Below are 56,819 nucleotides of genomic sequence, written 5' to 3'. Positions count from 1 at the left end.
TCGTCTCCGGCATCATGTCGATCACCGAGCGCGGCGGGATGTTGTAGATGATGATCGGCAGCTTGGTCGCCCTGGCGACCGCCGCGAAGTGCTCGTACAGGCCGCGTTGTGTCGGCCTGTTGTAATAGGGCGTGACAACGAGTGCAGCATCCGCACCGGCCTTCTCGGCATACTGCACGAGGCCGACCGCTTCCTCGGTGTTGTTGGAGCCGGCGCCGGCGACGACCGGAACGCGGCCCTTGGCCACCTCGATACACACCTTGACGACCTGGCGGTGCTCGTCATGCGACAGCGTCGGCGACTCGCCGGTGGTGCCGACCGGCACCAGTCCAGTCGTGCCCTCGCCGAGTTGCCATTCGACGAATGCGCGAAAGGCTTTCTCGTCGAAACGCCCGCTCTTTTCGAACGGTGTCACGAGCGCAGTAAGCGAGCCTCTCAGCATATCGTCCAACTCCTTGGCACTTCTATTTTGTGTCGGTGTTTTGTTGTGCGCGCCTTCTAGCCGAAAGCGAAGCGGCGCACCATAGTCTCGACATGGTTGCACGGCAAGCATTGCCATGGTGCCAGCAAGCGCAATTCGAACGGCCTCGATAACTCTTTGTTTACGAGCTCTTCACGACCTAAGTTTAGGCTTCGAGGCATCTCCGCCTGCTTGTGGAATGCCAGGACAAGGAAGATTTAAGGATCATGCCGGGCGGTCGGCCTCACATTCTCGCGCTGCTTGGCGCCACGCTCGCGCTGATGCCGGGCATGGCGATCAGTGGTAGCGTGGACGTACGGGTCACCTCAGCCATTCCGATGCCAGGCGCGGCAATTGCGCTGCCTGACCTGCAGGGCAGGATCCCACAGCCGCCCTTGCCCGACGTCGCCCCCTTGAAAAGCGGGCTGGATGCGTTGGCGGCGGGCGATAGTCCCCGCGCTCGTGGTGTGCGCGATGGCCTTCCCGCTCAGTCGCTCGACCAGCATATCCTTGCCTGGGCGATCGCGCTTTATGGCAGCGACAAGATTCCGAGCGGCGATATCACTGCTGCGGCCAAGATGCTGCCCAATTGGCCGGGCACCGTCACCCTGCGCAAAAACAGCGAACGCGCACTCTATCGCGAGAACCCTGCCCCCGATGCCGTCATTGCGGCATTCGACGGCGGCCAGCCGCAGACATTCGAAGGCGTGATGGTTCTTGCCCGCGCCTATGTGGCGTCAGGCAATATCAAGGCGGCACGTTCGGTGCTGTCGCCCTTCTGGCGCACCGCGATCCTGGAGGCCAAGGACGAGGCGGCGCTGATCAAGGAATTCGGTAGCCTGATCCCGGCCGCCGACCACCGCTTTCGCATGGAGCGCATGTTCTATGCCGACCGTGCGAATTCCGCCCTGCGTGTCGCCGGCCTTGCCGGTGCCCAGCAGCTCGCCGATGCATGGGCGGCGGCCGACAAAGGCGACAAGAACGCGCCCAAGCTGCTGAAGGCCGTGCCGGCAATGCAACGTTCGGCCGGCTACTTCTTCGCGCAGGCCGAATATCTGCGCAAGCAGGAGGATTTTGCCGGCGCCGCGGCCATTGTGATGCAGGCGCCGACCGATCGCGAAGCTCTGGTCGATCCGGATGCCTGGTGGGTCGAGCGCCGGGTGCTGTCGCGCGAACTGGTAGACCAGGGCGACATGAAGACCGCGTACAAGATCGTCGCCACACACGCCGCCGAAAGTGCCACCAATGCGGCGGACGCCGAATTCCATGCTGGCTGGTACGCGCTGCGCGGCCTGAACGACCCAAAAACCGCGGCCAGTCATTTCGCTCGCATCGCGGACCTCGCCCAGGGGCCGATGACGCTGTCGCGCGCCTATTACTGGCTCGGCCGTGCCGCGGAAGTCGGCGGTCCGGGCAATGCCAAGGACTATTTTGCGCGCGCCGCTGCCTATGGCACGACATTCTACGGCCAGCTTGCCGCCGAACGCGTGGGGCGGCAGGCGCTGAACATCGTCTATCCCTCGCCAAGTGCAGCCGACCGGCAGAATTTTGCCGGCCGCGAGGCCGTCAGCGCCATCAAGCGGCTGCAGGAGGCGGGCTACGACCGCTATGCCGAGACGCTCTATCGCGACCTTGCCGGGCAGTTGACCAGTCCGGGAGAACTGGCGCTGCTGGCTGTCCTTGCCGAAAAGCAAGGGAACCATTTCATGGCGCTGAAAATCGGCAAGATCGCCGGGGCGCGCGGCATCGATGTCGGCGCATTGTCGCATCCGCTCGGCGTCATTCCCGATTCGGCCGACATTTCCGGCTCGGGCAAGGCGCTGGCCTATGCGATCGCCCGCCAGGAAAGCGAATTCAACATCGGCGCCGTGTCGAGCGCCGGCGCGCGCGGGCTGCTGCAGCTGATGCCGGGAACCGCAAGGCAACTGGCGAAGAAGGCCGGGCTGCAGTTTTCACAAACACGGCTGACCACTGATGCCGGCTATAACGCGACGCTTGGTTCGGCCTTCCTCGGCGAACAGCTCGACCGCTTCAACGGCTCCTACGTGCTGACCTTCGCCGGCTACAATGCCGGCCCCAACCGGGCCAGCCAGTGGGTGGCCAGGTATGGCGACCCACGCGGCAAGGACATCGACGCGGTCGTCGACTGGATCGAGCGAATTCCCTACACGGAAACCAGAAGTTACGTTCAGCGCGTGATGGAGAATTACGAGGTCTACAAGATGCGTATTTCGGGCAAATACGACATTGTCGGGGATCTGGTGAACGGGCGGGGTTGACGGCTCAAGAGGCGACTTCGTCGAAGCTGGAGATCTCCCCCTTGCGGGGGAGATGCCTGGCAAGGCAGAGGGGGGGTGCTGTCCCTCGGCCTATCAGTTCAATGGCTCATTCCCAGTAATGGGCCAAGGTTGGCAATCCTTCACACCCCCCTCTGGCCTGCCGGCCATCTCCCCCGCAAGGGGGGAGATCGGCAGCTTCAGCGCCCCGCCCTCTATTTGACCATCCCCGCGCTCGCCTGTAGCAGTCGGCTGAGGCATGGCGGGAGAGAATCCAGATGTCGAGCACCAAAGGCTTTTCCGACTTCTTCTTCAGCGCACCCGATGGGCTACGCCTTCATGCGCGCATCTATGGTGAGGCCAATACCGGATCCTGGCCGGTTGTCTGCCTGCCTGGCCTGACCCGCAATGCCAGGGATTTTCACGAGCTGGCGCTCTATCTGTCGACGGATGCGGCAACTCCGCGAAAGGTCGTCGCCTTCGACTACCGTGGGCGCGGGCAGTCAACCTATGATCCCGACGTCAAAAATTACAATGTCGGCGTGGAGGCCGGCGACCTCCTGGCCGGGCTGACGGCGCTGAACATCGGAGAAGCGGCCTTCATCGGCACCTCGCGCGGCGGGCTGATCATCCATGTGCTCGGGATGATGCGGCCATCCGTCCTGAAAGCCATTGTTTTCAACGACATCGGACCGGTGATCGAGACGGCCGGGCTTGCCCATATCCAGTCTTATCTCGAGCGCGACCCGGGACCGAAAACCCGCACGCAGGCGGCGGCCGCCCAGCGCAGCGTGCATGGCGAAGACTTCCCCGCCCTTGCCGGCGCCGATTGGGATCGCATGGTCTGGGCTCTCTACCGCGAAACGGATGGTGGGCTGGTGCCGGATTTCGATCCGAAGTTGGTGGATACCGTGGCGAGCCTCGATCTGACGCAGAAGCTGCCTGATCTATGGCCTCAATTCGAGGCGTTGGCCGCCATCCCGTTGCTCGCCATACGTGGTGCCAATTCGAGATTGCTTTCCATGGACACGCTCAACCAGATGAGAGAGCGACATTCCATGATGGAGACGATCACTGTCGAGGGCCAGGGCCATGCGCCATTCCTGGAGACCGGCAGCCTGCCGGGCGACATAGCCGCTTTTCTCGACCAAGCCGAACGCAGGAATATCTCGAAGTAAATCCCATGACCAAACAAGGTCACGGGATAGCTACAATAGTATAGACAGGATTCTTCAGCCTACTTGGCTTTTGAATTTTTCCGAGCCGCTTTCGGCGACTCTTTTGCGGCGGCGGCTGCCTCATCCCTCTTTTTTCGCCCTGCCGTCGGCGACGAAGGCGTCGTCACGGGCGAAGAAAACATGGAGCCTTCAGCGCGATTGCCGCCCGGCTGAGTCGATCGAGGCGTTTCCAGCACGATGACACAGCCATCGAGATCGTTGGTGGCCAGATGCGCGTAGCGCATGGTCATCGTCAACGTCTGATGGCCGAGCCACATCTGCACGCGCCGGATGTCGATGCCGCCCTGGACAAGACGCGAGGCGCAGGTATGGCGCAGTATGTGCGGCACCACCTGATCGTCGGCGCCGAGACCGACTTCGGCCTTCGCGTCGTTCCAGATGGCACGAAACTGTGCCTGGCTGAGCTTGGTGAACGGTCCTTTGGGCCGGCGACCCTCAGTGGGAGGCAGCTTGATGACCTCCTTGACCCGCTCGGTCATCGGGATGGTGCGGCTGCGGCCGGATTTGGTGATCCAGAAACTGACGCGATGCTCCTGGATATCGTTCCAGATCAGCCCAAGCGCCTCGCCGAGACGGCATCCGGTGTCGACCAGGAAGACGGAAAGCCTGTAGGCATCCTCGCTGCGGCTCTTGATGGCGGCGAACAGCCGCGCCTCTTCGTCCCTTTCGAGGAAGCGAATCCGACCCGCCCGCTCCTTCTGGCGGCGGAACTCGGGCAGGCTGTGGATATCCCCCATCTTGTGAGCCTTGCGCAGCAGTTTGCTGAGGGCAGCCATCTTTCGATTGATGGTTGCGTTGCTGTTGCCGCGCTGGCGCAAGGTGCCGATAAGGTTGTCCAGGGTACTTTGGTCAAAGGCGCTGAAACGCTCCCCAAGGAGGATCTCGTCTATTTCGCCGATGAACGAGCTGACATTATACTTATGCCGCCCATCATCCCATAATATGTCCCGATATGCTGAAAAAAGATCTCCGACCCGATGCGACTTTACTTCTCTAATCTTGTTGTAGGTATATCGAATCTTCGGACTTTGAGAAGAAAACATCGAAAAATGATCAGAGGACTCACCCTCTTGAATCGCTTCGTTCGTCATCATTTGCCACACCCCCGAGTGGGATAGGTCAGCCCTACCCGCTTGGAAGCGTCCTTTCAAGAGATTTTAATCACGCAGTTGTGATTTCATCCGCCCATCAGCAGATCCCACGAAATCACCCCACGGATTCATTCAGCTACCGTTACCCCCATCCTTCCGTTTGCCTTGATCCAGTCGCGAAAACAAAAACAGCCCGGGCGTTGTGCGCCCGGGCTGGATTTCACCTGTAAGGAACCAGCCCTTAGAACGAGCGCTGGAAGCGGAGGATACCGCCGATGTTGTTTTCTTTGTCGGCGCCAGTCCAGTTGGAGACGGTGTCATCACCAACATGGAGGTAGTCGACTTCCGCCGTGATCGTCAGACCCGGGACGATATCGTAGGCAATGTTAGCCGCGGCGCCGAAGTTCTTGCCATCGTCATAAGACAGCTGAGCATTGAACGAGGTCTTCTCGTTGAACTTGTAGGTGCCACCGCCCCATACGGCCCAGCTACCGCTCCACAGCTTGTACATGGAGCGACCACCGCCGAAGTCGTTGATATTATCATCAGTGCCGTAGCCACCCATGATAAACAGCGAAAGTTCATTCGTGGCGTTCACATCCAAACGAACCTTTCCAGAAACTTCTTCGTAATTGCTGTCATAAGCAATGACGCCGCTGATGCCACCCCAACCCTGCGTCCACTTCACGCCGCCAACGACATGAGGGACGTAGCTGTCGATCGTGTAGTCGCCATAGCCTTCTTCGAGCGAGACCACAGCCGAGAAGCCGTTCCCAGCGTCGAAGTAGTACTGAATCACGTTCGTGTCGAAGCCACCATAAGGAACGAGCGTATCCTGGATGACGTTGCCAGCATAACCGGTAAACGTATCGAACGCCGATTCGTCCTTACCGACGCGCAGGCCACCGAGCTGGATCCAGGCGAAATTAAGCGAAATGCCCTTATTGAAGGCTTCGTCGCTAAAATTCGTGTTGCCGAAATTGATACGGGTCTCGGTGTAGGTCTTCAAGGTGCCGAGTTCGGTCTCCTGGCCGGTCCAGGTCTTCAGCGCGAAGCGTGCATTTTTTCTCCAGGTATCCTGGACGTCACCATCCATCCGGTCGATAGCACGAGCACCATTAAACGAACCAATGTCACCAGCGCCGATGTCATAACGGACATAGCCGCCGATGCGCAGGCAGGTTTCGGTGCCGGGGATGTAGAAGTAGCCAGCGCCGTAGACGTCGCAAATCTTGACGTATTCAGCGGGTTCCGGCTCGGCGACGACGACGGCGTCGGCGGCGCGCGCACCGGAAACTGCGATCAGGGCCGCAGCGGAGCCGAGGAGAAGGCTCTTGATGTTCATTTTCTGACCTCCAGTCAAAAGTTAAAAAACGGGTCTGGGTATTCTTTGCTGAAGGACAGCGTTCCCTGCCCCATCCCCACTACCGAAAAAGATGCGCACCGCGCCGCTCCTTCAAAATCGACATTACTCATGAGACGGCGGCGTTCAACCACGATCGTACCGGTGAAAGGGCTGCCTGGCTGCTATCCCCCGGCGTTGTTGCACAAATGACACGATTTGGCCTCACTCAGAAAGCTCTCGTTAACCATCAGGCCACCGCAACCCCTTGCTCGTCGCCGAATCCGGCGATGGACCGACGGAATCATGGCGAGTTCCCGAGTCGCTGGCCAGAAACAACCGCAGAACCGCCACATCTATGGAAGGTCGCGGTTCGGCGCCTTCTTATTTTGCATATAATGATGCGGGCTTGTTGATTGTGCCGGCGCTTTTCTTTATCCAGCGGCCCAACGGAGAGGTGGCCGAGTGGTCGAAGGCGCTCCCCTGCTAAGGGAGTAGAGGTCAAAAGCTTCTCGTGGGTTCGAATCCCATCCTCTCCGCCATCCTGCTTCGCGCTGCGCGCTTCGCAGGACAAGTCCCGACCTCCCCGCGCGAAACAGGATGCCCTCCGAAGCCGTAGCGAAGGAGGGCTCAAGCGCCTGAATTTCTTGCAAAAACAGGGTTGGCAGCTGCCCTTCGGCCAAGCCGGATACCTTCTCGCATTGGCAAAGGAGGGGCCGGCTCATGTGGTACGTTTATCTTCTGGAGAGCGAGGTTGCGGAAGGTGGCGTTATGTCGGCATGACGTCGGACCTAAAACGACGGCTTGCCGAGCACAATTCGGGAAAATCCAGCCATACGTCCAAGTTCCTGCCATGGCGGATCGTCACCTATATGGCCTTCTCGAATCAGGCCAAGGCAGCTTCATTCGAACGTTATCTCAAATCCGGGTCAGGCACGCTTTCGCCAGTAAACGCTTTGGTGACGACCGCAGGCCTACCGAAAAATGCTACGGTTTTCCAAAAAGAGATAGCGATAACAGCTCGTTACTCCGATGAAGCGGACGGCGGCTCCCGTAATTTCATTCGATTCTGACTGGAGGTCAGAAAATGAACATCAAGAGCCTTCTCCTCGGCTCCGCTGCGGCCCTGATCGCAGTTTCCGGTGCGCGCGCCGCCGACGCCGTCGTCGTCGCCGAGCCGGAACCCGCTGAATACGTCAAGATTTGCGACGTCTACGGCGCTGGCTACTTCTACATCCCCGGCACCGAAACCTGCCTGCGCATCGGCGGCTATGTCCGTTATGACATCGGTGCTGGCGACGTCGGCTCGTTCGATGGTGCTCGCAGCAACGACGTGCAGGACGGCAAGAACCAGGGAGCCTGGTACAAGAACACCCGCTTCACGCTCAAAACCTGGACCGGCCAGGAGACCGAGCTCGGCACCTTGAAGACCTACACCGAGACCCGCTTCAATTTCGGCAACAGCAACGGTGATCCCGACTTCGGCCCGAACGATGCGCACAACAAGGACGTATCGCTGAACTTCGCCTGGATCCAACTTGGCGGTCTGCGCGTCGGTAAAGACGAATCGGCCTTCGATACGTTCATCGGCTACGCCGGCAATGTCATCCAGGATACGCTGGTTCCCTACGGCGACTTCGACACCAACGTCGTCCAGTACTATTTCGACGCAGGCAATGGTTTCTCGGCCGTGCTCTCGCTCGAAGAAGGCTCGGGCGCTGGATCCGTCGACGATCTTGGCAACGGCAAGTATGGCGTTGGCACGATCGACAGCTATGTTCCGCATGTTGTCGGCGGCGTGAAGTGGACCCAGGGCTGGGGCGCGATCACTGGTGTTGTTGCGTATGACAGCAACTACGAAGAAGTCGCCGGCAAAGTTCGCTTGGATGTGAACGTTTCCAACGAGTTGTCGTTGTTCATCATGGGTGGCTATGGCACCGACGACAACCTCAACGACCCGACCTATGATCAGCCCGCGGGCGGTCGCGGCTTCTACAAGCAGTGGGGCGGCAACTGGGCAGTGTGGGGCGGTGGCACCTACAAGTTCAACGAGAAGACCTCATTCAACCTTCAGGCGTCTGCTGATGACTGGAAGAACGTCGGCGTTGCAGCGAACGTCGCCTATGACATCGTTCCCGGCTTCACCGTCACGGCCGAAGTTGACTATCTTCATGCCGGCAAGTTCGATGAGGGCAGCACGGACAACGTCGCCTGGACTCCGGCCGACAAGAAGAACAGCGTCGGCGGCCTCCTTCGCTTCCAGCGCTCGTTCTAATAAGTTGCGACTTGTCGAATCGAAAACCCGGCGGGCAACCGCCGGGTTTCAGACTGCTGACAAACCCCGTCGATTTTCGGCGGGGTTTTTTGTTATGTGATTGAAGTGTCTTGGACTGTTTGTGTCAGGAGATGGGCAGCCGCGGCAGATGGCGGGGTCGCTCTTGTAGCGGCGGTAGCCATTGCGGTCGGTGGTGGCGTAGGCCAGCACCTGGCCCTGTGGGCCATCAGCCGCCGGCTCATGGGTGAAGGCCGACGGTGCCATCATGCCGGGCTTGGGCGGTCTCGGTCGGCGATAGCCGGTGACACCGCACATGGCTCGATCCTCCAGTCCTTTGGCGATGCCGGCCGTGGCATAGCCGGCGTCCAACCCGACGGCGCCGACATCAAAGCCGAAGCCCTCCACCTGCCGATCGAGCCTCGACAGGTAGACGGTCGAATCATGGACGATCGCTGTCGCGTGTGTGTCGGTGATGATGGCATGCGCCGCATCCACCGTGCGGTGATCGAGATAGAAAAAGCCTTTCGGCTTGCCCTCGCGCACCATGTAGCCGCTGTCGGGATCGATGCGCGAGACCTTGGTCTCTTTCTCCACCGGCTGGCGTTGCTTCTCCTTCAGCCGTTTCTGGCTATGGACGGCGCGCTCTTCATCGATCGCCGCGTCCAGCGCCTCCCAGTAATGGGCCCGCGACTTGGCCACGAACGCCAGATCGAAGCGGGTCTTGTTGGCGTTGGCCTTCAGATGGGTGGAGGCGGTGTAAAGCACCGTGCCATCGACAAGGCCCGCCCGGATCGCCTGCTCGACGATGCGGTCGAAGATCGCCTGCGACACGCTGGTGTCGTCGTAACGCCGCCGCCGGTTCTGTGACAACGTCGAGGCGTCGAACACCTTGTCCGTCAGCTTCAGCCGCAGGAACCAGCGATAGGCGACATGACCTCGATCTCGCGCACCAGCTGCCGTTCCGAGCGAACTCCAAACAGATAGCCGATGAACAGCGCCTCGAACATCAACGTCGGATCGAGTGGCGGGCGGCCATTGTAGGGGCAATACAGTGGCGCGGTCAGTTCGTGGATGAAGGAGAAATCAATCACACGGTCGATCTTGCGCAACGGTGATCAGCCGGAACCAACTGATCCAGCGTCACCATCTCGAGTGCGGTCTGTTCAGGGGCGGGTCGCTTCAACATAACCCAGTGAATCAAAAACCCCTAGCAAATGCTAGGGGTTTGTCAGCAGTCTGCAACCCGGCGGGCAACCGCCGGGTTTTTTTCAGGACATTGTGCGACTATTGGATGCGGTGCTGCAACCCGCTGTCTTAATTGATTGATTCGGTATTAACAGCGAAAGTCGCGGGCGCATTGCATGCACCCGCACAGCTCGGATTGGATTATTTGTCCGCTAGATCGCCCAACGCATCAATCAGCGTCTGAATCTCATTTTCATAATTCTTCCAGCGCTTGACCGACGATTTGTAGATCGGTTGGCGAACCTGCCAGCGGCTGGGCGTATTGACCGAACCATCCCTGTCGAAAAAACGCAGGCAGGCGTCATCCCAGGGCAGCCCAAGGTAATCTATGAGGCGGCGTGACTGCGCCTCCTGATCCTCGACCAGCGTTTCGTAGCGATTTTCGAAGATAAGGCCTGGAAAAACCTCGTTCCAATGGCGCATCAGTCGGTCATACTCGCGGTAGTACAGACCTAGTATCCGCAAATCAGTATTGTAGCTGTGTCCTTTGTTGAAGCTCTGGACAAAGCAAGAGACGCAATTGTCGATGGCATCACGGCGACAATGAATGATGCGCGCGTTGGGAAAGAGAAGGCCGATAAGGCCGATCATTTCAAAATTGTGCGGCATCTTGTCCACCACGCGAAGCGCGGCAGGCGCCCACTCCCTAAGGTAGGACAGATGCTCTTCCGCCAACTTTCTGGACAGATCTTGCGTGACCGACATGACCGGCCGGCTCAAATCGCCGGCCGATGAGGTTTTAAGGCCGATTGCATTGGCGACCCGCCTTAATTTGTTAAGCTCGCCTGCCCCTTGAACATCGGGATGGCTGGCGCAGATCTGTTCCGTGAGCGTTGTGCCCGACCGCGGCATACCGACCACGAACACAGGCACTTCGGAAGGATTTCCATAGCCGGCCCTGGCCGCCAGAAAGTCCGGCGTGAAGGTTTCAATCAGGGAGTCGATCCAGCGGCGATACAGATTGATGTCGAAGGTGTAGCCGGAGGCCCGTTTCCCCCTATTGAAATGGTCGAATGCCTCACTGTAGCGCTTGAGGTCGTTCAGTACCTTGCCGGCAGCGTGATGGAGCTTGTAAGCACCGTCCGGATCAAGCTTGGGATTGCCGAGTTCACGCAGGATGGATTGGAGTTCCTCCGGCTCTTCGGTGAATTTTTTCGTCTGTACGAGGTCGTGGTAGGCAGCCGGCACGTCGATGCGACGTCCGATTGCTTCTTTCAGAAAGGCGGCGGCCTCATCCATGCGCCCCAGGCCGCTGAGCGCGCTGGCCAGCCCCGCCCGCACTTTGGGATGATCGCGGTTGATCTTGAGCGCTTTCTCGTAAAGCGGCAAAGCCAGGTCGGGTTTGTCAAACTTGGTGTAGGCGCGCCCCAGTGCACAAAGCACTTCGATAAGTCTGGGCTGCAGTTCCAAAGCATACAGCATATGCTTGATGGCTGGCGAATATTCGCTGACCTTCACATAGGCCTCGCCGAGGCTGAGGTGGTAGTAAGGGTTTTTAGGTTCCTCGCCGACCGCCCGCGCGAAATATCGCAAGGCCATCTCGTCATCGTAACGCTGGTACAGGGTCCCCAGGATGTACAGAGCGAGCGGATGGTTTGGCGTGCGCGCCAGCACCCGAAGGCACAGGTCCTGAGCCTCGTCGAGCCGCTGGGCCTGCTGAAGGGCATAGGCCTGGTTCAGCAGCGCTTCGTCGGCCTGCGCTCGCGATTGAGCGTTTCCTTGGCTCACTGTCGGCTTGAGTATCGGCCCCTTCGCTTTCGGCGTGGGCCCGGGCTTGATGTGCTTTGACCAAGCAGGCGGGAGACGGTTGTTCATGATATCTCGCTAGCAAAAAGAGCCGGATGAATCCAGCGTTACGGATCTGCCCAGCGGCAACTTGCACCGACCCATCCGGCGCGCTAGCAAGAAGGCCCTTTTCAAACGAGCTTCCACCATGCCCCAGCGCCCTCCCCTCATGCCGCTCATCGCAGCGCTTCCCTCGACGGTGCCGTTTGTCGGCCCCGAAGCGCAGGAGCGCGAGCGTGGCCGCGCTTTCCGCGCCCGCATCGGCGCCAATGAGAGCAGCTTTGGTCCCTCGCCGCGCGTCACCGCCCGGATGGCCGAGATCGCCGGCGACATGTGGATGTATTGCGATCCCGACAATCACGATCTGAAGCTGGCGGTTGCCGCCCATCACGGCCTAGAAGCCGAGAACGTCGTTGTCGGCGAGGGCATAGATGGCCTGCTCAGCCTTGTGGCACGCATGTACGTCGCGCCCGGCGATGCTGTGGTCACCTCGCTCGGCGCTTACCCGACCTTCAACTTCCACATTGCCGGTGTCGGCGGGCGGCTGGTGACAGTTCCTTACGAGAACGACCGGGAAAGCCTGGATGGCCTGCTGGCGGCGGTGCGCAAGGACAAGGCCCCGCTGGTCTATCTCTCCAACCCGGACAATCCAATGGGCAGTTGGTGGGAGGGGAGCGAGATCATCCGCTTCATCGAGGCGCTGCCGCAAACCACCATGCTTGTGCTCGACGAGGCCTATGGCGAACTCGGGCCGGCCTCGGCGCTGCCGCCGATCGATATCTCCAGGCCAAACGTCATCCGCATGCGCACCTTCTCGAAGGCTTACGGGCTGGCGGGCATACGCTGCGGCTATGCGATCGCCGAGGCCCAGGTGATCCGCGACTTCGAGAAGATCCGCAACCATTATGGCGTCAGCCGCATGGCGCAGATCGCCGGCGTCGAGGCGCTCGCCGACCAGGACTATCTCAGAAGCGTGGTGGCGCGGGTCGCGGCCGGCCGCCGACGCATCGCCGGCATTGCCGAAGCGAACGGGTTGAAGCCACTGGCGTCGGCGACCAATTTCGTCACCATCGATTGCTGCGGCGATGGCGCCTTCGCGCTGAAAGTTCTGCAAGGCCTGCTGTCGCGCGACGTGTTCATCCGCAAACCGATGGTGCCACGGCTCGACCGCTGTATCCGCGTCAGCGTCGGTCTCGATCACGAACTCGATATTCTTGCCGAGGAGTTGCCTGGCGCGCTGGCAACGGCGCGGGGGAACTAGAATCGCGTCTGCAAGCAAACCGGCAGCAAAAGCTGCCTACAAATCCATTTCCCAGGTCTGGCCGGTCAGATCCTTGCCGAAGCTGTGGTGGTGCTCCTGCGAGACCAGCCTGAAGCCGGCACGTTCGTAGATCGCGCGCGCCGCAACGAGGATATCGTTGGTCCACAGCACCAGCTTGGCGTAGCCGCAAGCCCGGGCCTGGTTCACGCATTCCGCGACCAGTCGTTTGCCGATGCCGAGGCCGCGCGCCGGCGACTCGACATGCAGCATTCTCAGCTTGGCCACTTCGTCGTCCTGATGAACCAGGAACACCGCGCCGACCGGCTCACCACCGCGCTCGGCGATCCAGCAGAAATCGCGGCCGGGCACGAAATTGCGAATGAAATCGGCGCCGATCTCGGCGAGCATGGCCTCGAACTCGATCGTCCAGCCATATTCCTCGGCATAGAGTTGGGCCTGGCGCTGCACGACCCAGCCGACATCGCCGACGCGATGCGGCCGCAACGTCACCTCGCTGCTGTCACGGGTGGGATCGCCCAGCAATTCCCCCGCCTTGCGCAAGGCGCTGCGCAGTTCATGCAACCTGTCGTCGGGGACGCTTTCGATCAGCCGCGCCGTGTCCCGATCGGCCGCCGCTTGCAGTCTGGCAAGCGCTGCCTCGCCTCGTGAGGTCAGCGAGAGGACCCTTCGGCGCCCGTCAGCCGGGTCCGTTCTGGCCTCGGTCAGCCCCTGGCCCGCGAACTTGCGCAGGATCCGCGTCAGATAGGCGGCATCGACACGCAACTGTCTTGATATTTCAGAGGCCGCCGGGCCATTCTCCAGCCGAAAAGCCCCAGCCAGGAAACCTCGCTCGCCCGCGATTTCGGCGGAAGCCGGGTTGCTGCGGTGACCCAATTCGAACAGCACGCGCGCCTCGGTCAAAGTGAATGCACTTTGTGTCAGCGTCTCGTCGAGAAGGCCGACGGTGCGCGTGTAGAAGCGATTGAAGCGCCTGACATCGGCCACCAATGCGTTGCGTTCGTCCAACATCCAGCCAACTCCCAATAGGGCAGCTCCATTTTTCAAAATTAATGGACTGAGTCAATGAAATTTCAAAGCCAGAGGGCCCAGCTATTGCGTCGTGCGCGCAACTCTCATGTTGCATTCCCTGAGCCATGCACCAGATTTTAACGAGACAGGCTTGGAGAGATTCATGACTGGTCATCGCAGGAAAGTGCAGGCGCGCATCTACGGCAATGTGCAAGGCGTCGGCTTCAGAGCATGGGCCCGGGATGAGGCCACAGGCCTTGGTCTTGCGGGCTGGGTTTGCAATGAAGCGGATGGGGCCGTAACGACGCAAATTGCAGGCCTTGATGAAGCGGTCTCGACAATGATCAAGCGCCTCTGGGAAGGGCCGGCCGGAGCTTCTGTTTCCAAGGTCGACATCGAGGAGTTGGTGGCAGAAAACGCTTCTGTTGGGTTCAGGATCGTTGCATGAAGGTGAGTTTGGATTGGCGTCTTGAATTAATTGAACGTTCGTTTTATTATTGCTTCGCAGAGGAGCTGACATGGCACGCACCGCTGGGTCCGATGGCGAAAAGACAGAAGCGACCATCCGTGAGGCGGCGGTCAACCTCATCGCGCGCCTTGGCTACGAAGCGATGTCGATGCGCCAGTTGGCCGCCGAGGTCGGCGTCCAGGCAGCCGCGCTCTACCGCTACTTTCCAACCAAGGAAGAGCTTCTGTTCACGCTGATGCGCGAGCACATGGAAGGTCTGGCCACAGCATGGGAAGCAGCCCGGCCGGCGGATGGAGATCCGGCGCAACTGCTCTCCGCCTATGTGCGCAATCACATCGCCTTTCATATCGAGCGACGGCACGCCACGCATGTGTCGAACATGGAATTGCGCAGTCTGTCGCCCGAACGGCTGACACAGATACTGCGTATGCGCACGGCTTACGAGAAGGAGTTGCGCGCCATCCTGCGCGACGGCGACGAGACGGGCGCTTTCAGCATCGACGACACCGGGCTGACGGCCATGGCGCTGATCCAGATGATGACCGGCGTCATCGTCTGGTTTCGGCCGGGCGAACGGCTGTCCATCGCGGAAGTGACCACGACATATCTTTCAATGACAATGCGGCTCGTCGGCGCGAAGATCGACGCCTACAGCGCCGCGCGTCCCTTCGGACGCGCAAAGGACGCTGCAGCATTTTGATTTCGCGCATGATCCCTTTCCGAAAATCAAAGTCGATTTTTCGGGGTCATGCGCAGGGAGGAGAAAAATGTACACCAACACGCTCAGCTTCGGGCATGACGAGGAGATCGAGGCGCTGCGCGACATGGTGCGGCGCTTCGCCCAGGATCGCATTGCGCCGATCGCCGCCGACATCGATCGCTCGAACGAATTCCCGGCGCATCTGTGGGGCGAACTCGGCGCGCTCGGCCTGCTTGGGATCACCGCCAACCCCGATTTCGGCGGCAGCGGCATGGGTTATCTCGCGCATGTGATCGCCGTCGAGGAAATCTCGCGCGCTTCGGCCTCGGTCGGCCTCTCCTACGGCGCCCACTCCAATCTCTGCGTCAACCAGATCAACCGCTGGGCGACGACGGCGCAGAAGGAAAAATTCCTGCCGCCACTGTGCTCGGGCGAGCGTGTCGGCGCGCTGGCGATGTCGGAATCCGGCGCCGGCTCGGACGTCGTCTCGCTCAAGCTGCGCGCCGAAAAGCGCAACGACCGCTACGTGCTCAACGGCACCAAGATGTGGATCACCAACGGGCCTGACGCCGAGACCCTGGTCGTCTACGCCAAGACCGACCCGGACCTGAAATCGCGCGGCATCACCGCTTTCATCGTCGAGAAGGCTTTTGCCGGGTTTTCCGTGGCGCAAAAGCTCGACAAGCTCGGCATGCGCGGCTCCAACACCGGCGAACTGGTGTTCAGGGATGTCGAGGTGCCCTTCGACAATGTGCTGCATGAGGAAGGGCGCGGCGTCGAGGTGCTGATGTCTGGCCTCGACTATGAGCGCACGGTGCTCGCCGGCGGCCCGATCGGCCTTATGGCGGCGTGCCTCGACGTGGCGGTCCCCTATGTGCACGAGCGCAAGCAGTTCGGCCAGGCGATCGGCGAGTTCCAGCTGGTGCAAGGCAAGTTGGCCGACATGTACACGACGATGAACGCCGCGCGCGCCTATGTCTATGCCGTCGCCGCAGCCTGCGACCGCGGCCAGACGACACGCAAGGACGCCGCCGGCTGCGTGCTGTTTGCCGCCGAGAAGGCGACGCTGATGGCGCTCGACGCCATCCAGCTGCTTGGCGGCAATGGCTACATCAACGACTATCCGACCGGCCGCCTGCTGCGCGATGCCAAGCTCTATGAGATCGGCGCCGGCACCAGCGAAATCCGCCGCTGGCTGATCGGCCGCGAGATCATGGCGGAGGGGGTATAGCATGGCTACGCTGCAAACCCAGATATCCCCCTCCTCCGAAACCTTCCGTGCCAATGCCGAGCGCATGCGGGCGCTGGTCGCCGACATTGCGGAGAAGGCGGCCACCGTCGAGCGCGGCGGCTCGGAGGAAGCGCGCGAGCGGCATGTTTCGCGCGGCAAGCTCCTGCCGCGCGAGCGCCTCGCGCAATTGCTGGATGTCGGTTCACCCTTCCTCGAGATCGGCCAGTTCGCCGCTTGGTCGATGTATGGCGAGGAGATTTCGTCGGCCGGCATGATCGCCGGCGTCGGCCGCGTCGAGGGCACCGAGGTGATGGTCGTCGTCAACGACGCCACGGTGAAGGGCGGCACCTATTACCCGCTGACGGTGAAGAAGCATCTGCGGGCGCAGGAGATCGCGCTGCAGAACAATTTGCCTTGCATCTACCTCGTCGATAGCGGCGGTGCCAACCTGCCCAATCAGGACGAGGTGTTTCCCGACCGGGAGCATTTCGGCCGCATCTTCTACAACCAGGCCAACATGTCGGCAGCCGGCATTCCGCAGATCGCCTGCGTCATGGGTTCCTGCACGGCGGGCGGCGCCTATGTGCCGGCGATGTCCGACGAGACGATCATGGTGGGCAACCAGGCGACCATCTTCCTCGGCGGTCCGCCGCTGGTGAAAGCAGCGACCGGCGAGGATGTCAGCGCCGAGGATCTCGGCGGCGCCGATGTGCACACCAGGCTCTCCGGTGTTGCCGACCACTATGCGCTGGACGACGACCATGCGCTCGCCATCTGCCGCCGCATCGTCAAAAACCTGAATCGGAACAAGACTGTAAGCCTAAACTTACAGAGATCGATTCCGCCGCTTCATCCGGCGGATGAACTCTACGGCATCGTGCCGACCGACCTGCGCCAGCCCTATGACGCACGCGAGGTGATTGCGCGCATCGTCGACGGTTCCGAATTCGACGAGTTCAAGCAGAATTACGGCACCACGCTGATCACCGGCTTTGCCCATCTCCATGGCATGCCGGTCGGCATCATCGCCAACAACGGCGTGCTGTTTTCCGAAAGCGCGCTGAAGGGGGCGCACTTCATCGAACTGTGCTGCCAGCGCAAGATCCCATTGGTCTTCCTGCAAAACATCACCGGCTTCATGGTCGGTCGAAAATATGAAGCAGGCGGCATCGCCAAGGACGGCGCCAAGCTGGTGATGGCCGTTGCCACCGCCCGCGTGCCAAAGGTGACGATCATCATCGGCGGTTCGTTCGGCGCCGGCAATTACGGCATGTGCGGCCGCGCCTATTCGCCGCGCTTCCTGTGGATGTGGCCGAACGCCCGCATCTCGGTGATGGGCGGCGAGCAAGCAGCAACGGTGCTTGCCATGGTCAAGCGCGAAGGCATCGAGCGCAAGGGCGGGGAATGGAGCGCCGAGGAAGAGGCGAAATTCAAGAAGCCGATCCTGATGAAATACGAGCATGAGGGCCATCCGCTCTATTCGTCCGCACGCCTCTGGGACGACGGCATCATCGACCCTGCGAGGACCCGCGACGTGCTGGCGCTCAGCCTGTCCGCTGCGCTCAACGCCGAAATCGAGGACACGCACTTCGGCGTGTTTCGGATGTGAGAATGGACGGTCAACTTCGACGGACAAACGGCGGAACTATACCAGCAGGCCGTTGCTGCCGTGCGAAAAGGCTGAACTGTATGGAACAACCGATTCATCAGCATAGGCGGCTTCGAATCTCAAACAGTGAACTGGCGGCGAGGCAAAATATTCGATACTGCTTATCCAGCATGGGGCAATGGGGACGGGCTGGAAATGAAACTGAAATATTGCCAGGGAACGGCTGCTTCGATACTTTCTGTATTTCTAATATTAACATCGACCGGCATCGGCTCGGCGGAATCGCTCGCGGGACGCAAGGGAGACGTGCGTTTTCCGCCGACCTTGGGTTCGGGCGAATGCAACGTTGCCTACAAGGGCTACGTCGCGGCGAGCGGCCATTCGGCCTACGCCACAACCTTTTATTCGCGTGTCGTCGACCTCTACATTGTCTGCGGGACGAAGCTCAACGCGCCGTCCCAGAAGGCGGCGGAAGAGACGGCGCTGCGCAATTGCCAGGCCGGCTTGACACGGTGGAAGCTCAAGACCGCGAGTGGCGGCTGCGCAATTTCGTCATCGAAATAGATACTACCGACCGCAAGGTAGAGCACTCCCTTGGTAAGGGAGAGGTCTACGCCGAGGGCTGGAATGGCTCGCTGGACAGTACCCCCCTCTGTCCTGCCGGACATCTCCCCCGCATGGGGGGAGATCGACTGTCGCTATCGCTTTCGCCAAATTCCAACATTGAAAGTTCGCAGCGAGGGCAAAGCTGCCAATCTCCCTCCTTGCGGGGGCCGGCAGGACAGAGAGGGGTGTTCAAGCGCCCTGCTTCCCATGGACTGCGAGCCTTACATGCGGAGGCTCCATGTTTGCCAAGATCCTGATTGCCAATCGCGGCGAGATCGCCTGTCGTGTCATCCGCACGGCTCGGAAACTGGGTGTGCGCACTGTCGCCGTCTATTCGGATGCCGACGCGAGATCCCTGCATGTCGAGATGGCCGACGAGGCGGTGCATATCGGCCCCTCGCCCGTCGGCGAAAGCTATCTGCGCGGTGACAAGATCATCGCCGCGGCCTTGACTACCGGCGCACAAGCCATTCATCCCGGCTACGGCTTCCTGTCGGAAAATCCCGATTTCGTCGACCAGGTGACGGCGGCGGGGCTCATTTTCATCGGCCCGTCGGCGGCCTCGATCCGTGCCATGGGGCTGAAGGACGCGGCCAAGCGTCTGATGGAAAAAGCCGGCGTTCCGGTCGTTCCGGGCTACCATGGCGAGGCGCAGGAGATCGTGCTACTTGCCTCCAAGGCACGCGAGATCGGCTATCCCGTGCTGATCAAGGCACGCGCTGGCGGCGGCGGCAAGGGTATGCGCCGGGTCGAGCATCCCGATGAGTTTTCCGAAGCGTTGTCCAGCGCGCGGCGCGAGGCGAAAGCTGCGTTCGGCGACGACCGTGTGCTGGTCGAAAAATATGTCGACAAGCCGCGCCATATCGAAGTGCAGGTGTTCGGCGACAATTTCGGCAACGCCGTGCACCTCTACGAGCGCGACTGCTCGGCGCAGCGCCGCCACCAGAAGGTGATCGAGGAATCGCCCGCGCCCGGCATGACCGAGGCTTTGCGCAAGGCGATGACGGATGCGGCGGTGAAGGCCGCCAAGGCGATCAATTATTCAGGCGCCGGCACCATCGAGTTCATCGTCGATGCCTCGCAAGGCCTGAAAGCCGACCGCTTCTGGTTCATGGAGATGAACACCCGTCTGCAGGTCGAGCACCCCGTCACCGAAATGGTGACCGGCACCGATCTGGTCGAGTGGCAGTTGCGGGTCGCCAGCGGCGAAAAGCTGCCGAAGACGCAAAGCGAGATCGCGCTTACCGGCCATGCCTTCGAGGCGCGCATCTATGCCGAGGACTCGGCAAAAGGTTTTCTGCCGGCAACGGGCACGCTGCATCATCTGAGATTTCCAGACGCGGCCCCGCAAGGCGCCACGATGCGCATCGAGACCGGCGTGCGGGCGGGTGACGCCATCTCGCCGTACTACGATCCGATGATCGCCAAGCTGGTCGTCCACGCCACGGACCGCCAGGCGGCTCTGGAAGCGCTTGGCGCGGCGCTATCCCGGACCGAGATCGCCGGCTCGACCGTCAACACCGCCTTTCTTGCCGCTCTCGCCGCCGATCCGGATTTCGCCGCAGGCGACGTCGACACCAGCCTGATCGCCAGGTACCAGACGGCGCTGACCGAGGTCGCGCCGCCAAGCGGAGAAACCATAGCCGCGGCCGCAGTCGCAGCCTCGGGGGCCGGAGCATCGCCGTTGTCAGACGATCCGTGGTCGTCGCTTGCCGGTTATGCCCATTTCCACAGCGTGGCGCGACGCACATGGTTGAAGTTCGGTGAAGACGATATCGCGGCGAAGGTTTCGGTGCGGCCGGATGGGCGCTTCCAGGTCGCGCTGGACAAGCCCTATGACGACACCAATTCGCATGATTTTCGCTCAACATCACGCCTCGCCCACTGGCCAGGCCACATCACCGTGTTCGAAGGCGCCGTTGGCTACACCTTCGCCGTGCCGGACCCGTTGGCACGGGCCGATGAGGCGGCGGCAAGCACCGGCAGCCTGCGCGCGCCGATGCCGGGACTGGTCAAACTGGTGCGCGTGGGAAAGGGCGATACGGTGATCAAGGGCCAGCCGCTGCTGATCCTCGAGGCGATGAAGATGGAGCACACCATCGCCGCGCCGCATGACGGCGTGATCGCCGAGATCGCCACCGAGGGCGCGCAGGTGACCGACGGGACGGTGCTGGTGCGGTTCGTCGGGGAACAAGCCGCCTCGACCGCTGTAGCCAGCTGACGGTTCGAAGGTAAAAAGAAAATGGCCGGGACGGACCCGGCCATTTCTCTACGCTACTTGGTCGCCAAGTCGGCGATTACTGCGCGATCGGCGCGTATTTGCCGTCATGCCACTGGTTGATGTCGTAGCTGGCATTCTTGAGATCGCCCTTCTCGTCGAAGGTGACATCACCGACAACGGTGCTGATCGGCGTGCCGTTCTTCAACGCTTCGGCAACCTTGGCCGGGTCGTCGCTGCCGGCACGCTTGATGCCTTCGGCGAATGCCTGGATGGTGGCGTATGAGAACAGCGTGAAGCCCTCCGGCACGAAACCGCCGGCCTTGATCTTCTCGACGGCAGCCTTGGCTTCCGGCTTTGCCTGCGGATCCGACGGGAAGACGAACATGGTGCCCTCGCCGGCCGGGCCAGCGACCTGCCAGAATTCCGGCGAGGCGATGGAGTCCGGCATGATCAGCTGGAACTTCAGGTTCTGTTCCGCCGATTGACGCAGGATCAGGCCAGCTTCAGGATGGTAGCCGCCGAAATAGACGACGTCGGCTTTCAAGTCCTTGAGCTTGGTGACGAGAGCCGAATAGTCCTTCTCGCCAGCGTTGATGCCGTCATAGTAGACCTCCTTGAGGCCGCCGGCATTCATCGTTGCCCTGACGGCGTCAACCACGCCCTGTCCGTAGGCGCTCTTGTCGTGCAGGACGACGACATTCTTGCCGGCAAACTTCTTGGCGATCCATGGGCCGATGAAGGCGCCCTGCGCATCGTCACGCGTGTAAAGGCGCATGATCGTCGGCCAGCCGGCCTTGGCGGCCGCGTCGGTCAGCACCGGGTTTGACGAGGCCGGGCTCATCATCAAGGCGCCGGCTTCGGCATAGACGGCCGAGGCCGGAATGCTCGAACCCGAGCAGGCATGGCCGTCGATGAACTTGACGCCATCGGCGACGACGCGGTTGGCAACCGACACGGCCTGCTTGGGATCGCATTGGTCGTCTTCGATGCTCAGCTTGATCTGACGACCGTCGACACCGCCCGCGGCGTTGATCGCATCGGCGGCAGCCTGTGCGCCCTGCTTGAACTGATCGCCGATGGTGGCGAGCTGTCCGGTCATCGGGCCGATCACCGCAAAGGTGATGTCGTCTGCGAATGCGACCGGCGTGCTCAACATCAGGCCGAATATGGCCGCGTTCAAAATACTCAATTTTTTCATGATGGTAGAACTCCTCCACTCACGCGCGGCCGCCCCGGCCGCGCTTCTTCCAGAGAGGCCGGACAATTTCACCCTTCATTGAGCCTGTCTAGGCGCATTGGCGCCGCTCGATTGGGCCTGCAAGACGTCATCCACGCAAAAAGCCACGCCAGCCTTGTTCCGGCTGGTCGTGACTTTTTTTGCCCGTCGAGCAATCTCCGGGCGCTCTCGCGCCTAAGAATCCCGCTCGCCTTCCCCGTGTCGCGCACAGCTGAGCCTTGCGGCCTGCCGCGTTCTTTCTCTTGCCTTCGCGACCGTCTTGCGCGGCCTTCAATTTCGCCGGGTCTGGCCGTCTGTGCGGCCTTGATCCCGGAGCTTCCCTGTCTTCGATGGACCTGTCTGCGATTGGCGGATTTTAATGCATGGTCATCCATTCGCGGGCTTCGCGAAGCGCCGTGGCGATCTCGACCTTCGACATGGCGGCCGACAGTTCCGAGCGCAGCTCGGCGGCGCGGGCCGAGCCCTTGATTGCGGCGATGTTGAACCATTTGTGGGCGGCAACGACATCGGTCTCGCAATCGCGGCCGGTCGCATACATCATGCCCAATTCGAAAAGGATGTCGGCCTGGGCAGTTGCTCCCATGGCGCCGAAACCTGCTTCAAGCATTTCAAAACGTGCCATTTCAATCCCCTGTTTTCCGGCCCCTGTCAGGCTTCCGAGAGCTGCCTTCTTTCGTCTTGCCGGCTGCTCTTCCGATGCTTTCGAGAATGCCGTGCAGGCTTGAATCCGCCGTTAAATGGCGTGCTTAATTTGAGGAAAACAAAGCTAAAACAAGAGGTAAACGCCGAAATTCGTTAAGGATACAAACCCAGCAATTCAGCCTGCTTGCGTCAAATTTGACGAGAGTTTTCTCACGCGGAGGCAAGACTTCGCTAACCACGGCAGACAAAGGCGATGCGCCGAACGTTTCATTTCGTCGTCGAGGAGGCGCTTTCAGGCGGCTTCAAAATCCCAAAGTCTTCCGCTACGGCACCGCTTTTGTTTTGCCGGGAGCTGGATTAGCTTACGTTTGCGTAAGCGGCAGACCGGCGAGGCGGAGCGTCCGGCCGGACATCCACAGGGAGGAAGACATGTTTCGAAAACTGAGCCTGGCCCTTGCGGCCACATTGATCGTGGCGGGTGCGGCATGGGCCGATCCGATCGAAGGCAATTGGAAGACGCAGGCCGGCGAAACCGCGGCCATCGCCGGCGGCGGCTCGTTTTCCATCACCCTCAGGTCCGGGAAATATGCCGGCAAGACCATCGGCTCGCTCAAGGCGACGGGCGACAACAAATATGCCGGCAACATCACCGATCCGGCAAACGACAAGACCTATTCGGGCAAGGCGACATTGTCGGGCAGCTCTCTCAAGATGAGCGGCTGCGTGCTCGGCGGACTGATCTGCAAGAGCCAGACCTGGCACAAGCTCTGATCGACCGCACCCTTACGACATGATGACGGGGCCTCGACGGGCCCCGTTTTCGTTTTGTCGACACATCCTGCGCCGGTGATGCTCGATACCCGCCGGCGGCTATCCAAACCGACGCCGGCGCCGTCGAAGCCCCGTCAACCATCTTGAACCGCAGATGAACGCCGGCATCAGAGCCGGTTCAGTTGCATCAGGGCATTCTCCGGCGTGTTGAAGGAGACCGACCCAATGCTTGCTCGCCGCTTCACCATCGTCTGCCTGCTGGTGAGCCTGTTTGGAATGTTCTTCGCCATCCTCGTCGCCGAAGCGGGCCGTCCGGCCCGCGCCTGGGACGAAGCCAGTTCCGGAACCTGCCGCCTCGCCTGCCCCACCCATCTTCGCAACTGAACAAAGAACCAAGACCTCGAAAAGAAAAGCTGAAACACCATGAACCGCATCGCCGCCAACGCTCTCAAGACCATTCGGCTTCTGCCGCGGGCGGCGCTTATCCTGGCGGTTCTGGCCGCTCCGGTTCTGGCCGTGCCGATGATGCGCTCCGATGCCGGCTCGACGATCGACGCACCTGCCCTGAAGAAGTCCGGCGTCGGCTTTGTGCTCCTGGTCAGCCTGCAGCGCGGTTGAAGAAAAACGGCGCTTTGGCCGCCTTCGGTCGCGACACCCCTCCCAAGTGCCGATCCAAGTCTCTATATTGAGCCATGGAAAAGCGAATCTACCCACAAGCCATCGAATCTGTCGTCATGCCGGAGCCTTTTGGCCGGCAAAGCTTTGATAGCGCCGAAAAGGCCGTCAAGGCACTGCAGGCGCTTTACGACCGCAACACCAAATTCCTGCGCGACTCCTTCGCAGAGCTGGCGGCAGCAGGCGGCGACAATGGCAAGCGCTACCGGGCCTTCTATCCGGAGATCGGCGTCACCACCAACTCATTCACCCAGATCGACTCGCGCCAGGCCTATGGCCATATGCCGACGCCTGGGCATTTTTCCACCACCATCACCCAGCCGGGCCTGTTCGAAAGCTACCTCGTCGAGCAGTTGCGCCTGATCATGCGCAATCATGGGGTTGCGGTCACGGTGTCGGAATCGACCACACCCATCCCGCTGCATTTCGCCTTCCTTGAAGGCACCCATGTCGACGGCGCGACGGCGGAGCGCATCAAGCGGCCGATCCGCGACCTGTTCGACGTGCCGGATCTCGATGGCACCGACGACCAGATCGCCAACGGCACCTTCGAAGTCGCCTTCGGCGAGCCGAGGCCCCTGGCCCCTTTCACGGCGCAGCGCATCGATTATTCGCTGCACCGGCTGTCGCACTATACGGCGACCACGCCGCAGCATTTCCAGAACTTCGTGCTGTTCACCAATTATCAGTTCTACATCGACGAATTCGTCGCCCGCGCCCGCGACCTGATGGCCAATGGCGGCGGCGGATACACGGAGTTCGTCGAGCCGGGCAATGTCATCACCAAGGGCGGGCAAAGCGCGCCCAGTGAAGGCGTCGCAGTTCCCCGCCTGCCACAGATGCCGGCCTATCATCTGAAGAAATCGGGACATGGCGGCATCACCATGGTGAATATCGGCGTCGGGCCTTCCAACGCCAAGACCATCACCGACCATATTGCGGTGCTGAGGCCGCATGCCTGGGTGATGCTCGGCCACTGTGCCGGCCTGCGCAACACCCAAGCGCTGGGCGACTATGTGCTGGCGCATGCCTATGTGCGCGAGGACCATGTGCTGGACGACGATCTTCCGGTCTGGGTGCCGATCCCGCCGCTGGCCGAGATCCAGGTGGCGTTGCAGGAAGCCGTCGCCGAAGTCACCGGCCTTACCGGCTACGACCTGAAGCGCATCATGCGCACGGGCACCGTCGCCACCATCGACAATCGCAACTGGGAACTGCGCGACCAGCGTGGCCCGGTCCAGCGTCTGTCGCAATCTCGCGCCATCGCACTCGACATGGAATCGGCGACCATCGCCGCCAATGGCTTCCGCTTCCGCGTTCCCTACGGCACGCTGCTGTGCGTTTCGGACAAACCGCTGCATGGCGAGTTGAAGCTGCCCGGCATGGCGACCGAATTCTACAAGCGCCAGGTGGCGCAGCACCTGACCATCGGCATCAGGGCGATGGAGAAGCTCGCGGAAATGCCGATGGAGCGGTTGCATTCGCGCAAGCTCAGAAGTTTTTCGGAAACGGCGTTCCAGTAGGCCGATACCACGCATCGCGTAGGCATTTCTCATCTTGATTGGGCCGCATTTCTGCCGATAAGCAGGCGGCATGGAGAGAGCGAGCTTCGGGACATTGCTGATTTCGGTTGCATTCCTGGCAATGCTGGCCTGTTCGATCGCGCTGGTGGCCGGGTTTTTCGGAACGCTGCATCCCGCCTTCGATTCCTTCTCGCATTTCCGCGTCCACCTTGCCGTGCTGATGGCGCTTTGCGCACTGCCGCTGCTGGCCACGACATTTCGCCTGCAGGCGGCCGTGGCACTGCTTTTTGCCGTGGCGGCCTTCGCCACCACTTCCGGGTCGCTGTCCTTCTCCCGCCTGTGGCCGGTTCAGGCCGCCTATGAAGCCAAGAACGAAGACCGCGCGATCTACAAGCTGCTGCAGATGAACCTGCGCTACGACAATCCGACGCCGAAGAAGGTGCTGTCGCTGATCGGCCGGACCAATCCCGACGTGATCACCCTGGACGAGGTATCGGCGATGTGGGCGACCGAGCTTGGCTATATCAGCAGCGCCTATCCATACCGGATCCTCTGTCCTTATCCCAACGGCATATTCGGCGTCGCGCTGCTCTCGCGGCGGCCCTTTGCCGCCGACACCGAGGCGCGTTGCGAAAGGCGCGGCGCCATGGCGACAGCGACCGTCGACTTCGGCGGCATCGACGTCGATGTCGCCGCGATCCATCTCAGTTGGCCGTGGCCACGCGAGCAGTACTGGCAGATCGGCGAGTTGACGGAGCCGCTTTCCGCGCTCGGCGAGACGGCCATCATGGCGGGCGACTGCAATGCCGCGCCGTGGAGTGCCGCCGTGCGGCGGGTCGCGGCGCTTGGCGGGCTGACCGTGATGCCGTCCGCCGGCCCGACCTGGATCCACATCAAGCTGCCGGACTTGCTGCGGCGCTTCGCCGGCCTGCCGATCGACCAGGTTTTCAGCAAGGGCGGCGTGACCATCCATTCCGCGACACGGCTGGAGGACACGGGCTCGGATCACCTCCCGGTCATGGTGGAGTTCTCACTCAGGCTGAACCAGCAAAAGCCGCTCGACGAACATGAAACCGCGACCGCGGCCATAAGCCAGACCGGCAAGACGCCAGGCTGAAGGATCAGGGCCTGACCAAAGCGATGACGAGATGCTGGACATGGCCGCCATCGCGATGCTCGCGCGCATCGAAAGCGAGCTGCTTGGCCTCATATGCGGCATTGGTGGCCTTGATACGTCGCTGTGCCTCGCGACGTGTCTTGTAGCAGAACCGGTCGTCGGCAATCCTGAGGCCGGAGATCGATCTTTCCGTGGCCCGCATCATCTCCCTGGCGATGCGGCCATGGGTTTCCTCATGGGCGCGGACGCCGGCGAAGAACCGCGTCCAGCGCTTCCGGAGCGTCGGAGTGGTGGCCGAGGCGACACGCGGAAACGTATAGAAGAGATTGAGCGTGCCGTTGGCACGCCGCAAGCGGCAAACGCCATTGTCCTGGCTGGTGTCAAGGTCCCAGTCCACTGCGTAGCCGGTCAGCGCGATGGCATGCGTCATGAAGCCGTGCTTCGGCCCCTTGCGGTCCATAGCCTGCATCAGCGCCAGCCCCGTGTTCCCGGTGATGTCGTAGGTCCGCGTCTTGACCACCACCCTGGTGCCGGCCGGGGCCGCCGAAGCCGAACCGAACAGCGCACCGATCGCCACAAGGCATGCCAGAACCGCCAGGCGCATTGGCCATCTCCTTATCGTCAAGGAATGGAACCATAACCGCGCGGCAGTTTCAACAGTCCTAATGTTCACATGCCACGGGAGACCCCGAGCCGACGTCGGGGTCTTTGCACGCTGTGGCCGGCGCGGGCCTACATGCCCTGGTAGACCGGGCCTTCTCCGCCTTGCGGCGGCACCCAGTTGATGTTCTGGTTCGGGTCCTTGATGTCGCATGTCTTGCAGTGGACGCAGTTCTGCGCGTTGATGACGAAGCGCACATCCTTGGCCGTGGGATCGGCGGCGGCATTGCCATCCTTGTCGACCCACTCGTAAACCCCGGCCGGACAGTAGCGCGTCGAGGGGCCCGCAAAGACATCGTGCTCGGACCGCTTCTGCAGTTCCATGTCGCCGACAAGCAGGTGGACCGGCTCGTTTTCCTCGTGATTGGTGTTGGACAGGAACACCGAGGACAGCCTGTCGAAGGTCAGCACGCCATCGGGCTTCGGATAGGCGATCTTCTTGTGCTGGGCGGCAGGCTCGAGCGTCGCATAGTCGGCCTTGCCATGCTTCAGCGTGCCGAAGGGCGAGACACCGAACAGCGTGTTCAGCCACATGTCGAGGCCGCCGAGGCCGACACCGACGATCGTGCCGAAGCGCGACCACAGCGGCTTGACGTTGCGCACCTTCTTCAAATCCTTGCCGATGTCGGTCGCGCGCCAGGCTTCCTCGTAGGAAGCGAGTTCGTCGTTGGCGCGCCCGGCACCGATCGCCTCTGCGACATGCTCGGCCGCCAGCATGCCGGACAGCACGGCATTGTGCGAGCCCTTGATGCGCGGCACGTTGACGAAGCCCGCCGCACATCCCATCAGCGCACCACCGGGGAAGGAGAGTTTCGGCACCGACTGCCAGCCGCCCTCGGTGATGGCGCGCGCGCCATAGCCGAGGCGCTTGGCGCCGTCGAAAGTCCCGCTGATCGCCGGATGGGTCTTGAAGCGCTGGAATTCCTCGAACGGCGACAGATAGGGGTTCTTGTAATTGAGGTGGAGGACGAAGCCGACCGCCACCTGATTGTCCTCGAGATGGTAGAGGAACGAGCCGCCGCCGGTCTTCAAGTCAAGCGGCCAGCCGAAGGAATGCTGGACCAGCCCCGGCCGGTGGTTCTCCGGCTTGACCTGCCAGAGTTCCTTCAGGCCGATGCCGTATTTGCCCGGTTCGCGGCCATCGGAAAGGTTGTACCTGGCGATCAGTTGCTTGGCGAGCGAGCCGCGAGCGCCCTCCCCGATCAGCACATATTTGCCCATCAGCGCCATGCCGGGTGCGAAGCCCGGACCGTGCGTTCCGTCCTTCTCGATGCCCATGTCGCCGGTGACGACGCCGGTGACGGCGCCTTGCTCATTGTAGAGCAGGCCGGCAGCGGCAAAGCCCGGATAGATCTCGACGCCGAGCGCTTCGGCCTTGGTCGCCAGCCAGCGGCAGACATTGCCGAGCGAGACGATGTAGTTGCCGTGATTGTTCATCAGCGGCGGCATCAGCATGTTGGGCAGGCGAAACGAGCCGGCAGGGCCAAGGACCAGGAAATGGTCTGATGTGACCGGCGTCTTGAAGGGATGGCCGTCCTCGTCGCGCCAGCCCGGCAAGAGCCGGTCGATGCCGATCGGATCGACGACGGCGCCGGAGAGAATATGGGCGCCGACCTCACCGCCCTTCTCCAGGACGACGACCGAAAGCTCGGGATTGACCTGCTTGAGGCGGATCGCGGCGGCGAGGCCCGCCGGTCCGGCGCCGACGATAACCACGTCGAATTCCATGCTTTCGCGTTCGATGTCGCTCATCAACCCCTCCGCACTGGCTTATCCCATTCGGGTATCTTGCTGGCTCCCGCGCTGCATAGCGCATCAATTGACGACAGGAAACCGGCGCATACGTGACAATGCCGTTTTGGCCAAAAAGTCGCGCATTGCGAGGCTGGAAGACTGCTTTTCGCCCGGCATTGCCTGCGAAGCGCGCGTTTTTAATTGTTCGACGGCTTGCTTATCGGCCATACTTCACGCCATGCGCATTCCTGGGCCAGCCGGCTTTTCATCGACGCGCTTTCTTTTCCCGCCCGGCCGGATCCGCCGGGCGCTCCTTTTGGCCCTTCTGATGCTGGCGCCGCATCACGCTGCCGCCGACGAAGTGAAGGTCTGGGCGGCAGGCGCCTACTCCTTCTCCGACGAGCTTGGCGGCTTTCGCATCACCGGCGCCTCGGGCATCGGGACGAAGGACGATCCGTTCGTCATCACCGAAGAGCTGAATTCGTCAACGCCGGTGACGCTGACGATCCGCACGACAAAGCCGATCCAGGCCTTCGGCAAGGCCGGCGAATTCGCCAACGGCATGATGTATATGCGCATCGAGGTGCTCAACAACAGCGGCCAGGCCTGGGTCGAATTCCAGTTCGAATTGCAGGAGATCCTGAATCGGCCGAGCGTGTTCGGCGACGGGCTTTCCTTCGACCAGCGCAACAAGACGCCGGACAATATTTTGTCGAGCAATTTCGCCGATTTCGATCGCGATTTCGAACCCTATGACCGGCTGCTGTTCCGGAATGGCAAGGTCGACCCGTTGAAAACCGCCAGGTTCGAATTCCTGATGACCGACTACACGCCGCGCTGGACCTTCTATTTGGTGCAGGATCCGCGCATACCGACGGGGTAGACATGATAGGAATTTTTTCTTGACTCGGTGACCTCAGCTATGGTACATTTTTGCCCATGGTGCTGATTTGCGCCAGTGACCCGCCGCACAGGCGGGTTTTTCGTTTGATGCTCCGTCAGCCAACGCGCCGGCGAAAGGCTCCGAAGGAACCCGTCAACCCGAGTTCGTTGCCCTGGCAAAGAAGCTGCCAGCCTTGCAAATTGCCGCCACGCGGACGAATGTGAATCGATGACTGCCGCTTCCCCAACCAACAGACCTGATATCGCCGACCTGCTGGCGTTTTACGCCAGCGTGGGCGTCGACGAGGCGCTCGAAGAGCAGCCGGTGAACCGGTTCGCCGAGGTTGCGCCAAAGCCGATGGAGCGCGCGCCGACCGCAGCGCCTTCAGGTGACACCGCCGCTCCGCTGCGCTCGACGAGCGTGTCCCGCGGCGAAGCCGGGGACAGAGCAAATGCACCACCCGTTGCGCGGTCGCCGTCTGCGACGACTGCGGTTCCCGATGAAGCGCAGGCAGCACTGGCCCGCCAATTGGCAACGACGGCAACGACGCTGGACGAGCTTCGCCAGCATATGGCGGCATTCGAAGGCTGCAACCTCAAAGCCACCGCCAAGAACCTGGTGTTCGCCGACGGCAACCCGGAAGCCGCCGTCATGCTGGTCGGCGAGGCACCCGGCCGCGACGAGGACATCGAGGGCCTGCCCTTCGTCGGCCGCTCGGGCCGGCTGCTCGACCGCATGCTGGCGGCGATCGGGCTAGACCGCACTTCAGTCTATATCGCCAACGTCATTCCATGGCGGCCGCCGGGCAATCGCACGCCGACGCCGCACGAGACCGAGATCTGCCGGCCGTTCATCGAGCGACAGATCGAGCTGGTCAATCCCAAGGTGCTGATCAACCTTGGCGGCCCGTCAGCCAAGACCTTGCTCAACACCTCGGAAGGCATATTGCGGCTGCGCGGCAACTGGCGCGTCCACACGACGGCATCCGGCATCGCCATTCCGGCAATGCCGACGCTGCACCCGGCCTATCTCTTGCGAACGCCCGCGCACAAGAAGCTGGCGTGGCGGGATTTTCTCGAGGTGAAGGCAAAGCTGCGGGAAGTTGGCTGAGGCTTGGCGAGTAGCCAATCTCCGACATGGATGCCGTACCGATAACCTCCGAGGTAATTGAAATACGTCTGCTCTCGACCTAATCATGCCTCATGACAACACCCCAAACGTCCGCCGGCAGCCTCATTCGCGAATGGCGCACCCGCCGCCGCATGTCGCAGCTCGACCTCGCCATGGAGGCCGAGATCTCGCAGCGGCATCTGAGCTTCGTCGAAAGCGGCCGCGCCGCGCCCTCGCGCGACATGGTGCTGCATCTGGCCGAGCAATTGTCGATACCGCTGAGGCAACGCAATCAATTGCTGCTCGCCGCCGGTTTTGCGCCCAGCTTCGGCGAACGCTCCCTGACCGACACGACGCTGGCGCCGGCGATGGCGGCCGTCGAGATCGTCCTCAAAGGCCACGAGCCTTTCCCGGCACTCGCCGTCGACCGCCACTGGAACCTGGTTTCGGCCAATGCCGCCATTGCACCCTTCCTTGACGATGTCAGCGAGGCTTCGCTGCTGACGCCGCCGGTCAACGTGCTTCGCCTCAGCCTGCATCCCGGCGGCATCGCACCGCGCATCGTCAACCTTCAGGAATGGCGAACGCATCTGCTCGAGCGCCTGAAACACCAGAACGACGCGAGCGGTGACCCTGTGCTGGTCGAATTGGAGCGCGAATTGCGCAGTTACCCGTCCGGCTTGAAAGGCAGCCGGCCGGTGTCGGTCGAGCCGAATGCCATCGTGCATCCGCTCAGGCTGGCGCATGGCGATCAGGTGCTATCATTCATCAGCACCATCACGGTGTTCGGCACGCCGCTCGACGTGACGCTTTCGGAATTGGCGATCGAATCGTTTTTCCCCGCCGACGAGCAGACGAGGACGGTGCTGGTTCGGTTGGCGAAGGAGCGAGCCGAGCTGTCGTAATCACCCTTCAGGCAAAGATGCCTTGCGCGTGCGGGTGCGCTCCAGGCCAAGCTGGCGTTCGCGCCAGATGATGAAGATGCCGGCGGCGACGACGATCAGGCCGCCGACAAGCATATGGAGCGTGGCGACGTCGCCGAAGACGAGATAGCCGACGACGACGCCGAGGATCATCGAGGTGTATTCGAACGGCGCCACCACCGAGGCCTCGGCATGGCGATAGGCCGCCGTCATCAGGATCTGACCGAGGCCGCCGCAGAAGCCGGCGGCAACAAGAAGAGCTGCCTGGAGCGGCGTCAGCGCCTGCCAGCCGAATGGCAGCGACAGCAGCGACATGACGCTCGCCGTCACCGAAAACCACAGCACGATGGTCGCTGTGCGCTCGCTTTGCACGAGATTGCGCACCAAGAGCATGGCGACGGCCGAGATCGCCGCCGCGACAAGAGCGGCCATGACGCCAAGCACTTCCTGATCGTCGAGCGCCTCGTCGGAACTCAGCAGCGTCAGTTCCGGCCAGGAGATGATCAGCACGCCGACAAGACCGACCGCGACCGCACTCCAGCGATAGACACGGATGGCCTCGCCGAGGAAGATGGAGCTGAACACCACCACCAGCAGCGGCTGCGCATAGTTCAGCGTGATCGCTTCCGGCAGCGGCAACCGTGTCAACGCAAAAAAGCCGAGCCCCATGGCGCAGACGCCGACCAGGCCGCGGGCGATGTGGTTGAACGGACGCCTGGTGGTGAAGGCAGTGCCGAGTTCTTTCCTGAAAGCCAGGAAGGCGATGATCGGGAAGATGGCGAAAAAAGAGCGGAAGAAGACAATCTGGCCGGCCGGAATCGTGCCTGCGGCTTTGATACAGGTCTGCATGCCGACGAAGACCGCCACCGACACGATCTTGAGCATGATGCCGGTAAGCGTGTCGTGCCCGCCGGCATCATCGCTGGCTGTGGCCGGGGGGCTGCCGGGGCCTGCTGTCACGCTCCCGACGCTTCTCGGATCGCCGCCCAGATACGCGCCGGCGTTGCCGGCATGTCGATGTGCTTGACGCCGTAAGCGCGCCAGAGCGCGTCGGTCACCGCATTGAGTGCCGCCGGCGTCGAGCCGATGGTGCCGGCCTCGCCCGCGCCTTTGATGCCGAGTGCATTGGTGGTCGAAGGCACGTTGCGGGTCTCGAAATGGAAGAACGGGAAATTGTCGGCGCGCGGCATGGCGTAATCCATGAAGCTCGCCGTCAAAAGCTGTCCATCCTCGCCATAGATAGTGTCTTCGGTCAGTGCCTGGCCGATGCCTTGCACGACGCCGCCATGCACCTGGCCGGCGAGCAGGATCGGGTTCACGGTGACGCCGAAATCGTCGACGATGGTGTAGCGGACGATCTCGGTCGCGCCGGTGTCGGGATCGATCTCGACCTCGCAGATATGGGTGCCGTTGGGATAGGTGCATTCGTCCTGCACGAACTCGCCAAAGCCCTTGAGATCGTCTGATGTCTTGGCGGCCTTGGCGATGGCGGAAAAATCGATCGAGCGATCGGTGCCGACGATGCGGGCAACACCATCAGACAGCTCAATGTCGCCGGCAGAAGCCTCCAGTTCGTCGGCTGCGATGCGCTTGATCTTGTTGGCCAGATCCTCGCCCGCGCGGGAAGCCGATACACCCCCCAGCGGAATGGAGCGCGAGCCGCCAGTGCCACCGCCGGCCTTCAGCTCATCGGTATCGCCCTGGCGGACATGAATCTTGTCGATGTCGAGATTGAGCTTTTCCGACAGGAACTGCGCATAGGCGGTGGCGTGTCCCTGCCCGTTGGTCTGGGTGCCGATCTTCAGCGTCACCGTGCCATCGCCATTGAGTTCGACGAAGGCCGGTTCGGAGCCCGGAAAGGCACAGGCCTCGATATAGGTCGCCATGCCGAGGCCGCGGATTTTTCCGCCGGCCTTCGATTGCGCCAGCCGCTCCGGAAACGCTTTCCATTCGGATTGCTCAATGGCGCGCTCCATATGGCCTTCGAATTCACCGGTGTCGTAGAGGCGGCCGGTTTGCGTCCGGTAGGGAAATTGCTCCGGCCGGATGAAGTTGCGGCGGCGGATCTCCTCGACAGGCAGGCCGAGATCGTGGGCGCAGGCATCGACCAGCTTTTCCAGCAGGAAGGCTGCTTCCGGTCGGCCGGCACCGCGATAGGCATCGACCGGGCAGGTGTTGGTGTAGAGGCCGGTCACCGAGACGTCGAGCGCCTGGATATCATAGACACCGGTCGACATGGTGACGCCGATATAGGGGATGAACGGACCGTATTGCGAGATATAGGCGCCGATGTTGGCGAGCAGGTCCACCTTCATGCCGAGAAAGCGGCCGTCCTTGTCCAGCGCCATTTCGGCCGTGACGAAATTGTCGCGCCCTTGCGCGTCGGTCAGGAAGTGTTCCGTGCGGTCGCCGGCCCATTTCACCGGGCGGCCAAGCCGCTTTGCCGCTTCCAGCACCAGCGGATATTCGCGGTAGACGAAGCTCTTCGGCCCGAAACCACCGCCGACATCAGGCGTGATGACGCGCAGCTGGTCTTTCTTGATCTTGAACACGCTGGCCAGGATATACTGCATGGAGTGCACGCCTTGCGACCCGGTGGTCAGCACGAAGCGCTTCTCCTCGACGTTCCATTCGCCGATCGCGGAGCGCGGCTCCATGTAGTTGCACACCAGCCGGTTGTTGACGAACTCGATGCGGGTGACATGGGCGGCCTTGGCGAAAGCCGCTTCGGTCTTTTTCTTGTCGCCCATGTGGTAGCTGAAGGCGCGGTTGGAACCAAGCTCCGGCCAGACCAGCGGCGTGCCTTCGGCAAGTGCATTTGCCGTCCCCGAGGCCGCGTCTTCGCCGTCATAGTCGACATCGATCAGTTCGGCGGCATCCTGCGCCAAGGCTCGGCTGTCGGCGACGACGAAGGCAACGGCATCGCCGACATAGTTGACGCGGTCGCGGCACAGGATCGGGATGTCGCGCGTCGGAGCCTTGGTGCCGTCCGGCTGTTCCTGCATGACGCCGGATTTCAGATCGCCGAGATGGGCAAGATCCTTGCCGGTCAGCACCAGATGGACGCCAGGTGCCGCCTTCGCCGCCTCGGTCGAACCGATGGTGAAGCTGGCCTTGGCGACCGGCGAGCGCAGGACATAGCCATGCAGGACGCCAGCCGGCTGGATGTCGTCGGTATAGCGGCCCTGGCCCTGGATGAAGGCGGCATCCTCGCGCCGCAGCACGGATGCGCCCATGCCGAATTTCGGTGTGACGACGGTCATGGATGCCTCGTGATGATGACAGGAGAAGGAACGCCTGAAATAGGCATTGCCTCAGTTTTGTCGAGGGGCGGTTTCGTGTAAAGAGCGCGGACTTCAAATTTCTTGGACCAGCGGACACAATCCGCCGCCAACGCAATCGACAGGAAAACCCACGGAATGCGCACGGACACCGGCCAGGTCTTCAAACTCGAAGACTATCGCCCCAACGACTACCTCATTCCGAAAACCGACCTTACCTTCCGCCTTTCGCCAGACGCAACGCGTGTCACCGCCGTGCTCACGATAGAGCGTCGTGACGACGTCTCCGTGTCGGCACCGCTGGTGCTCGACGGCGACGGGCTGACCCTCAAGCGCATAGAGATCGACGGCAACAAGGTGAAGCCGGCGGATCTGCTGGCGACGCCCGATCAACTGACCATCCTCAAGCCGCCGGCGGCGCGTCGCTTCCAGTTGCTCATAGAGACCGAGGTGGCGCCGGCCGGCAACGAAGCCCTGATGGGCCTCTACCGCTCGAGCCATGTCTACTGCACGCAATGCGAAGCCGAGGGCTTTCGCCGCATCACCTATTTCCTCGATCGTCCCGACATCCTGTCCGTCTACACGGTGCGCATAGAGGCAATACGTGACGAAGCGCCGCTGCTCCTGTCCAACGGCAACCCGGTCGACAGGGGCGACCTCGGCGACGGCTGGCACTATGCAGTGTGGCACGACCCTTTCCCCAAGCCGTCCTATTTGTTCGCGCTGGTGGCCGGCAATCTCGGCCAGCTTGCGGACAGTTTCGTCACGCTATCGGGCCGCACGATCGAACTCGGCATCTATGTCGAGCCCGGCAAGGAGAACCTGGCCGGCTACGCGATGGATGCTCTGAAGCGGTCGATGAAATGGGACGAGGAGGCGTTCGGCCGCGAATACGATCTCGACGTCTTCAACATCGTCGCCGTGTCCGACTTCAACATGGGCGCGATGGAGAACAAGGGCCTTAACATCTTCAACGACAAATATGTGCTGGCCGACCGGGAGACCGCGACGGACGCCGATTTCGCCAATATCGAGGCGATCATCGCGCATGAGTATTTCCACAATTGGACAGGCAACAGAATCACTTGCCGCGACTGGTTCCAGCTCTGCCTGAAGGAAGGCCTGACGGTTTTCCGCGATCACGAATTCTCTGCCGACCAGCGTTCGCGCGCGGTCAAGCGCATCGCCGAAGTGCGCACCTTGCGCGCCCACCAGTTTCCCGAGGACCAAGGTCCGCTGGCGCATCCGGTGCGGCCGCGCCGCTACCGCGAAATCAACAATTTCTACACGGCGACGGTCTACGAGAAGGGCTCCGAAGTGGTGCGCATGATCCGCACAATTCTCGGTGCCGACGTCTTTCGCGCCGGCATGGACCTCTATTTCGAGCGACACGACGGTGACGCGGCGACGATCGAGGATTTCATCAAGGTGTTCGAGGATGCGTCCGGCCGCGACCTGTCGCAGTTCGCGCTCTGGTATCATCAGGCAGGCACGCCGAACCTGACGATCAGTTCGACGCACAATCCGGCCGCGCAAGAATTCACGCTCGAAATCGAGCAGTCGGTGCCGCCGACACCGTCCGAAAGCCGCAAGCGGCTGATGCACATCCCGCTGGCTTTTGGCCTGATCGGCGCCGGCGGCAAGCCTGTGCCGTATAGCGGCGTCGAAGGCGCCAGCGTCGAGGACGGCGTCATCCATATCCGCAAGCGCCGCCACATGGTGCGGTTTTCAGGCGTCACCGAGCGCCCGGCCGTGTCGCTCAACCGCGGCTTTTCGGCGCCGGTGACATTGTCCGTCGAGCAGAAAGCCGACGACCAGTTCTTTCTCGCCCGCCATGACAGCGACGCCTTCTCGCGCTGGCAGGCCTTCAACACATTGCTGACCGATGCACTGATATCAGCCTTCCGCGAGGTCCTCGGCGGCAAGCAGCCGGCCTTTGCACCGCGGCTGATCGAACTCGCCGGCAGCATCGCCGGTGACGAGACGCTGGAGCCGGCCTATCGAGCACTGGCGCTGGCATTGCCCGGCGAAGCCGACATCGCCCGCGACATCGGCAGGAACATCGACCCCGATGCCATCTATGCCGCTCGCGAGGCACTGGCGCTGGCGATCGGCACTGCGAACCGGGACGTTTTTTCGGGCCTCTACCGCAGCCTTGCCGACAGAGAAGCGTTCAGCCTCGACGCGGCGAGCGCCGGACGACGCGCCTTGCGCAACACCTTGCTGGATTATCTGTCGCTGCAGCCGGGTGGAGCAGCACTCGCCGCCGGGCATTTCCAGTCGGCGACCAACATGACCGACCGCGCGGCAGCACTTGCCGTGCTCGCGCATCGTCACCACGGTTCGCCCGAGGCGGTCGAGGCGCTGGCGGCTTTCGAGACGACCTATGGGTCCGACCCGCTGGTCATGGACAAATGGTTCCAGATCCAGGCCAGCGTTCCGGGGCCGCAAACCGTCGACACCGTGAAGGCCCTGACCAACCACCCGGCCTTCTCGATGGGCAATCCGAATCGAGTTCGCTCGCTGATCGGCACCTTCTCCAGCGCCAACCAGACCGGCTTCCATCGTGCTGACGGCGAAGGCTACTGGTTCTTTGCTCAGACTGTGCTCGAGGTTGAAAAGGGCAACCCGCAAGTGGCAGCCAGGCTGGCGACGGCGCTCAGATCGTGGCGTTCGCTCGAACCTTTGCGGCAAGCCAAGGCCAGGGAAGCGCTGCTGTCGATCGCCGGCGCCGAAAACCTATCGGCGGATCTGCGGGATATTGTCGAGCGTACGCTGGCATAAGCGGGCGCCCGGCAAGAGACATTGGGCCGTTTCGGCGTTATTTTAGTCGATTTTTAATCTTTTTTCGCCGGACCACTGGACAAGGCGAATCACCTTTGATTCTTTACTGACGATTCGGATGTGCGGCGTTTGCCGGATCGCCAAGCAGCATAGGCAAATTCGGGGAGTGCCATTTATGGCGAAGGCGGACGCGTGGGGCGCGCCCGGAGGGACGGTTTTTGCGCATCGCGAGACGCGCGGCGACGGTCTTGCCGGGAATACGCGGCTCATCGCCGAACCGGCCTACCGGCGGCTTCTGGCCGCCGAGCCGCTGCTGCGCCGATCAATACCCGCCCTCATCATCACCTTCCTGATCGTCATCGCAGCGCTGCGCGTGCTGTCACTGATGAACGAGCGCGACGATGTCGAGCGCAATGCCAAGGCGATCCTGACGCTGGCGGCGGGCCAGTTGGCCAGTTCGCTCGCCACCACCTCGGAAACGGTGCCCGGCGCCATACAGGATCTGCTGGAGACCACCAGCCGTCAGGGCGCGATGGGCCGCAGCCATGTGCTTGTCATCACCGACAGCGCTTTCAAGATCGTCGCGGTGACGCCGCGCTCGATGCCATGGCAGGGCCATTCGCTGGACGGCCTCGTCGAGGGCGGCCAGCCCTTGTTCATGTTCGGCGATCGTGCCGGCGTCATGGACGTCAACATCGACGGACGGGACTGGTACGCCGCGGTCAGCCTGGCGGATGGCGGAAAGGGCGCATCGGCGGCCCTGGTGCCACAGGACGCGGTTTTCGATGCCTGGCGCAAGACCGTTTCGCTGAACGTCACCCTGTTCGTGCTGACGGCCGGCGTGCTGATCGTCATCCTCTATGCCTATTTCGGCCAGGCCGCGCGTGCGCAGGCGGCCGACCGCATCTACCTCGAAGCGCATCAGCGCATCGACATGGCGCTGGTTCGCGGCCGCTGCGGCCTGTGGGACTGGGACATGGTGCGCGGCAAGATGTACTGGTCGCGCTCGATGTACGACATGCTCGGCTACAAACCCTGCGACACGATGCTGTCCTTCGGCGAGGTCGATCAGATCATCCATCCCGAGGACGGCGACCTGTTCGAGCTCGCCAACAGAATCGTCGCACGCGAGATCGACCACATCGACCAGGTGTTCCGCATGCGCCACGCCGACGGCCAATGGATCTGGATGCGCGCACGGGCGCAGGTCATCGATCCGGAAGCCCCGGAGATCCAGCTGATCGGAATTGCCGTCGACGTCACCGAACAGCGTCATCTGGCGCTGCGTTCCGAGGCTGCCGACCTTCGCCTCAGAACGGCGATCGAGAACATCAACGAATCCTTCGTGCTGTGGGATTCGACGCAGCGCCTGATCATGTGCAATTCCAAATACCAGCAGGACAACGGGCTTTCGGACCGCGACGTGATGCCGGGCACCGCGCGCGCGGCGCTGGAAGAACGCATGCTGGCCTTTGCTTCCGAACGGCGGCTTGCCCACACCAGCGGTCTGCAGGGCGGCGCCACTTTCGAGCGGCAGCTGGCCGATGGCCGCTGGCTGCAGGTCAACGAACTGAAGACCCGGGACGGCGGCATCGTCTCGGTCGGCTCCGACATCACCCAGATCAAGCTGCACCAGGAGAAGCTGGTCGACAGCGAGCGCCGGCTGATGGCAACGATCCATGATCTCAGCCTCGCGCGGCGGGCCGAAGAGGAGCGCTCGCGCGAACTGGTCGACCTCAACCGCAAATACATGAAGGAAACCGAACGCGCCGAAGCTGCGAACCGGGCCAAATCCGAATTCCTGGCCAACATGTCGCATGAGTTGCGCACGCCGCTGAACGCGATCATCGGCTTCTCCGAACTGATGGAACAAGGGCTGTTCGGCCCGCTCGGATCGGAGCGCTACGAAGAATATGCCACCGACATCAACAGCAGCGGCAAATATCTCCTGGGCGTCATCAACGACATTCTCGACATGTCCAAGATCGAGGCCGGCCAGTTTTCGCTGGACCGGGAAGAGATCGATCTTGGCCCGCTGATCAGCGAAACGGTTCGCGTCGTCTCGCTGCAGGCGGCGCAAAAGGCCATCACCGTGGAAACGCGCATTGCCGATGCGCTGACGCTGGTCGCCGATCGCCGCGCGATCAAGCAGATCGTCATCAACCTTTTGTCCAATGCGGTGAAATTCACCGGCCAGGGCGGCCACATATCGGTCAGGGCCCGCAACACATCCGGCGCGCTGGTGCTGACGATCGAGGACAATGGCTGCGGCATTCCCAAGGAGGCGCTCGGCAAGCTAGGACGGCCCTTCGAGCAGGTGCAGAACCAGTTCTCCAAGAGCCATGCCGGGTCTGGCCTTGGCCTTGCCATCTCACGTTCGCTGGCCGAGCTTCAGGGCGGCGCGCTGAAGATCCGGTCGAGCGAAGGTGTCGGCACGATCGTGTCGGTGCGCATTCCGGTGAAGAGGGCCGTGCCGGCGATCAAGGTTGCAGCGTGAATATTTTATCACCATCCCAGGCCTGATCCCACCTCATGGACGCGAGGTGAAACGCTTTGACAAAGTTATCTATTTTATCCACCTTAGATAAGAAAGGTAGACTTTGTCATGCGAGTGACTTCAACAGAATTCCAGCAGAATGTCGGGCGTTTTCAGGACGCTGCCCAGCGTGCGCCGGTCGCAATCACAAAGAATGGCCGGACCCACACGGTACTCCTGTCGGCGGCGATGTTCGAGGTGTTGGTCAAGGGACGAGTCGCCCGTAACGCGGAAGAACTGGATGATGAGACGCTGAACGCCATCGCCGAAAGCGCCGTACCGAGCGAATATGCCGGGCTCGATGCGATGCTCAAAGACTGGACACCGTGAGCCTGCCCAAACCTATCCCGGGTCTGGTGATTTCCTATTCTTACCTCTGGGTGAGAGAACACGAAAGGGTGCCGAAGAAGGTCGCAAAAACCGACCATGCGCCATTGTCGCCGCGCGCCGGGTCGTGGAGGGCCGTGAAGTCATAACGGTCGTTCCGGTCACACACTCGCCACCGGCTGATCCTGCCGATGCAGTAGAAATACCTGCGCCACTCAAAGCCCATCTCTGCCTCGATGACACGCCGTCATGGATCGTCGTGACCGAAACCAATGACTTCCTCTGGCCGGGTCCCGATCTCAGGCCCATCGCGAGAAGCAAACCGTCCCGATTCGACTATGGTATGCTGCCGCCGCGCTTCTACGCCTATCTGCGGGAGAGAATTTTGCAGGCTCACGCACGCCGCGCGCTCCGGCAGATTCGGCGAACAGAGTAGCTGCATGAGACTGGAAACACGAAACGTCTTCAATTCCAAGGGACGATCGCTTCACGGTGATCCCGAACGAAACAAAAGATCAAAGTCCTTCCTGACCTTCTGCGACGTCTCCTTGAGGTGTGCTTCCAGCACACCGAAATCCGGCAAGTCGGTCACCGCCAGAAGCAGATCCGAAAGCCCCGGCGGAACGTCGTCGCGCTCAAAGGCTCCGGTGAGGCACAGCCGCGTCATCTGGGTCAGTGCAAGATAGAGCGCGTAGGCATCGCCAAGCTCCTGCCTTATCCCGGCATCGGCGAAGCCCGGTGCGAGGCGCGACAGGATCTCGGCGGTGCCGGTGGCGCGGCGCCCGGTCTCGACCTGCCCGGTGATGACGGCCACCTGGGCGATGAATTCCAGATCGATCAATCCTCCGGGAATAAGCTTGATGTCCCAGAGATCGCGCGGCGGCTTTTCCTTCTCGATCATGGCCCGCATGTCCGCAGCCTCGGCCATCACCTTGGCGGCGTCGCGCGGCTGTCCAAGCACCGTCGCCACTTCCGCTTCAACCTCGCCGCACAGGCTGGCGTCGCCGGCAATGGCGCGGGCGCGGGCCAGCGCCATGTGTTCCCAGGTCCAGGCTTCCTGGCGCTGGTATTTCTTGAAGGCATCGATATGGGTGGCCACCGGCCCCTTGTTGCCGGACGGCCGCAGGCGCAGGTCGAGTTCGTAGAGCACGCCCTCCGCCGTCGGCGCGGACACCGCCGCGATCAGCCTTTGCGTCATGCGGGTGTAGTAATGCGAAGGCGCCAGCGGCTTGTCGCCGTTGGACTCTTCGGCATCCGGCGCGTGGTCGTAGAGCAGGATCAGGTCGACATCCGATCCGGCAGTCAACTCGCGGCTGCCGAGCTTGCCCATGCCGAGCAGCGAAACCACGCCGCCGGCAATGATGCCGTGGCGTGCCGCGAATTCGGCCGTCACCGCCTTCAACGCAGCCTCGATGGTGAGATCCGCCAGATCGGAAAAGGCGCGGCCGGCCCGCGCCGGATCGATCGAGCCGGCGAGCAGCCGGACACCAATCAGGAATTTCTGCTCGGAGGCAAAAATGCGCAGCCGGTCGAGCACATCCTCGTAAAGTCGGTCGCCCTCGACGAAGGCGGAAAGCCGCGCCGACAGATAGGCGCGGTCCGGTAGTTCGGTGAGCAAGGCCGGGTCGAGCAAACCATCGAAGACATGCGGCCTGCGGGTGATGATCGCCGCCAGCCGGGGAGCGGCCCCCATGATCGTCGCCAGAAGCTTCAGCAGGGCAGGATTGGACTGCAGCAGGGAGAACAGCTGGATGCCAGCCGGCAGGCCGGCGAGAAACTCGTCGAAGCGCATCAGAGCTTCGTCGGCCCGGCGCGTCTGGCCGAAGGCGCGCAGCAGCGCCGGCGTCAGTTCCGTCAGCCGCTCGCGTGCCTCCGCCGACTGGGTGAGGCGATAGCGGCCGAAATGCCAGCCACGGATGACGCGGCAGATGTCGCTTGGCCGCTGGAAGCCGAGCCCGTGCAAGGTCTGCAGCGTATCGGGATCGTCGACATCGCCGGTGAAGACCAGGTTGCCGATGCCGGTCGACAGTTCGGGTGCTGTTTCGAACAGTGCCGCGTAGTGACGTTCGACCTGCTGCAGCGAGGCACGGAACGCTTGAGAAAAGGCAGAAGCATCGGCAAAGCCGAGCATGTAGGCGATGCGCTCCAGGCCTTCATCATCTTCCGGCAGCGTGTGCGTCTGCTCGTCGGCAACCATCTGCACGGCGTGTTCGACGCGGCGCAGGAACCAGTACTGGCGGGCGAGCGCATCGCGCGCCTCGGCGGTGATCCAGCCGCGGGTCGCAAGCTCGCCGAGCATCGGCACGGTCTCGCGGCCACGCAGTTCAGGGAAGCGTCCGCCGGCGATGAGCTGCTGGGTCTGGACGAAGAACTCGATCTCTCGAATGCCGCCTCGGCCAAGCTTGACGTTGTGGCCTTTGACCGCAATCTCGCCATGGCCCTTGTGGGCGTGGATCTGGCGCTTGATCGAATGGACGTCGGCAATCGCCGCGTAGTCCATGTATTTGCGCCAGATATAGGGCTGCAACTCCTTGAGGAAGGCCGCACCCGCGGCCAGATCGCCTGCCACCGGCCGTGCCTTGATCATCGCGGCGCGCTCCCAGTTCTGGCCGCGTGCTTCATAGTAGCGCAGTGCCGCCTCGACCGGGATCGCCAGCGGTGTCGAACCGGGGTCTGGGCGCAGTCTCAGATCGGTGCGGAAGACATAACCGTGTTCGGTGCGGTCCTGCAGGATGCGCACCAGGCGGCGCGTCAGCCTCGAAAACAACTCGGTGGCGTCGAGCGGATCGACGACGGCGGGCGCTTCCGGATCGAAGAAAACCACCAGATCGATGTCGGAGGAAAAATTCAGCTCATGCGCGCCGAGCTTGCCCATGCCGAGCAGGATCCAGCCCGACTGTTTCGATGGATTGCCGACATCCGGCAGTTTGAGTTTGCCCTGGCCATGCGCGTCACGCAGCAGGAAGTCGACGGCCGCACGGGTGCAGGCGTCTGCAAGATCGCTCAATCGCCGGACCGTCAGCGCCGTTTCGGCCTCGCCGGCAAGATCGGCCAGCGCGATCAGGAAATGCGCCTCCGCCTTCCACTGGCGCAGCTCCATCATCAGGCCGGATTCCGAGACTGCTTCGGCTGGATGCACCTGGTCGATGGCGGCGCCGATCGCCTTCAGCCGAGCCTCGATCGTCTGCTCGAACAGCCCGTCCAGGATTTGCGGCCGGCGACGTGCGGTATCGCGCAGGAACGGCGACAGATCGAAGACGGCGGCAAGGAAATCCTGGCCCTCCCCTTTGCCTGCCAGGAACTTGGCCAGCCGCGTCAGTCCTTCTTCGCGCGCGGCGGAAGCGATCTCGGCCAGTTCCAGCCGCGCACGGTCCTTGTCGAGCGGGGCAAGCCTGGCAGCCGGCTTCAGCCGCCATCCAGTCTCCACCCGCTTCGCTGCAGTGCTCATCAGTGATCCTCCCGAGCCGGGAAACTCATGACCACGGATAGTCCAGGATTGCCAGGCAAGAGTTCAAGCCGGCCATTGTGGAACGTCATGACCGCCTTGGCGAGGCTGAGGCCAAGACCGGAACCCGGCTGCGAACGGCTCTTCTCCAGCCGCACGAAACGTTCCGTGGCGCGCGCGCGGTCGCCATCGTCGGGAATGCCGTGTCCATTGTCGGTAACCGACAGGCGAACGTCCGCACCGGTTCGCTCGAGCGTGACGCGCACCGCCGGCTGGGCATTGGCGCCGGTGGAATATTTGATGGCGTTGTCGACGATGTTCGACAGCGCCTGGCCGATCAGTTCGCGGTTGCCGTCGACGGACGCCGCCTTGCGCGCGTCTGCTTCCAGTGACACGCCTGCCTCTTCCGCCACCGGCTCGTAGAGTTCGACGACATCGCGCACGGCCTCCGCCAGATCGACGCGGTTGGTGTTCTCCGAGGAGTAGCCAGCCTCCAGCCGGGAGATCATCAGGATGGCGTTGAAGGTTTTTATCAACTGGTCTGACTCGGCAATGGTGCCTTCCAGCGCCTGCCGGTAGTCGGTAGCCTTTTGCTTGCCCGAAAGCGTCGCTTCGGCCCGGTTGCGCAGCCGGGTCAGCGGCGTCTTCAGATCATGCGCGATGTTGTCGGAAACCTGCTTCAAGCCTTCATTCAGCGCGGCGATCCTGGCCAGCATGGCATTGAGATTTTCGGAGAGCCGGTCGAACTCATCGCCAACCCCCGTCACCGGCAGCCTGCCCGACAGATCGCCGCCCATAATGCGGCGGCTGGCTTCCGACACGCTGTCGATGCGCTTCAGCGCGGCGCGGCCGACAAAAAACCAGATCAGCAATCCGCCCAGTCCCATCATGCCGAGCGCCAGCATCAGCGCACGGCGGATGACCGCACGAAACCGCTCCGGCTCGCCAAGGTCGCGGCCGACCAGCATGATCATCTGGTTCGGCAGCCGCAGCACCAGCGCAATGGCGTTGTGGCCCTTTTCGCCCTGCGCCTGCGCATCGTTCTGCTCGGATTGGGTGGTGGTACCCTGCTCGGCGGGAAGGTTGCGCAGGCGCTCGAGCTCTCCCTCGCCAAAGCGCTGATAAGAGAACGGACTGCTGGTCCAGCCTTCGTTCTCGAGAACGCCCGGCTCCAGGCTCTGCACATTGCCGGTCAGGATTTGGCCGTTGGCGTCGGCGATCAGGTAAAGGTTGGCGCCGGGCTGGCGCGAGCGCTGTTCCACCACGCGCACCAGGATCGGCAGGCCACCGCGCTGGTAGGCGCGGGCAAGGCCGAGCACTTCGTCATTGATGGTCTCCTGCGTCTGCGCGGTCAGCATTCGCGCCGACAGCGACGTCATGTAGAAGACGAGTGCCACCGCGCACAGCGCGAAGAGCAGGAAGTAGAGCGCCGAAAGCCGGGCTGCCGTCGTCTTCATGATGGCTGGCACGGAAAGAGCCATGCCGCAGCTAGCCGCTCTTCAGCATATAGCCGGCGCCGCGAACCGTATGCAGGATGGGCTTGTCGAAGCCCTTCTCGATCTTGCCGCGCAGCCGGGAGACATGAACGTCGATGACATTGGTCTGCGGATCGAAATGGTAGTCCCAGACATTTTCCAGCAGCATGGTGCGTGTCACCACCTGGCCGGCATGCCGCATCAGATATTCGAGCAAGCGGAATTCACGCGGCTGCAGCGTTATCTCGCGTGACGCACGGCGGACCGAATGCGACAGCCTGTCGAGTTCGAGATCGCCGACGCGGTAGACGGTTTCGGCTTCCTTGGCGCTGGCGCGACGGTTCAGAACCTCAACGCGGGCGAGAAGCTCGGAGAAGGCATAGGGTTTCGTCAGGTAGTCGTCGCCGCCGGCGCGCAGCCCCGTGACCCTATCATCGACCTCGCCGAGCGCCGACAGGATCAGCACCGGCGTCGTGTTGCCCCTGGACCGGAGACCGGCAATGACCGACAGGCCGTCGCGACGCGGCATCATCCGGTCGATCACCATCACGTCGTAGTCGCCGGCGTCGGCGAGCGCAAAGCCGGTTTCGCCGTCACCGGCGACATGAGCGGTGTGACCGGCCTCGGCAAAGGCTTTCTGCAAGTAATCCGCAGCCTCGCGATCGTCTTCTATGACGAGAATCTTCATAGGGCTGTTATACGCGATTTCGCCGGAAGGTTGAGTGGCAGACATCTGCATTGTGGCCTTTGCCAAAGCGCACCGCGATCAAGATTGCCCGAAGCCGTGCGCGATAAAGCTGCTCGCCGCCGATGTCGTTTGCATCGGATCGCGGAAGCGCTTTTGAAAGTGTGCGGCAGCGGGCGATGGGAAGCCCGCTGCCGCCGGGGGAAGGCGCGATGACTGACTAACGCGCGCTCCTCCATGCTTTCCCTTACGGCGGCTCGGGGGTGTTGAACCGGCGCACTGGAAAAGTCCAACCTGCCGCCGGAACGCCCTCACCCACCTGGAAAGGCCGAGAGAACGCTCCGGGACCGACCTCAGCCCTTGGCGACGGGCAGCGCGACGAACCGATTGGTGTCGTCGCGGGTGATCTGCATCAGCACTGCCTTGCGGCCGGATTTGACTGCTTCGGTCATCGCCTTGGTGACGTCTTCGGTGCCGTTCACTTCGGTCGAATTGACTGACGTGATGACGTCGCCCGGCTGGATGCCGCGATCGGCGGCGTCGCTGTCGGGATCGACATCGGTCACCACCAGTCCCTTGCCGTTTTCAGACTTGGTAACGGTCAGGCCGAGATCGGCCAGCGTGTCGGGCTTGGCCGGGGCGGCGGGCTGCTGCTGATCGACAGAGGCCTGCTTGTCGCTCGAAGGCAGTTTGCCGAGATCGACCTTGACCGTCTGGCTCTTGCCGTCGCGCCACACGGTGACGTCGACCGATTTGCCAGGCGAGAAGGCGCCGATCAACCGTGCCAGTTCCTTCGGCGAAGCGACGTCCTTGCCGTCGACCTGGGTGATCACGTCACCGGCCGTGATGCCCGCCTTCTTGCCGGGACCATCGTCCTGCGCGCTGGAAACCAGTGCGCCGTTGTTGGACTTCAGACCAAGCGACTCAGCGATGTCGGAGGTGACCGGCTGGATTTCGACGCCGAGCCAGCCGCGCTGCACGGAACCGCTCTTCATCAGGTCCTGAACGACCTGCTTGGCGGTCGAAGCGGGAATGTCGAAGGCGATGCCGACGCTGCCGCCGGACGGCGAGAAGATCGCGGTGTTGATGCCGACGACCTGGCCGTTGAGGTTGAAGGTCGGGCCGCCAGAATTGCCGCGGTTGACCGATGCGTCGATCTGGATGAAGTCGTCATAAGGGCCAGCGCCGATGTCACGGCCGCGGGCGGAGACGATGCCGGCGGTGACGGTTCCACCAAGGCCGAACGGATTGCCGACGGCCACCACCCAGTCGCCGACGCGAACCTTGGAGTCATCGGCGAAGTCGACATAGGTAAACTTGCCGACGCCGTCGACCTTAAGCACGGCGAGATCGGTGCGCGGGTCGGTGCCGACCAGCTTGGCGTCGAGTTCCTTGCCGTCATGCATCACCACGGTGAAGGCCGAGCCTTCCGAAACGACGTGGTTGTTGGTGACGAGGTAGCCGTCATCCGAGATGAAGAAGCCGGACCCTTGAGCAACCGGCCGCGGCTGGTCGTTGTTGCGGTCGCGGTGGCTGAAGCGCCTGTTGCCGCCACCCTGGCCGTCCTGGTCACCAAAGCCACGGAATTCCTTGAAGAAGCGGCGCAGCTGTGGATTGTTGGGCAGGTTGTTCATGCCATCCTGGTCGTCGGACGGGTCGGAGCCATCATCGGCGGCCGGGCTGATCTTGGCCTTGACCTTGACGCTGACAACGGCGGGAGAAACGCGCTCGACGACATCGGCGAAGCCCGGCACCTGCGGCGCCTCGACGCGCACGGCATCGGCCAGAACAGGGCTGGTTCCGCTGGTCAGCGCGCCAACGCCGATCGCACCGGCCACGGCGACAGATGCGACGGCAGCCATGAGACGCTTGCGGGTGACCGAATATGAATTGGGGGCAATATTCATGGATTTCTTATCCTCTTTCAACGGACGCTGCTTGGTCGGCATCCTCAGGAAAGGAGAATTAGAGCGGCACACATTACAGCGCCATTTCCGACACATGAAACTTTGGTAATGTTTGGGAGTCAGGGGACGTACAATCCCCTTGGCTGCCATGTCCGATGTGCTATCTTGTACACAACTCAGCACAAGGCTTTCATAAATGACAGCAAGCACCACCATGACCATCCGGGTCTCTCCCGAAACCAAGCTGAAGCTGGAGCGGATCGCCACCGACACCCGGCGTAGCAAATCGTTCCTCGCCGCCGAGGCGGTCTCGGCCTACGTCGATCGCGAACTCGATATCATTGAAGGCATCAAACGCGGCATGGAAGATGCGGCGGCTGGCCGTGTCGTGCCTCATGACGACGCGATGGCGGAAATCGACGCAGTCATCGAATCGGCGGAAGCCAGGCGCTTGGGCAAGGCGTGAAGCGGTTCGTCGCCTGGTCGCGAGAAGCGCTGGACGATCTTAAGCAGCAAGTTGCCTTTATCGCTCAGGACAATCCTGCTGCCGCCCGACGCCTGGCGGATCGTATTCATGAAATGGGCCAGGGCCTTGGTGAGATGGCGACGGGCCGCCCAGGCCGAGTGACAGGCACATATGAGAAGCTCATCGACCGCCTGCCCTACATCATTGCCTATGAGTTGCGCCCAATCGCTGGCCGTCAGAGCGTCGTTATCCTGCGCGTCATTCACACGTCGCGAGACTGGCCCTCGGAGGAATGGCCAAGCTAATTGCCTAGTATCTTGTCCAGCGCCGCCTGTTCCTCAGTGGTCAACGCATTGGTCGCCAGCACGCGGCGCGACCGCGCGGTCAGCACGATGAAAACGCCTCCTATCAGCAACAGCAGGACGGGCGTGCCCCATAGCAACGCATTGCGCAGGTCGAAACGCGGCTTCAGCAGCACGAACTCGCCATAGCGCGAAACCACGTAGTCCATGACCTGCTGGTCGGTGTCGCCGGCGACGAGGCGCTGACGCACAAGGACGCGCAAGTCGCGGGCAAGGTCGGCATCGGATTCGTCGATCGACTGGTTCTGGCAGACCATGCAGCGCAAGCCTTCCGACAGCGCCCGCGCCCGCGCCTCCAGCGTCGGATCAGGCAGCACCTCGTCAGGCTTCACCGCCAGGGCCGTGCCGGCAAAGGACAGCGCCAGCAGCAGGGCAATGGAGGTCAGCGAAAGCCGCGCGTTCATGGCAGGGTCGCGGATGGCACCGCGCTCGCCTGCTTGCGCCGCCGCGACGGCGCGCCGACGCGCAGGCGCCGGTCCATCAGTGACATCGCCGCGCCCGCCATCATCATCAGGCCGCCGCCCCAGATCAACGTCACCAGCGGTTTCCACCACAGACGGACGACGACGGAACCGTCATTGCCCTCGTCGCCGAGCGAGATGTAGAGCTGCGAGAAACCAATCGTCCTGATGCCCGATTCCGTCGTCGTCATCTGCCGCACCGGATAAAACCGTTTGGCGGAGCTGATTTCGCCAACAGGGCTGCCGCTGACGCCGATCAGTTCGAAGCGGCCGAGATCCTCGCTGTAATTCGGTCCCTGGGCCGGATGAAGCCCGACGAAACGCAGCGTATGGCCGGACAGTTCGACGGTCTCACCGGCATGCATCGACAGAATCTTCTCGGTGCCGAAGCAAAGTGTGCCGACGATGCCGAGCGTGGTCAGACCGAGGCCAAGGTGAGCGAAGGCGGTGCCGAAGACCGAGCGCGGCAGGCCGAGCAAGCGCCTGACCATGATCCCCGCTGCGACATTGCCGACCCCCGATTTGACGGCGAGGTCGGTGAGCGCGCCAAGGATCAGCCAGACGGCAAGGCCAACGCCCAGGGCTGCGAACACCGAGGCGCCGTCGATGAACAAAGCGGTGACCAGCGTCGCCAGCAGCGCCGCTGCAAAGGCCGCCATAAGGCGCTGCGCGACGGCGAAGACATCGCCGCGCTTCCAGGCCAGCAACGGCCCGAACGGAACCACGAGCAGCAGCGGCACCATCAGCGGTCCGAAGGTGAGATTGAAGAACGGCGCGCCGACCGAGATCTTGTCGGCTGAAAAGGCTTCGACGGCGAGCGGATAGAGTGTGCCGACGAGGACGGTCGCCGTCGCCGTCGTCAGGAACAGATTGTTGAGGACCAGCGCCCCTTCTCGGGAAATCGGTTGGAACAGGCCGCCGGTCGTCAGCCGGGAAGCGCGCAGCGCAAACAGCGCCAGCGAGCCGCCGATAAACAGCGTCAGTATGCACAGGATAAACACGCCGCGCGTCGGATCGGTGGCAAAGGCGTGCACCGAGGTCAGCACGCCTGAACGCACGAGGAAGGTGCCGAGCAGCGACAGCGAAAAGGTCAGGATGGCGAGCAGCAGCGTCCAGATCTTCAGCGCCGAGCGCTTTTCCATGACGATGGCCGAATGGAGCAGCGCGGTCCCCGCCAGCCACGGCATGAAGGAGGCGTTCTCGACCGGATCCCAGAACCAGAAACCGCCCCAACCGAGCTCGTAGTAGGCCCAGTACGATCCCATGGCGATGCCGCCGGTCAGGAACATCCAGGCGACCAGCGTCCACGGCCGCACCCAGCGTGCCCAGGACGCGTCGATGCGGCCTTCGATGAGAGCGGCAACCGAGAAGGAAAAACAGATCGAGAAGCCGACATAGCCGAGATAGAGAAAAGGCGGGTGAATGGCGAGGCCGAGATCCTGCAGGATCGGGTTGAGATCGCGGCCTTCGATCGGCGCCGGATTGAGCCGGATGAACGGATTGGACGTCGCCAGGATGAACAGGAAGAAGGCGGCGCCGATGGCGCCTTGCACCGCAAGCACATTGGCGCGCAGCGTCGCCGGCAGGTTGGAGCCGAAAGCGGCGACGAGCGCGCCGAAGAAGGTCAGGATCAACACCCAAAGCAGCATCGAGCCTTCATGATTGCCCCAAGTTCCGGTGATCTTGTAGATCAACGGCTGCAAGGAATGCGAGTTTTCCCACACGCTCGCCACCGAGAAATCGGAGCTTGCATAGGCACTCGCCAACGCTGCGAAGGACAGCGCCGTCAAGGCAAAGCCGGTCACTGCGACCGGACCGCCGACGGCCATGAGGCGCTGGTTGTTCAGGCGCGCGCCAAACAGCGGCACCACCGTCTGCACCAGCGAAAGCGCAAACGCCAGGACGAGGGCGAAATGTCCCGTTTCAACCATGCCCGTGATCCATTGTCGCTCTCCTGCCGGAGCTATTCACTCTTGTTCTCCTGCCAGACGCCCTTGGCCTTGAGGCCGTCCGCAACCTCCTTGGGCATGTAGCGCTCATCATGCTTGGCCAGCACGCTATCGGCAACAAAAACCCCGTCCGGGCCGAAAGTACCCTCGGTGATGACGCCCTGCTCTTCGCGGAAAAGGTCGGGCAGGATGCCGGTGTAGGTGACCTTGACCGATTTGTGCGTGTCGGTCACCGAAAAGCCGACCGTGGCCCCCTGCCCGCGCTGGATCGTGCCTTTTTCGACCAATCCACCCAACCGGATGCGCTGGCCAGGCTGAACACTGGCGGTGGTGAGATCGGCCGGCATGTAGAAATAGGAGGCCTTCTGGCCAAGCGCGTAAAAAGTCAGCCCGGTCGCGGCAGCCAGGAAGACCAGCCCGCCCGCGATCACCGACAATCGTTTCTGCTTGCGCGTCATGTCTTGTTCTACTCCGTCGCCGCAAGCCCAAGCGAAGCGGCAAAGGCAGTGAATTTCTTCGCCTGGTCGCTGTCGGCTCCAAAGACGGCAATGGCGCGACCGAGCGCCTCACGCGCCTGATCGGCCTTGCCGAGCACGACATAGGAACGAACGAGCCGCATCCATCCTTCCGGATCGCGCGGATTTTGCCGCAGTTTGTCGTCGAGGCCGGCAACCATCGTATTGATCATGGTCTCCCGGTCCTGCGGCGACATCGAGGATGCGGCGTCGACATCGCCGGCATCGGGACCGTTGGTGGCGCCGCCGGAAGCGACGTCGGAGCTTCCGGATTTGGCGAGCGCCTGCTCGACGGCACCGCGCCATGGCGAATCCGGCGGCAATCTGTCCAGCATCGCCTGCCATGCCGTGGTCGCTTCCTTGGCGCGACCCTCCTGCGCCAATGCCATGGCCAGGTAGAAGCTGGCCTTCGCATTGGCCGGATCGAGCTTCAGGGCTGCTTCGAAAGCATCCTGGGCATCGGCCGAGACAATGCCGCCTGCCGCGCTGGCGATCGCCTCGCCGAGACCGGCCTGGCGAACGGCGCTGTCGCCATCGAGCCGAATGGCGTTGCGATAGGCTCCTGCCGCGTCGGAAAAGCGCTGCATGCGCAGATAGACCGGTGCCAGCACGTCCCAGCCCCTGCCGTCAGTGGGATTGGCGGCCAGATGGGCTTCGGCCCGCGCCACCAGCTCGTCGACCGAACTGTCGGCAGGATTCTTGGCCAACCGCTCGCTGAGCGGTTGCGACGGCAGGTCAGGAGAGCCAAGCTTGACATAGAGCCCCCAACTGACCAGCGGCACCGCCAGCACGGCTACGGTTGCCACCAGCCTTGCCGTGACCGGCGCTCGGCCAGGGTTTGCGCCGCCGACGGCACCCGCATTGTCAAGGCGAAGGATGCGGCGAGCGATCTCGGCGCGGGCCTCGGCGGCTTCGGCCGGCTGGATCAAGCCACGCGCGGCGTCGCGGTCAAGCTCGGACAATTGGTCCCGATAGACTTCGAGATCATGTTCGCCGCTCGACGACGCGCCCTTGGCGCTGGCGGCCAGCGGCAGCAGCACCGCCAGGCTTGCACCCAGCGTGAGAATGGCGGCTATGACCCAGAACAGCATGGTTCTTCCAATACCGGCAGAGCTCTGCCGTGCCAACAGATGCATGCTGCGACGCTTTGACGACGCCAGCCGCCAATCGTCGGCAGACGGTCGTCAGGTCAGCGGCGTCCAGCTGCCATCGGCGTTGCGGCAAGCGGTTCCACGCGCCGTGACCCCGGCGCCGCCGGAAAATACCGTCTGCGTGTACTGGCGGCAGTCCTGCGAACCGACGCGGTAGGGCTGGGCCGGAACCACCTCGCCGTAGCGCGAAGCCTGGGCGCCCTTCCACGTCACCTTCTGGCCGCTGGTCGTGTATTCTAGCGCCTTGTACTCAGCCTCAAGCGCGCTGCGCTTCTCGGTCTCGCTGAGACCGTTGCCGATCGCCCCACTGATGAGGCCGCCGCCCATCGCCGAAATGATCGTCGTGGTCACCTTGCCGCTGGAAGGAGGTGTCGAGGCCGGTGTCGCGGACACGGTTGGACCCTTGCCGCTCAAGGTGGTGCAGCCGGAAACAGCCAGCAATGCGGAAACAAGAGCGACGCGAATCTTCATGCCAACAACCGGTTTTCTTGAGTTGGAGCCTGCCATGGATGCGCCGGGGGCCGCGTCATCGGAGAAGTTGGCGTGGCCATAGTATTGATATTTGTCGGAAATTTGGCGCTGGCCGCTGCGGGACCAATGGACATGCCGCCAATAACATCTTCCGTCCCTCTATGTCGATTGGCCCGGGTGAACATCACTGAAGGCTCCGCAATCGCACCACCGCCTTCAATCCGCCCATACCGGATCGTTCGAGCGCCAGAACGCCTCCATACTCGTTGACGAGGTCTGCGACAATGGCTAGGCCCAGCCCCGTTCCGGGCTTTGTCTCGTCCAGACGCCGTCCGCGCTTCAGCGCCTCGCGCGCCTTATCCTCGGGAATGCCCGGACCGTCATCCTCTATGCCGATCTCGAAAAGGCCGGCCGGGTCGTCCTTGCCGGTCAAGGGCACGACCGAGACCTGCACCGCGCTCTTTGCCCATTTCATCGCGTTTTCAAGGAGATTGCCCAGCAATTCCTCAAGGTCCTCGCGCTCGCCGGCGAAGACGATCTCGGTTGCCGGCAGTGACAGCGACAGATTTGTCTGCGGATTGAGCTTCTGCATAACCCGCACCATGCGCTGCACCAGCGGCGTCACCGGCGTGCGGTAGACGACGCTGTCGCGTTGTGCCGCGACGCGGGCGCGCTGGAGATAGTGTTCGACCTGCTTCTGCATGGAAGCGGCCTGTTCGGCGATCAGCTGCCCCTTGGCGCCGCCGAGCGCGCGGCCCTCGTTGAGCAGCACCGCCAGCGGCGTCTTCAGCGAATGGGCGAGATTGCCGACCTGTGTTCGCGACCGCTCGACGATGCGCCTGTTGTTTTCGATCAACGCATTGGTTTCGTTGGCAAGCGGTTCGATCTCGGCCGGGAAGCGGCCGTCGAGCCTCTGGGCGGTGCCTTCGCGCACCATGGCGAGCGCGTTCCTGACCCGGCGCAGCGGCTGCAGGCCGAGCAGAATGGCGATCGCGTTGATGGCGATCATGCCGACGCCGAACAGGCTGAGATAGGTCAGCAGGCGGCGCTGAAAGGTAGCGATTTCCTGTTCGAGTTCGCTCTGGTTGCCCATGACGCGGAAACGCGCGGCCCGGTTCTTGGCGTCGAGAACGAATTCGCTCTCGAAAACTTCGAGTTGCTCGCCGTCGATGCCTTCGGCTGCGTAGCTGCGCTGAAAGCTGGCATTGAACGGCACCTCGGCAACGCTCGGTGACGGGATCGTCGTGGTCATCGACGACGAGTGAAGATCGCCATGCACGCCTTCCGAAGCGGGCTCCACCGACCAGTACCAGCCCGAATTCGGCTCCGAGAACCGAAGGTCGCCGAGGTCTGGCGCGCCAGTCAGCGCCCCGCTGTCGGAGATGCCTATCGAACCGATCAGGTTGAACAGATGCGCCGAAAGCAGGCTGTCGAAGCCGCGTTCGCTGGCCTGGCGGTAGAGCGTGGTTATCAACGTGAAGATGACAACGAGCGTCACGATCGCCCAGACCGTGGAAAAGGCGATGACGCGGAACGTCAGCGAACGCGGCCACAAACGCAGCGAAAGCGGCGCCCTTGCGGTTGGTTTGAGCGGTTCCGAGTTACGCCTCCGGCTCACGCATGCGGTAGCCCATGCCGCGCACGGTTTCGATCATGTCGATGCCCATCTTCTTGCGCAGCCGCCCGACAAACACCTCGATAGTGTTGGAATCGCGGTCGAAATCCTGATCGTAGAGATGCTCGACCAGTTCGGTCCGCGAGACGACCTCGCCCATATGGTGCATCAGATAGGCAAGCAGGCGGAATTCGTGCGAGGTCAGCTTCAGCGGCACGCCGTCGACATCGGCCTTGGAGGCCTTGGTGTCGAGGCGCAGCGGCCCGCAGGTCAGTTCGGACGAGGCATGGCCGGCAGCGCGCCGGATCAGGGCCCGCAGCCTGGCCAGCACCTCCTCGATGTGGAACGGCTTGGTGACGTAGTCATCGGCGCCGGCATCGATGCCGGAGACCTTGTCGCTCCAGCGGTCGCGCGCCGTCAGGATCAGCACCGGCATCTTGCGGCCGCCGCGCCGCCAGCGCTCGACCACGCTGATGCCGTCCATCTGCGGCAGGCCGATATCGAGCACGACGGCGTCGTAGGGCTCGGTGTCGCCAAGGAAATGGCCTTCCTCGCCGTCGAAGGCGCGGTCGACGACATAGCCGGCATCGACCAGCGCATCCGATATCTGCCGATTGAGATCCTTGTCATCTTCGACGACGAGTACGCGCATGCGGAGTTCGATACCTGTTGATGAGCTTTGTCAGATTGAAGAGCTTTGTCAGATTGAAGACTGGGGCAGATATAGGCCGATTCCGGCGGTCTGGGAAACTGAGGGTCTATAAGTTGGAAAAATGGGTCAGTTCAGCGGAACGACGATCTCGGAACGGCGCGGACGTTGTCCGTCCTTGCCTGGAACGAGCACGACGATGACACAGACAGGCTGACCGCCGCGCGTCGATTGCGAGGCCTTGGCCAGCGTTCCGCCATTCTGCTCGGCCACCTGCTGGCCGATGGCGTAGCAATCGGACGCCGCCAGTACGATCGGGCTGGCCAGGTCGGGCGGCGCGACGACCGGTATCGCTATCGCCTGCGACGCGAACAGTCCGGCAGCACAAAGCGCCAGTGTCGCGGTTCGGAAGTGGGAGCGAAGCGTTTTCATGACCGGCGTTGTAACGCATCGGTGCTGAACGTGAAATGAACGGTGAACGCCGCTGAAAACATGCTCGCCACACCCCTGCAACGCGAGACAATCAACCTGGAATTTCACCGCCTCGAACAGGTGAAATCCCGCGAAAGTCCAGTCTAGACTCGGTTTTGACCATATTGAAAGCGCATCAGGCATTTTCCTGCGTTA

49 protein-coding genes, 1 tRNA gene and 1 pseudogene (2 of these 51 cut by a window edge) are annotated in these 56,819 nt (G+C 62.3%); 25 read left to right on the top strand and 26 right to left on the bottom strand.

The features are described from left to right. On the bottom strand, positions 1 to 442 hold the 5' portion of the coding sequence (dapA, locus tag NKJ11_RS17015) for a 4-hydroxy-tetrahydrodipicolinate synthase (protein WP_352775982.1). The gene continues 440 nt to the left of window position 1, outside the view; 442 of the gene's 882 nt are visible here — the first part of the coding sequence; its start codon is at positions 440 to 442; the stop codon falls past the left edge of the window. A 245-nt stretch (positions 443 to 687) separates the two neighbouring features. On the opposite strand from dapA, the gene NKJ11_RS17010 reads away from it, so the two are divergent. Then, a complete protein-coding gene (locus NKJ11_RS17010) occupies positions 688 to 2,739 on the top strand; it encodes a lytic transglycosylase domain-containing protein (RefSeq protein WP_352793823.1) in 2,052 nt (683 codons plus the stop codon). Between the two features lie 275 nt (positions 2,740 to 3,014). Further along, a complete protein-coding gene (locus NKJ11_RS17005) occupies positions 3,015 to 3,914 on the top strand; it encodes an alpha/beta fold hydrolase (RefSeq protein WP_352441275.1) in 900 nt (299 codons plus the stop codon). Positions 3,915 to 3,973: 59 nt separating this feature from the next. Here the strand turns inward: NKJ11_RS17005 and NKJ11_RS17000 are convergent, their stop codons facing one another. Continuing rightward, positions 3,974 to 5,068 carry a tyrosine-type recombinase/integrase gene (locus NKJ11_RS17000; protein WP_352793821.1) on the bottom strand — a complete coding sequence of 365 codons (1,095 nt, stop codon included), beginning with the start codon at positions 5,066 to 5,068 and terminating at the stop codon, positions 3,974 to 3,976. Positions 5,069 to 5,306: 238 nt separating this feature from the next. Beyond that, entirely contained in the window at positions 5,307 to 6,410 is a 1,104-nt protein-coding gene (locus NKJ11_RS16995; RefSeq protein WP_128363099.1) for a porin, read from the bottom strand. A gap of 448 nt (positions 6,411 to 6,858) precedes the next feature. Here NKJ11_RS16995 and NKJ11_RS16990 point away from each other — a divergent pair. From NKJ11_RS16990 to NKJ11_RS16980, 3 genes are all read left to right on the top strand, one after another. Then, a tRNA-Ser gene (locus NKJ11_RS16990) sits at positions 6,859 to 6,949 on the top strand. Between the two features lie 105 nt (positions 6,950 to 7,054). After that, positions 7,055 to 7,480 carry a GIY-YIG nuclease family protein gene (locus tag NKJ11_RS33840; protein WP_502905800.1) on the top strand — a complete coding sequence of 142 codons (426 nt, stop codon included), beginning with the start codon at positions 7,055 to 7,057 and terminating at the stop codon, positions 7,478 to 7,480. Between the two features lie 14 nt (positions 7,481 to 7,494). Further along, entirely contained in the window at positions 7,495 to 8,682 is a 1,188-nt protein-coding gene (locus NKJ11_RS16980; protein ID WP_127257438.1) for a porin, read from the top strand. A gap of 132 nt (positions 8,683 to 8,814) precedes the next feature. Here NKJ11_RS16980 and NKJ11_RS16975 read toward each other — a convergent pair. Together NKJ11_RS16975 and NKJ11_RS16970 are read right to left on the bottom strand one after the other, a co-directional pair. Next, positions 8,815 to 9,868 (bottom strand): annotated as a pseudogene (locus NKJ11_RS16975) (IS1182 family transposase); the annotation flags it as partial. A 200-nt stretch (positions 9,869 to 10,068) separates the two neighbouring features. Then, positions 10,069 to 11,742 carry a tetratricopeptide repeat-containing sulfotransferase family protein gene (locus tag NKJ11_RS16970; RefSeq protein ID WP_352774689.1) on the bottom strand — a complete coding sequence of 558 codons (1,674 nt, stop codon included), beginning with the start codon at positions 11,740 to 11,742 and terminating at the stop codon, positions 10,069 to 10,071. 118 nt (positions 11,743 to 11,860) lie between these two features. On the opposite strand from NKJ11_RS16970, the gene NKJ11_RS16965 reads away from it, so the two are divergent. Then, entirely contained in the window at positions 11,861 to 12,973 is a 1,113-nt protein-coding gene (locus NKJ11_RS16965; RefSeq protein WP_352630816.1) for a pyridoxal phosphate-dependent aminotransferase, read from the top strand. Positions 12,974 to 13,009: 36 nt separating this feature from the next. Here NKJ11_RS16965 and NKJ11_RS16960 read toward each other — a convergent pair whose 3' ends face one another. After that, a complete protein-coding gene (locus NKJ11_RS16960; protein WP_352630814.1) occupies positions 13,010 to 14,002 on the bottom strand; it encodes a bifunctional helix-turn-helix transcriptional regulator/GNAT family N-acetyltransferase in 993 nt (330 codons plus the stop codon). 163 nt (positions 14,003 to 14,165) lie between these two features. Between NKJ11_RS16960 and NKJ11_RS16955 the strand changes: the two genes are divergently transcribed. The 6 genes from NKJ11_RS16955 to NKJ11_RS16930 all read left to right on the top strand — a co-directional run bounded on the left by NKJ11_RS16955 (position 14,166) and on the right by NKJ11_RS16930 (position 20,838). Beyond that, positions 14,166 to 14,450, top strand: coding sequence for an acylphosphatase (locus tag NKJ11_RS16955; protein WP_128303021.1), 285 nt, complete (start codon positions 14,166 to 14,168; stop codon positions 14,448 to 14,450). Positions 14,451 to 14,520: 70 nt separating this feature from the next. Then, the gene (locus NKJ11_RS16950; protein ID WP_128303020.1) at positions 14,521 to 15,171 is read left to right on the top strand and encodes a TetR/AcrR family transcriptional regulator; all 651 of its coding nucleotides are present in this window, start codon (positions 14,521 to 14,523) and stop codon (positions 15,169 to 15,171) included. A gap of 67 nt (positions 15,172 to 15,238) precedes the next feature. Continuing rightward, the gene (locus NKJ11_RS16945) at positions 15,239 to 16,402 is read left to right on the top strand and encodes an isovaleryl-CoA dehydrogenase (protein WP_128303019.1); all 1,164 of its coding nucleotides are present in this window, start codon (positions 15,239 to 15,241) and stop codon (positions 16,400 to 16,402) included. Between the two features lies 1 nt (position 16,403). Beyond that, on the top strand, positions 16,404 to 18,011 hold the full coding sequence (locus tag NKJ11_RS16940; RefSeq protein WP_352793819.1) for a carboxyl transferase domain-containing protein: 1,608 nt from the start codon (positions 16,404 to 16,406) through the stop codon (positions 18,009 to 18,011). Positions 18,012 to 18,206: 195 nt separating this feature from the next. After that, the gene (locus NKJ11_RS16935; protein ID WP_128303017.1) at positions 18,207 to 18,575 is read left to right on the top strand and encodes a hypothetical protein; all 369 of its coding nucleotides are present in this window, start codon (positions 18,207 to 18,209) and stop codon (positions 18,573 to 18,575) included. Positions 18,576 to 18,855: 280 nt separating this feature from the next. Next, entirely contained in the window at positions 18,856 to 20,838 is a 1,983-nt protein-coding gene (locus NKJ11_RS16930) for an acetyl/propionyl/methylcrotonyl-CoA carboxylase subunit alpha (RefSeq protein WP_128303016.1), read from the top strand. A 76-nt stretch (positions 20,839 to 20,914) separates the two neighbouring features. Here NKJ11_RS16930 and NKJ11_RS16925 read toward each other — a convergent pair whose 3' ends face one another. Both NKJ11_RS16925 and NKJ11_RS16920 read right to left on the bottom strand, forming a co-directional pair. Continuing rightward, the gene (locus tag NKJ11_RS16925; protein ID WP_352793818.1) at positions 20,915 to 22,036 is read right to left on the bottom strand and encodes a branched-chain amino acid ABC transporter substrate-binding protein; all 1,122 of its coding nucleotides are present in this window, start codon (positions 22,034 to 22,036) and stop codon (positions 20,915 to 20,917) included. Positions 22,037 to 22,430: 394 nt separating this feature from the next. After that, entirely contained in the window at positions 22,431 to 22,697 is a 267-nt protein-coding gene (locus NKJ11_RS16920) for an SEL1-like repeat protein (RefSeq protein WP_013532614.1), read from the bottom strand. 449 nt (positions 22,698 to 23,146) lie between these two features. On the opposite strand from NKJ11_RS16920, the gene NKJ11_RS16915 reads away from it, so the two are divergent. The 5 genes from NKJ11_RS16915 (at position 23,147) to NKJ11_RS16895 (ending at position 26,803) form a co-directional block, all read left to right on the top strand. Beyond that, a complete protein-coding gene (locus tag NKJ11_RS16915; protein WP_023812839.1) occupies positions 23,147 to 23,488 on the top strand; it encodes a DUF2147 domain-containing protein in 342 nt (113 codons plus the stop codon). Between the two features lie 225 nt (positions 23,489 to 23,713). Beyond that, positions 23,714 to 23,872: a hypothetical protein gene (locus NKJ11_RS16910; RefSeq protein ID WP_164892865.1), complete on the top strand. Its 159-nt coding sequence runs from the start codon at positions 23,714 to 23,716 to the stop codon at positions 23,870 to 23,872. Positions 23,873 to 23,911: 39 nt separating this feature from the next. Further along, positions 23,912 to 24,106 (top strand): hypothetical protein, encoded by a 195-nt coding sequence (locus tag NKJ11_RS16905; RefSeq protein ID WP_128303015.1) that lies wholly within the window; start codon positions 23,912 to 23,914, stop codon positions 24,104 to 24,106. Positions 24,107 to 24,222: 116 nt separating this feature from the next. Then, positions 24,223 to 25,686 (top strand): AMP nucleosidase, encoded by a 1,464-nt coding sequence (locus NKJ11_RS16900; protein ID WP_245273264.1) that lies wholly within the window; start codon positions 24,223 to 24,225, stop codon positions 25,684 to 25,686. Positions 25,687 to 25,756: 70 nt separating this feature from the next. Further along, positions 25,757 to 26,803 (top strand): endonuclease/exonuclease/phosphatase family protein, encoded by a 1,047-nt coding sequence (locus NKJ11_RS16895; RefSeq protein ID WP_352550640.1) that lies wholly within the window; start codon positions 25,757 to 25,759, stop codon positions 26,801 to 26,803. 4 nt (positions 26,804 to 26,807) lie between these two features. Here the strand turns inward: NKJ11_RS16895 and NKJ11_RS16890 are convergent, their stop codons facing one another. The 3 genes from NKJ11_RS16890 to NKJ11_RS16880 form a co-directional block, all read right to left on the bottom strand. Beyond that, positions 26,808 to 27,407, bottom strand: a complete 600-nt coding sequence (locus tag NKJ11_RS16890) for a DUF922 domain-containing protein (protein ID WP_352793817.1) — start codon at positions 27,405 to 27,407, stop codon at positions 26,808 to 26,810. Between the two features lie 128 nt (positions 27,408 to 27,535). Further along, positions 27,536 to 29,215: an electron transfer flavoprotein-ubiquinone oxidoreductase gene (locus NKJ11_RS16885; RefSeq protein ID WP_352793816.1), complete on the bottom strand. Its 1,680-nt coding sequence runs from the start codon at positions 29,213 to 29,215 to the stop codon at positions 27,536 to 27,538. 63 nt (positions 29,216 to 29,278) lie between these two features. Further along, entirely contained in the window at positions 29,279 to 29,425 is a 147-nt protein-coding gene (locus NKJ11_RS16880) for a hypothetical protein (RefSeq protein WP_155930595.1), read from the bottom strand. A gap of 10 nt (positions 29,426 to 29,435) precedes the next feature. On the opposite strand from NKJ11_RS16880, the gene NKJ11_RS16875 reads away from it, so the two are divergent. From NKJ11_RS16875 to NKJ11_RS16865, 3 genes are all read left to right on the top strand, one after another. Further along, positions 29,436 to 30,080, top strand: a complete 645-nt coding sequence (locus tag NKJ11_RS16875; RefSeq protein WP_023812832.1) for a hypothetical protein — start codon at positions 29,436 to 29,438, stop codon at positions 30,078 to 30,080. Positions 30,081 to 30,308: 228 nt separating this feature from the next. Then, entirely contained in the window at positions 30,309 to 31,190 is an 882-nt protein-coding gene (locus NKJ11_RS16870) for a uracil-DNA glycosylase (protein ID WP_352793815.1), read from the top strand. 92 nt (positions 31,191 to 31,282) lie between these two features. Further along, complete coding sequence (locus NKJ11_RS16865) at positions 31,283 to 32,095, top strand: helix-turn-helix domain-containing protein (protein WP_023812827.1); 813 nt, start codon at positions 31,283 to 31,285, stop codon at positions 32,093 to 32,095. On the opposite strand, the gene NKJ11_RS16860 is transcribed toward NKJ11_RS16865, so the two are convergent. Both NKJ11_RS16860 and NKJ11_RS16855 read right to left on the bottom strand, forming a co-directional pair. Further along, entirely contained in the window at positions 32,096 to 33,073 is a 978-nt protein-coding gene (locus NKJ11_RS16860; protein ID WP_352441290.1) for a DMT family transporter, read from the bottom strand. Continuing rightward, on the bottom strand, positions 33,070 to 35,376 hold the full coding sequence (locus tag NKJ11_RS16855) for a xanthine dehydrogenase family protein molybdopterin-binding subunit (RefSeq protein ID WP_352609841.1): 2,307 nt from the start codon (positions 35,374 to 35,376) through the stop codon (positions 33,070 to 33,072). The genes NKJ11_RS16860 and NKJ11_RS16855 overlap by 4 nt, the downstream gene beginning before the upstream one ends. A gap of 156 nt (positions 35,377 to 35,532) precedes the next feature. Between NKJ11_RS16855 and pepN the strand changes: the two genes are divergently transcribed. From pepN to NKJ11_RS16840, 3 genes are all read left to right on the top strand, one after another. Then, a complete protein-coding gene (gene pepN, locus NKJ11_RS16850; RefSeq protein ID WP_352793814.1) occupies positions 35,533 to 38,178 on the top strand; it encodes an aminopeptidase N in 2,646 nt (881 codons plus the stop codon). 175 nt (positions 38,179 to 38,353) lie between these two features. Then, a complete protein-coding gene (locus tag NKJ11_RS16845; protein WP_352793813.1) occupies positions 38,354 to 40,675 on the top strand; it encodes a PAS domain-containing sensor histidine kinase in 2,322 nt (773 codons plus the stop codon). Positions 40,676 to 40,783: 108 nt separating this feature from the next. After that, positions 40,784 to 41,044, top strand: coding sequence for a type II toxin-antitoxin system prevent-host-death family antitoxin (locus tag NKJ11_RS16840; RefSeq protein WP_023812822.1), 261 nt, complete (start codon positions 40,784 to 40,786; stop codon positions 41,042 to 41,044). A gap of 484 nt (positions 41,045 to 41,528) precedes the next feature. Here NKJ11_RS16840 and NKJ11_RS16835 read toward each other — a convergent pair whose 3' ends face one another. From NKJ11_RS16835 to NKJ11_RS16820, 4 genes are all read right to left on the bottom strand, one after another. Next, positions 41,529 to 44,489: a bifunctional [glutamine synthetase] adenylyltransferase/[glutamine synthetase]-adenylyl-L-tyrosine phosphorylase gene (locus tag NKJ11_RS16835; RefSeq protein WP_352721860.1), complete on the bottom strand. Its 2,961-nt coding sequence runs from the start codon at positions 44,487 to 44,489 to the stop codon at positions 41,529 to 41,531. After that, entirely contained in the window at positions 44,489 to 45,967 is a 1,479-nt protein-coding gene (locus tag NKJ11_RS16830; RefSeq protein WP_352721858.1) for a sensor histidine kinase, read from the bottom strand. The genes NKJ11_RS16835 and NKJ11_RS16830 overlap by 1 nt, the downstream gene beginning before the upstream one ends. 7 nt (positions 45,968 to 45,974) lie before the next feature. Further along, positions 45,975 to 46,649: a response regulator transcription factor gene (locus tag NKJ11_RS16825; RefSeq protein ID WP_023812818.1), complete on the bottom strand. Its 675-nt coding sequence runs from the start codon at positions 46,647 to 46,649 to the stop codon at positions 45,975 to 45,977. Positions 46,650 to 46,999: 350 nt separating this feature from the next. Next, positions 47,000 to 48,553: a Do family serine endopeptidase gene (locus NKJ11_RS16820; RefSeq protein WP_352721854.1), complete on the bottom strand. Its 1,554-nt coding sequence runs from the start codon at positions 48,551 to 48,553 to the stop codon at positions 47,000 to 47,002. 196 nt (positions 48,554 to 48,749) lie between these two features. Between NKJ11_RS16820 and NKJ11_RS16815 the strand changes: the two genes are divergently transcribed. Together NKJ11_RS16815 and NKJ11_RS16810 are read left to right on the top strand one after the other, a co-directional pair. Then, a complete protein-coding gene (locus NKJ11_RS16815; RefSeq protein WP_023812816.1) occupies positions 48,750 to 49,019 on the top strand; it encodes a CopG family ribbon-helix-helix protein in 270 nt (89 codons plus the stop codon). Further along, positions 49,016 to 49,324 carry a type II toxin-antitoxin system RelE/ParE family toxin gene (locus tag NKJ11_RS16810; RefSeq protein WP_128303003.1) on the top strand — a complete coding sequence of 103 codons (309 nt, stop codon included), beginning with the start codon at positions 49,016 to 49,018 and terminating at the stop codon, positions 49,322 to 49,324. Before NKJ11_RS16815 ends, NKJ11_RS16810 begins: the two co-directional genes overlap by 4 nt. Here NKJ11_RS16810 and NKJ11_RS16805 read toward each other — a convergent pair. The 9 genes from NKJ11_RS16805 to NKJ11_RS16765 all read right to left on the bottom strand — a co-directional run. Beyond that, positions 49,321 to 49,785 (bottom strand): cytochrome c-type biogenesis protein, encoded by a 465-nt coding sequence (locus tag NKJ11_RS16805; RefSeq protein WP_352793812.1) that lies wholly within the window; start codon positions 49,783 to 49,785, stop codon positions 49,321 to 49,323. The two genes, NKJ11_RS16810 and NKJ11_RS16805, sit on opposite strands and share 4 nt — an antisense overlap. Beyond that, positions 49,782 to 51,773 (bottom strand): heme lyase CcmF/NrfE family subunit, encoded by a 1,992-nt coding sequence (locus NKJ11_RS16800; RefSeq protein ID WP_023812813.1) that lies wholly within the window; start codon positions 51,771 to 51,773, stop codon positions 49,782 to 49,784. Before NKJ11_RS16800 ends, NKJ11_RS16805 begins: the two co-directional genes overlap by 4 nt. Before the next feature lie 32 nt (positions 51,774 to 51,805). Next, the gene (gene ccmE, locus NKJ11_RS16795; RefSeq protein ID WP_023812812.1) at positions 51,806 to 52,249 is read right to left on the bottom strand and encodes a cytochrome c maturation protein CcmE; all 444 of its coding nucleotides are present in this window, start codon (positions 52,247 to 52,249) and stop codon (positions 51,806 to 51,808) included. An 8-nt stretch (positions 52,250 to 52,257) separates the two neighbouring features. Next, positions 52,258 to 53,397: a c-type cytochrome biogenesis protein CcmI gene (gene ccmI / locus NKJ11_RS16790; RefSeq protein ID WP_023812811.1), complete on the bottom strand. Its 1,140-nt coding sequence runs from the start codon at positions 53,395 to 53,397 to the stop codon at positions 52,258 to 52,260. 93 nt (positions 53,398 to 53,490) lie between these two features. Beyond that, positions 53,491 to 53,928, bottom strand: a complete 438-nt coding sequence (locus NKJ11_RS16785; RefSeq protein ID WP_352609852.1) for an RT0821/Lpp0805 family surface protein — start codon at positions 53,926 to 53,928, stop codon at positions 53,491 to 53,493. A 184-nt stretch (positions 53,929 to 54,112) separates the two neighbouring features. Continuing rightward, the gene (locus NKJ11_RS16780; RefSeq protein WP_352609853.1) at positions 54,113 to 55,546 is read right to left on the bottom strand and encodes an ATP-binding protein; all 1,434 of its coding nucleotides are present in this window, start codon (positions 55,544 to 55,546) and stop codon (positions 54,113 to 54,115) included. Continuing rightward, on the bottom strand, positions 55,530 to 56,195 hold the full coding sequence (locus NKJ11_RS16775; protein ID WP_023812809.1) for a response regulator transcription factor: 666 nt from the start codon (positions 56,193 to 56,195) through the stop codon (positions 55,530 to 55,532). Before NKJ11_RS16775 ends, NKJ11_RS16780 begins: the two co-directional genes overlap by 17 nt. Positions 56,196 to 56,321: 126 nt before the next feature. Further along, complete coding sequence (locus tag NKJ11_RS16770; RefSeq protein WP_352609854.1) at positions 56,322 to 56,624, bottom strand: hypothetical protein; 303 nt, start codon at positions 56,622 to 56,624, stop codon at positions 56,322 to 56,324. A gap of 175 nt (positions 56,625 to 56,799) precedes the next feature. Beyond that, a protein-coding gene (locus NKJ11_RS16765; protein ID WP_352609856.1) for a DUF3168 domain-containing protein crosses the window boundary here: on the bottom strand, positions 56,800 to 56,819 show its 3' portion. The gene runs 388 nt beyond the window's last position; the window shows 20 of its 408 coding nt (coding positions 389–408); its start codon lies beyond the right edge, outside the window — the gene reads right to left on this strand; the stop codon is at positions 56,800 to 56,802.

Source organism: Mesorhizobium sp. M0243, assembly GCF_040321775.1.
In the GTDB taxonomy this organism is placed as follows: domain Bacteria; phylum Pseudomonadota; class Alphaproteobacteria; order Rhizobiales; family Rhizobiaceae; genus Mesorhizobium.
The sequence above is the reverse complement of the archived record's forward strand: the minus strand, read 5'-3'. Positions and strand labels throughout refer to the sequence as shown.

What these genes read in the sequence shown, in the direction of transcription:
- NKJ11_RS17010 (WP_352793823.1), top strand. Translation starts at nt 688, where the DNA reads ATGCCGGGCGGTCGGCCTCACATTCTCGCGCTGCTTGGCGCCACGCTC.
- NKJ11_RS17005 (WP_352441275.1), top strand. Translation starts at nt 3,015, where the DNA reads ATGTCGAGCACCAAAGGCTTTTCCGACTTCTTCTTCAGCGCACCCGAT.
- NKJ11_RS17000 (WP_352793821.1), bottom strand. Translation starts at nt 5,068, where the DNA reads ATGATGACGAACGAAGCGATTCAAGAGGGTGAGTCCTCTGATCATTTT.
- NKJ11_RS16995 (WP_128363099.1), bottom strand. Translation starts at nt 6,410, where the DNA reads ATGAACATCAAGAGCCTTCTCCTCGGCTCCGCTGCGGCCCTGATCGCA.
- NKJ11_RS16980 (WP_127257438.1), top strand. Translation starts at nt 7,495, where the DNA reads ATGAACATCAAGAGCCTTCTCCTCGGCTCCGCTGCGGCCCTGATCGCA.
- NKJ11_RS16970 (WP_352774689.1), bottom strand. Translation starts at nt 11,742, where the DNA reads ATGAACAACCGTCTCCCGCCTGCTTGGTCAAAGCACATCAAGCCCGGG.
- NKJ11_RS16965 (WP_352630816.1), top strand. Translation starts at nt 11,861, where the DNA reads ATGCCCCAGCGCCCTCCCCTCATGCCGCTCATCGCAGCGCTTCCCTCG.
- NKJ11_RS16960 (WP_352630814.1), bottom strand. Translation starts at nt 14,002, where the DNA reads ATGTTGGACGAACGCAACGCATTGGTGGCCGATGTCAGGCGCTTCAAT.
- NKJ11_RS16955 (WP_128303021.1), top strand. Translation starts at nt 14,166, where the DNA reads ATGACTGGTCATCGCAGGAAAGTGCAGGCGCGCATCTACGGCAATGTG.
- NKJ11_RS16950 (WP_128303020.1), top strand. Translation starts at nt 14,521, where the DNA reads ATGGCACGCACCGCTGGGTCCGATGGCGAAAAGACAGAAGCGACCATC.
- NKJ11_RS16945 (WP_128303019.1), top strand. Translation starts at nt 15,239, where the DNA reads ATGTACACCAACACGCTCAGCTTCGGGCATGACGAGGAGATCGAGGCG.
- NKJ11_RS16940 (WP_352793819.1), top strand. Translation starts at nt 16,404, where the DNA reads ATGGCTACGCTGCAAACCCAGATATCCCCCTCCTCCGAAACCTTCCGT.
- NKJ11_RS16935 (WP_128303017.1), top strand. Translation starts at nt 18,207, where the DNA reads ATGAAACTGAAATATTGCCAGGGAACGGCTGCTTCGATACTTTCTGTA.
- NKJ11_RS16930 (WP_128303016.1), top strand. Translation starts at nt 18,856, where the DNA reads ATGTTTGCCAAGATCCTGATTGCCAATCGCGGCGAGATCGCCTGTCGT.
- NKJ11_RS16925 (WP_352793818.1), bottom strand. Translation starts at nt 22,036, where the DNA reads ATGAAAAAATTGAGTATTTTGAACGCGGCCATATTCGGCCTGATGTTG.
- NKJ11_RS16920 (WP_013532614.1), bottom strand. Translation starts at nt 22,697, where the DNA reads ATGGCACGTTTTGAAATGCTTGAAGCAGGTTTCGGCGCCATGGGAGCA.
- NKJ11_RS16915 (WP_023812839.1), top strand. Translation starts at nt 23,147, where the DNA reads ATGTTTCGAAAACTGAGCCTGGCCCTTGCGGCCACATTGATCGTGGCG.
- NKJ11_RS16910 (WP_164892865.1), top strand. Translation starts at nt 23,714, where the DNA reads ATGCTTGCTCGCCGCTTCACCATCGTCTGCCTGCTGGTGAGCCTGTTT.
- NKJ11_RS16905 (WP_128303015.1), top strand. Translation starts at nt 23,912, where the DNA reads ATGAACCGCATCGCCGCCAACGCTCTCAAGACCATTCGGCTTCTGCCG.
- NKJ11_RS16900 (WP_245273264.1), top strand. Translation starts at nt 24,223, where the DNA reads ATGCCGGAGCCTTTTGGCCGGCAAAGCTTTGATAGCGCCGAAAAGGCC.
- NKJ11_RS16895 (WP_352550640.1), top strand. Translation starts at nt 25,757, where the DNA reads ATGGAGAGAGCGAGCTTCGGGACATTGCTGATTTCGGTTGCATTCCTG.
- NKJ11_RS16890 (WP_352793817.1), bottom strand. Translation starts at nt 27,407, where the DNA reads ATGCGCCTGGCGGTTCTGGCATGCCTTGTGGCGATCGGTGCGCTGTTC.
- NKJ11_RS16885 (WP_352793816.1), bottom strand. Translation starts at nt 29,215, where the DNA reads ATGAGCGACATCGAACGCGAAAGCATGGAATTCGACGTGGTTATCGTC.
- NKJ11_RS16880 (WP_155930595.1), bottom strand. Translation starts at nt 29,425, where the DNA reads ATGGCCGATAAGCAAGCCGTCGAACAATTAAAAACGCGCGCTTCGCAG.
- NKJ11_RS16875 (WP_023812832.1), top strand. Translation starts at nt 29,436, where the DNA reads ATGCGCATTCCTGGGCCAGCCGGCTTTTCATCGACGCGCTTTCTTTTC.
- NKJ11_RS16870 (WP_352793815.1), top strand. Translation starts at nt 30,309, where the DNA reads ATGACTGCCGCTTCCCCAACCAACAGACCTGATATCGCCGACCTGCTG.
- NKJ11_RS16865 (WP_023812827.1), top strand. Translation starts at nt 31,283, where the DNA reads ATGACAACACCCCAAACGTCCGCCGGCAGCCTCATTCGCGAATGGCGC.
- NKJ11_RS16855 (WP_352609841.1), bottom strand. Translation starts at nt 35,376, where the DNA reads ATGACCGTCGTCACACCGAAATTCGGCATGGGCGCATCCGTGCTGCGG.
- pepN (WP_352793814.1), top strand. Translation starts at nt 35,533, where the DNA reads ATGCGCACGGACACCGGCCAGGTCTTCAAACTCGAAGACTATCGCCCC.
- NKJ11_RS16845 (WP_352793813.1), top strand. Translation starts at nt 38,354, where the DNA reads ATGGCGAAGGCGGACGCGTGGGGCGCGCCCGGAGGGACGGTTTTTGCG.
- NKJ11_RS16840 (WP_023812822.1), top strand. Translation starts at nt 40,784, where the DNA reads ATGCGAGTGACTTCAACAGAATTCCAGCAGAATGTCGGGCGTTTTCAG.
- NKJ11_RS16835 (WP_352721860.1), bottom strand. Translation starts at nt 44,489, where the DNA reads ATGAGCACTGCAGCGAAGCGGGTGGAGACTGGATGGCGGCTGAAGCCG.
- NKJ11_RS16830 (WP_352721858.1), bottom strand. Translation starts at nt 45,967, where the DNA reads ATGGCTCTTTCCGTGCCAGCCATCATGAAGACGACGGCAGCCCGGCTT.
- NKJ11_RS16825 (WP_023812818.1), bottom strand. Translation starts at nt 46,649, where the DNA reads ATGAAGATTCTCGTCATAGAAGACGATCGCGAGGCTGCGGATTACTTG.
- NKJ11_RS16820 (WP_352721854.1), bottom strand. Translation starts at nt 48,553, where the DNA reads ATGAATATTGCCCCCAATTCATATTCGGTCACCCGCAAGCGTCTCATG.
- NKJ11_RS16815 (WP_023812816.1), top strand. Translation starts at nt 48,750, where the DNA reads ATGACAGCAAGCACCACCATGACCATCCGGGTCTCTCCCGAAACCAAG.
- NKJ11_RS16805 (WP_352793812.1), bottom strand. Translation starts at nt 49,785, where the DNA reads ATGAACGCGCGGCTTTCGCTGACCTCCATTGCCCTGCTGCTGGCGCTG.
- NKJ11_RS16800 (WP_023812813.1), bottom strand. Translation starts at nt 51,773, where the DNA reads ATGGTTGAAACGGGACATTTCGCCCTCGTCCTGGCGTTTGCGCTTTCG.
- ccmE (WP_023812812.1), bottom strand. Translation starts at nt 52,249, where the DNA reads ATGACGCGCAAGCAGAAACGATTGTCGGTGATCGCGGGCGGGCTGGTC.
- ccmI (WP_023812811.1), bottom strand. Translation starts at nt 53,397, where the DNA reads ATGCTGTTCTGGGTCATAGCCGCCATTCTCACGCTGGGTGCAAGCCTG.
- NKJ11_RS16785 (WP_352609852.1), bottom strand. Translation starts at nt 53,928, where the DNA reads ATGAAGATTCGCGTCGCTCTTGTTTCCGCATTGCTGGCTGTTTCCGGC.
- NKJ11_RS16775 (WP_023812809.1), bottom strand. Translation starts at nt 56,195, where the DNA reads ATGCGCGTACTCGTCGTCGAAGATGACAAGGATCTCAATCGGCAGATA.
- NKJ11_RS16770 (WP_352609854.1), bottom strand. Translation starts at nt 56,624, where the DNA reads ATGAAAACGCTTCGCTCCCACTTCCGAACCGCGACACTGGCGCTTTGT.